At 59.5% G+C, this 56,010-nt stretch carries 56 protein-coding genes and 1 tRNA gene (1 of these 57 only partly in view); 26 read left to right on the top strand and 31 right to left on the bottom strand.

All coding sequences use genetic code 11. From position 1 onward, the window contains the following. On the top strand, positions 1-514 hold the 3' portion of the coding sequence (locus tag ACURWW_RS15320; RefSeq protein WP_458618510.1) for a DsrE family protein. Its footprint begins 38 nt before the window's first position; only the last 514 of its 552 coding nucleotides appear in the window; its start codon lies beyond the left edge, outside the window; its stop codon occupies positions 512-514. Between the two features lie 17 nt (positions 515-531). Here ACURWW_RS15320 and ACURWW_RS15315 read toward each other — a convergent pair whose 3' ends face one another. Continuing rightward, positions 532-1,068, bottom strand: coding sequence for a carboxymuconolactone decarboxylase family protein (locus ACURWW_RS15315; protein WP_445617706.1), 537 nt, complete (start codon positions 1,066-1,068; stop codon positions 532-534). Positions 1,069-1,213: 145 nt separating this feature from the next. Between ACURWW_RS15315 and ACURWW_RS15310 the strand changes: the two genes are divergently transcribed. Next, positions 1,214-1,792, top strand: a complete 579-nt coding sequence (locus ACURWW_RS15310; protein WP_445617705.1) for a TetR/AcrR family transcriptional regulator — start codon at positions 1,214-1,216, stop codon at positions 1,790-1,792. Between the two features lie 58 nt (positions 1,793-1,850). Here ACURWW_RS15310 and ACURWW_RS15305 read toward each other — a convergent pair whose 3' ends face one another. Next, a complete protein-coding gene (locus tag ACURWW_RS15305; RefSeq protein ID WP_445617704.1) occupies positions 1,851-2,819 on the bottom strand; it encodes a LysR family transcriptional regulator in 969 nt (322 codons plus the stop codon). 136 nt (positions 2,820-2,955) lie between these two features. Here ACURWW_RS15305 and panB point away from each other — a divergent pair, with 136 nt between their 5' ends. From panB to ACURWW_RS15290, 3 genes are all read left to right on the top strand, one after another. Beyond that, a complete protein-coding gene (gene panB / locus ACURWW_RS15300) occupies positions 2,956-3,777 on the top strand; it encodes a 3-methyl-2-oxobutanoate hydroxymethyltransferase (protein WP_445617703.1) in 822 nt (273 codons plus the stop codon). Between the two features lie 175 nt (positions 3,778-3,952). Further along, the gene (locus tag ACURWW_RS15295) at positions 3,953-4,780 is read left to right on the top strand and encodes an SH3 domain-containing protein (protein WP_445617702.1); all 828 of its coding nucleotides are present in this window, start codon (positions 3,953-3,955) and stop codon (positions 4,778-4,780) included. Positions 4,781-4,822: 42 nt separating this feature from the next. After that, positions 4,823-5,446: an outer membrane beta-barrel domain-containing protein gene (locus ACURWW_RS15290; protein ID WP_445617701.1), complete on the top strand. Its 624-nt coding sequence runs from the start codon at positions 4,823-4,825 to the stop codon at positions 5,444-5,446. 48 nt (positions 5,447-5,494) lie between these two features. On the opposite strand, the gene ACURWW_RS15285 is transcribed toward ACURWW_RS15290, so the two are convergent. Further along, positions 5,495-6,136, bottom strand: coding sequence for an outer membrane beta-barrel domain-containing protein (locus ACURWW_RS15285; RefSeq protein WP_445617700.1), 642 nt, complete (start codon positions 6,134-6,136; stop codon positions 5,495-5,497). Between the two features lie 381 nt (positions 6,137-6,517). Here ACURWW_RS15285 and ACURWW_RS15280 point away from each other — a divergent pair, with 381 nt between their 5' ends. The 12 genes from ACURWW_RS15280 to ACURWW_RS15225 all read left to right on the top strand — a co-directional run bounded on the left by ACURWW_RS15280 (position 6,518) and on the right by ACURWW_RS15225 (position 21,596). Further along, the gene (locus tag ACURWW_RS15280) at positions 6,518-7,132 is read left to right on the top strand and encodes an AraC family transcriptional regulator (RefSeq protein WP_445617699.1); all 615 of its coding nucleotides are present in this window, start codon (positions 6,518-6,520) and stop codon (positions 7,130-7,132) included. Between the two features lie 7 nt (positions 7,133-7,139). Then, the gene (locus ACURWW_RS15275; protein ID WP_445617698.1) at positions 7,140-8,894 is read left to right on the top strand and encodes a hypothetical protein; all 1,755 of its coding nucleotides are present in this window, start codon (positions 7,140-7,142) and stop codon (positions 8,892-8,894) included. After that, positions 8,891-11,755: a tetratricopeptide repeat protein gene (locus tag ACURWW_RS15270; RefSeq protein WP_445617697.1), complete on the top strand. Its 2,865-nt coding sequence runs from the start codon at positions 8,891-8,893 to the stop codon at positions 11,753-11,755. The genes ACURWW_RS15275 and ACURWW_RS15270 overlap by 4 nt, the downstream gene beginning before the upstream one ends. Further along, complete coding sequence (locus tag ACURWW_RS15265) at positions 11,742-12,557, top strand: tetratricopeptide repeat protein (protein ID WP_445617696.1); 816 nt, start codon at positions 11,742-11,744, stop codon at positions 12,555-12,557. Before ACURWW_RS15270 ends, ACURWW_RS15265 begins: the two co-directional genes overlap by 14 nt. 12 nt (positions 12,558-12,569) lie before the next feature. Next, positions 12,570-12,914 carry a hypothetical protein gene (locus ACURWW_RS15260; RefSeq protein ID WP_445617695.1) on the top strand — a complete coding sequence of 115 codons (345 nt, stop codon included), beginning with the start codon at positions 12,570-12,572 and terminating at the stop codon, positions 12,912-12,914. Positions 12,915-13,023: 109 nt separating this feature from the next. Beyond that, a complete protein-coding gene (locus ACURWW_RS15255; protein ID WP_445617694.1) occupies positions 13,024-13,752 on the top strand; it encodes a MotA/TolQ/ExbB proton channel family protein in 729 nt (242 codons plus the stop codon). Positions 13,753-13,779: 27 nt separating this feature from the next. After that, the gene (locus ACURWW_RS15250; RefSeq protein WP_445617693.1) at positions 13,780-14,280 is read left to right on the top strand and encodes an ExbD/TolR family protein; all 501 of its coding nucleotides are present in this window, start codon (positions 13,780-13,782) and stop codon (positions 14,278-14,280) included. Positions 14,281-14,287: 7 nt separating this feature from the next. Next, positions 14,288-14,839 carry an ExbD/TolR family protein gene (locus tag ACURWW_RS15245; RefSeq protein ID WP_445617692.1) on the top strand — a complete coding sequence of 184 codons (552 nt, stop codon included), beginning with the start codon at positions 14,288-14,290 and terminating at the stop codon, positions 14,837-14,839. Between the two features lie 2 nt (positions 14,840-14,841). Beyond that, positions 14,842-15,813 (top strand): AgmX/PglI C-terminal domain-containing protein, encoded by a 972-nt coding sequence (locus ACURWW_RS15240; protein WP_445617691.1) that lies wholly within the window; start codon positions 14,842-14,844, stop codon positions 15,811-15,813. Positions 15,814-16,139: 326 nt separating this feature from the next. After that, positions 16,140-19,721: a PKD domain-containing protein gene (locus ACURWW_RS15235; RefSeq protein WP_445617690.1), complete on the top strand. Its 3,582-nt coding sequence runs from the start codon at positions 16,140-16,142 to the stop codon at positions 19,719-19,721. Positions 19,722-19,962: 241 nt separating this feature from the next. After that, a complete protein-coding gene (locus ACURWW_RS15230) occupies positions 19,963-20,289 on the top strand; it encodes a 2Fe-2S iron-sulfur cluster-binding protein (RefSeq protein ID WP_445617689.1) in 327 nt (108 codons plus the stop codon). Positions 20,290-20,375: 86 nt separating this feature from the next. Further along, entirely contained in the window at positions 20,376-21,596 is a 1,221-nt protein-coding gene (locus ACURWW_RS15225) for a cytochrome P450 (RefSeq protein ID WP_445617731.1), read from the top strand. A gap of 34 nt (positions 21,597-21,630) precedes the next feature. Here the strand turns inward: ACURWW_RS15225 and ACURWW_RS15220 are convergent, their stop codons facing one another. Beyond that, positions 21,631-21,873: a hypothetical protein gene (locus ACURWW_RS15220; RefSeq protein ID WP_445617688.1), complete on the bottom strand. Its 243-nt coding sequence runs from the start codon at positions 21,871-21,873 to the stop codon at positions 21,631-21,633. Positions 21,874-22,004: 131 nt separating this feature from the next. Between ACURWW_RS15220 and ACURWW_RS15215 the strand changes: the two genes are divergently transcribed. Then, complete coding sequence (locus ACURWW_RS15215; RefSeq protein ID WP_445617687.1) at positions 22,005-22,907, top strand: EamA family transporter; 903 nt, start codon at positions 22,005-22,007, stop codon at positions 22,905-22,907. A gap of 174 nt (positions 22,908-23,081) precedes the next feature. After that, on the top strand, positions 23,082-23,357 hold the full coding sequence (locus ACURWW_RS15210; RefSeq protein WP_445617686.1) for an alanine-zipper protein: 276 nt from the start codon (positions 23,082-23,084) through the stop codon (positions 23,355-23,357). Between the two features lie 17 nt (positions 23,358-23,374). On the opposite strand, the gene ACURWW_RS15205 is transcribed toward ACURWW_RS15210, so the two are convergent. From ACURWW_RS15205 to ACURWW_RS15160, 10 genes are all read right to left on the bottom strand, one after another. Then, positions 23,375-24,295 (bottom strand): L,D-transpeptidase family protein, encoded by a 921-nt coding sequence (locus tag ACURWW_RS15205; RefSeq protein WP_445617685.1) that lies wholly within the window; start codon positions 24,293-24,295, stop codon positions 23,375-23,377. A 143-nt stretch (positions 24,296-24,438) separates the two neighbouring features. Then, the gene (locus ACURWW_RS15200; protein ID WP_445617684.1) at positions 24,439-24,816 is read right to left on the bottom strand and encodes a hypothetical protein; all 378 of its coding nucleotides are present in this window, start codon (positions 24,814-24,816) and stop codon (positions 24,439-24,441) included. A gap of 317 nt (positions 24,817-25,133) precedes the next feature. Continuing rightward, the gene (locus ACURWW_RS15195; protein WP_445617683.1) at positions 25,134-26,054 is read right to left on the bottom strand and encodes a DUF1853 family protein; all 921 of its coding nucleotides are present in this window, start codon (positions 26,052-26,054) and stop codon (positions 25,134-25,136) included. Positions 26,055-26,059: 5 nt separating this feature from the next. Further along, entirely contained in the window at positions 26,060-27,382 is a 1,323-nt protein-coding gene (locus ACURWW_RS15190) for an alpha/beta hydrolase family protein (protein WP_445617682.1), read from the bottom strand. A gap of 108 nt (positions 27,383-27,490) precedes the next feature. Continuing rightward, complete coding sequence (locus ACURWW_RS15185) at positions 27,491-28,012, bottom strand: hypothetical protein (protein ID WP_445617681.1); 522 nt, start codon at positions 28,010-28,012, stop codon at positions 27,491-27,493. After that, complete coding sequence (locus ACURWW_RS15180) at positions 28,009-28,596, bottom strand: transglutaminase-like domain-containing protein (RefSeq protein ID WP_445617730.1); 588 nt, start codon at positions 28,594-28,596, stop codon at positions 28,009-28,011. Before ACURWW_RS15180 ends, ACURWW_RS15185 begins: the two co-directional genes overlap by 4 nt. Continuing rightward, positions 28,596-29,276 (bottom strand): FMN-binding negative transcriptional regulator, encoded by a 681-nt coding sequence (locus tag ACURWW_RS15175; protein ID WP_445617680.1) that lies wholly within the window; start codon positions 29,274-29,276, stop codon positions 28,596-28,598. The genes ACURWW_RS15180 and ACURWW_RS15175 overlap by 1 nt, the downstream gene beginning before the upstream one ends. 17 nt (positions 29,277-29,293) lie before the next feature. Further along, the gene (locus ACURWW_RS15170; protein ID WP_445617679.1) at positions 29,294-29,842 is read right to left on the bottom strand and encodes a cysteine hydrolase family protein; all 549 of its coding nucleotides are present in this window, start codon (positions 29,840-29,842) and stop codon (positions 29,294-29,296) included. Between the two features lie 36 nt (positions 29,843-29,878). Continuing rightward, entirely contained in the window at positions 29,879-30,928 is a 1,050-nt protein-coding gene (locus ACURWW_RS15165) for an FUSC family protein (protein WP_445617678.1), read from the bottom strand. 127 nt (positions 30,929-31,055) lie between these two features. Continuing rightward, positions 31,056-31,463: a GFA family protein gene (locus ACURWW_RS15160; protein WP_445617677.1), complete on the bottom strand. Its 408-nt coding sequence runs from the start codon at positions 31,461-31,463 to the stop codon at positions 31,056-31,058. 305 nt (positions 31,464-31,768) lie between these two features. Here ACURWW_RS15160 and ACURWW_RS15155 point away from each other — a divergent pair, with 305 nt between their 5' ends. Next, positions 31,769-32,401 carry a peroxiredoxin gene (locus ACURWW_RS15155; protein ID WP_445617676.1) on the top strand — a complete coding sequence of 211 codons (633 nt, stop codon included), beginning with the start codon at positions 31,769-31,771 and terminating at the stop codon, positions 32,399-32,401. Between the two features lie 92 nt (positions 32,402-32,493). On the opposite strand, the gene ACURWW_RS15150 is transcribed toward ACURWW_RS15155, so the two are convergent. From ACURWW_RS15150 to ACURWW_RS15135, 4 genes are all read right to left on the bottom strand, one after another. After that, positions 32,494-33,066 carry a DUF421 domain-containing protein gene (locus ACURWW_RS15150; protein WP_445617729.1) on the bottom strand — a complete coding sequence of 191 codons (573 nt, stop codon included), beginning with the start codon at positions 33,064-33,066 and terminating at the stop codon, positions 32,494-32,496. Positions 33,067-33,212: 146 nt separating this feature from the next. Continuing rightward, a complete protein-coding gene (locus tag ACURWW_RS15145) occupies positions 33,213-35,006 on the bottom strand; it encodes a choice-of-anchor Q domain-containing protein (RefSeq protein ID WP_445617675.1) in 1,794 nt (597 codons plus the stop codon). 204 nt (positions 35,007-35,210) lie between these two features. Next, positions 35,211-35,768, bottom strand: coding sequence for a dihydrofolate reductase family protein (locus ACURWW_RS15140; protein ID WP_445617674.1), 558 nt, complete (start codon positions 35,766-35,768; stop codon positions 35,211-35,213). Positions 35,769-36,082: 314 nt separating this feature from the next. Beyond that, positions 36,083-36,949 (bottom strand): TolB family protein, encoded by an 867-nt coding sequence (locus tag ACURWW_RS15135; RefSeq protein ID WP_445617673.1) that lies wholly within the window; start codon positions 36,947-36,949, stop codon positions 36,083-36,085. Between the two features lie 103 nt (positions 36,950-37,052). On the opposite strand from ACURWW_RS15135, the gene ACURWW_RS15130 reads away from it, so the two are divergent. After that, positions 37,053-38,048 carry a hypothetical protein gene (locus tag ACURWW_RS15130; RefSeq protein ID WP_458618509.1) on the top strand — a complete coding sequence of 332 codons (996 nt, stop codon included), beginning with the start codon at positions 37,053-37,055 and terminating at the stop codon, positions 38,046-38,048. Here ACURWW_RS15130 and ACURWW_RS15125 read toward each other — a convergent pair. From ACURWW_RS15125 to ACURWW_RS15085, 9 genes are all read right to left on the bottom strand, one after another. Further along, positions 38,025-38,756, bottom strand: coding sequence for an ABC transporter ATP-binding protein (locus tag ACURWW_RS15125; protein ID WP_445617671.1), 732 nt, complete (start codon positions 38,754-38,756; stop codon positions 38,025-38,027). The two genes, ACURWW_RS15130 and ACURWW_RS15125, sit on opposite strands and share 24 nt — an antisense overlap. Continuing rightward, complete coding sequence (locus ACURWW_RS15120) at positions 38,749-39,969, bottom strand: ABC transporter permease (RefSeq protein ID WP_445617670.1); 1,221 nt, start codon at positions 39,967-39,969, stop codon at positions 38,749-38,751. The genes ACURWW_RS15125 and ACURWW_RS15120 overlap by 8 nt, the downstream gene beginning before the upstream one ends. After that, the gene (locus ACURWW_RS15115) at positions 39,969-41,198 is read right to left on the bottom strand and encodes an efflux RND transporter periplasmic adaptor subunit (RefSeq protein ID WP_445617669.1); all 1,230 of its coding nucleotides are present in this window, start codon (positions 41,196-41,198) and stop codon (positions 39,969-39,971) included. Before ACURWW_RS15115 ends, ACURWW_RS15120 begins: the two co-directional genes overlap by 1 nt. An 89-nt stretch (positions 41,199-41,287) precedes the next feature. Then, positions 41,288-41,611 carry a quaternary ammonium compound efflux SMR transporter SugE gene (gene sugE / locus ACURWW_RS15110; protein WP_445617668.1) on the bottom strand — a complete coding sequence of 108 codons (324 nt, stop codon included), beginning with the start codon at positions 41,609-41,611 and terminating at the stop codon, positions 41,288-41,290. Positions 41,612-41,794: 183 nt separating this feature from the next. Beyond that, entirely contained in the window at positions 41,795-43,669 is a 1,875-nt protein-coding gene (locus ACURWW_RS15105) for a DUF885 domain-containing protein (RefSeq protein ID WP_445617667.1), read from the bottom strand. Between the two features lie 253 nt (positions 43,670-43,922). Continuing rightward, a complete protein-coding gene (locus ACURWW_RS15100) occupies positions 43,923-44,693 on the bottom strand; it encodes an arylamine N-acetyltransferase family protein (protein ID WP_445617666.1) in 771 nt (256 codons plus the stop codon). Positions 44,694-44,729: 36 nt separating this feature from the next. Beyond that, complete coding sequence (locus ACURWW_RS15095; protein WP_445617665.1) at positions 44,730-45,122, bottom strand: YybH family protein; 393 nt, start codon at positions 45,120-45,122, stop codon at positions 44,730-44,732. Positions 45,123-45,193: 71 nt separating this feature from the next. Continuing rightward, positions 45,194-46,114, bottom strand: a complete 921-nt coding sequence (locus tag ACURWW_RS15090) for an SDR family NAD(P)-dependent oxidoreductase (RefSeq protein WP_445617664.1) — start codon at positions 46,112-46,114, stop codon at positions 45,194-45,196. Positions 46,115-46,140: 26 nt separating this feature from the next. Then, complete coding sequence (locus ACURWW_RS15085) at positions 46,141-46,602, bottom strand: MaoC family dehydratase (protein WP_445617663.1); 462 nt, start codon at positions 46,600-46,602, stop codon at positions 46,141-46,143. A 292-nt stretch (positions 46,603-46,894) separates the two neighbouring features. Between ACURWW_RS15085 and ACURWW_RS15080 the strand changes: the two genes are divergently transcribed. From ACURWW_RS15080 to ACURWW_RS15070, 3 genes are read left to right on the top strand one after another with little or no spacing between them, the layout of a single operon-like run. Beyond that, a complete protein-coding gene (locus ACURWW_RS15080; protein WP_445617662.1) occupies positions 46,895-47,215 on the top strand; it encodes an ArsR/SmtB family transcription factor in 321 nt (106 codons plus the stop codon). After that, complete coding sequence (locus ACURWW_RS15075) at positions 47,212-47,709, top strand: SRPBCC family protein (RefSeq protein ID WP_445617661.1); 498 nt, start codon at positions 47,212-47,214, stop codon at positions 47,707-47,709. Before ACURWW_RS15080 ends, ACURWW_RS15075 begins: the two co-directional genes overlap by 4 nt. A gap of 40 nt (positions 47,710-47,749) precedes the next feature. After that, on the top strand, positions 47,750-48,421 hold the full coding sequence (locus ACURWW_RS15070; RefSeq protein WP_445617660.1) for a glutathione S-transferase family protein: 672 nt from the start codon (positions 47,750-47,752) through the stop codon (positions 48,419-48,421). 74 nt (positions 48,422-48,495) lie between these two features. Here the strand turns inward: ACURWW_RS15070 and ACURWW_RS15065 are convergent, their stop codons facing one another. After that, positions 48,496-49,569, bottom strand: a complete 1,074-nt coding sequence (locus tag ACURWW_RS15065; RefSeq protein WP_445617659.1) for a Glu/Leu/Phe/Val family dehydrogenase — start codon at positions 49,567-49,569, stop codon at positions 48,496-48,498. Between the two features lie 73 nt (positions 49,570-49,642). Continuing rightward, positions 49,643-53,125 (bottom strand): indolepyruvate ferredoxin oxidoreductase family protein, encoded by a 3,483-nt coding sequence (locus ACURWW_RS15060; protein ID WP_445617658.1) that lies wholly within the window; start codon positions 53,123-53,125, stop codon positions 49,643-49,645. 317 nt (positions 53,126-53,442) lie between these two features. Here ACURWW_RS15060 and ACURWW_RS15055 point away from each other — a divergent pair, with 317 nt between their 5' ends. After that, positions 53,443-53,925, top strand: a complete 483-nt coding sequence (locus ACURWW_RS15055) for an Lrp/AsnC family transcriptional regulator (protein WP_445617657.1) — start codon at positions 53,443-53,445, stop codon at positions 53,923-53,925. A gap of 49 nt (positions 53,926-53,974) precedes the next feature. Here ACURWW_RS15055 and ACURWW_RS15050 read toward each other — a convergent pair whose 3' ends face one another. Together ACURWW_RS15050 and ACURWW_RS15045 are read right to left on the bottom strand one after the other, a co-directional pair. Next, positions 53,975-55,009, bottom strand: a complete 1,035-nt coding sequence (locus ACURWW_RS15050) for a GlxA family transcriptional regulator (protein WP_445617656.1) — start codon at positions 55,007-55,009, stop codon at positions 53,975-53,977. 216 nt (positions 55,010-55,225) lie between these two features. Beyond that, entirely contained in the window at positions 55,226-55,582 is a 357-nt protein-coding gene (locus ACURWW_RS15045) for a hypothetical protein (RefSeq protein ID WP_445617655.1), read from the bottom strand. Between the two features lie 263 nt (positions 55,583-55,845). Here ACURWW_RS15045 and ACURWW_RS15040 point away from each other — a divergent pair. After that, positions 55,846-55,922 (top strand) — tRNA-Arg (locus ACURWW_RS15040). The last annotated feature ends 88 nt before the right edge of the window (positions 55,923-56,010 follow it).

The raw sequence follows: 56,010 nt of genomic DNA, 5'->3' as shown, positions 1-56,010 counted from the left end.
AATAATATCAGCCGCAATGACGTTCGCGCAAAAGCCCGCACAGAGTGCGCGGCAGGGACCGGCGATCAGTTACGGTAAGGTTCAGGAAATGTCCGACGGTGCGATACCGCTGAATCCGGAACACAGCTACAATCTGATCTTCAACATCAGCCAGGGCGGCCAGACGCCCGCCGAACTGATCCCGGGCGTGGTGCGCGCGGCACGTTTTCTGAATCTGGCGGAGGTTGCCGGAGTGCCGAAGGAGAACGTGCAACTGGCCGTGGTCATCCACGGGCCCGCAACCCGCAGCGTACTCAAACAAGGCAATTTTGAAGAGCGTTTCGAGGGCCGGAACCAGAATCTGGATCTGTTTGCCGAGTTGCGCAAGGCCGGCGTTGAGATCTTTGTATGCGGGCAGGCTCTCGCCCATATGCAACTCGACCCGGACTGGGTGACGGATGACGTGGAAGTCGCCACGGCTGCGCTTACCGTCATCGCGGAGTACCAGTTGCGTGGCTACCACGTGGTGCCCTGAGGCCCCTCACCTCCGCCTCAATTCGCCGGCACCGGGACAAAATCGTTCACGGTGCCGGCGATGTGGTTGAAATAGTTATTGAAGATGTTGATGGCCACGTGCCCGATCACTTCCATCAGTTCCTCGTAAGTAAAACCCTCTCCGAGCAGGCGTTGCAGGTGTTCCGGGGGCACATGGCCCCGCCGTTCGACGATCTCTACCGCGAAATCAAGCAAGGCCTGAACCCGCCCTTCACTGGCCCTCCCCCGCAGGTTCAGCGCGGCCTCCTCCCGTGAAACCCCCGCTCTGCGCGCCATGGCTGTATGGGCTGAGGCACAATAGTCACAGCGATTCGCACCTGCCACCGCCAGGGCGATCTGTTCTGACACTGCCACCCCGAGACACCCGTCGCGCAGCCCACCACTGAAGGACAGATAGGCCTTCACGAGGGCCGGCGAATGCGCCATGGTGAGCAGGAAGTTGGGCACGTCGCCAAGGTTCTTTTTCAGTTCCTTGACGGTTGCAGCCGCTTGCGGCGAGGACTGTGGATCGACGGGCGGGATGACAGCTTGCATAATCACACTCCTTGGGCTCAGAAAGTATACTGATCTGTATAGCTCACTGAACCAATGTATACTGATCTGTATACTTTCGTCAATCGCTGCGCGTATGGGCGGGCGGTGGACAGCTTCGCAAACTCCGCTGAGGAAGGAGCAGCACATGGGCACAGCCAAAGTCAGCAAGCGCGATCAGCTGATCGACACCGCTTCGCGACTGTTTGCCGCGCAGGGCTACCGGGGCACCGGCATCGACCAGATTGCCGAGGAAGCCACGGTCACCAAAAAGACCATGTACCACCACTTTGGCTCCAAGGATGAGCTGATCCTGGCGGTGCTCGAGAACTATCAGGGGCAATACCTTGCGGGATTCCGGGAGCAGATCGAAGCCCGAACCGAGGATCCTCGTGAGCGCTTGCTGGGCATCTTCGACGTGGCCGGACAATGGTTTGCAGAGCGGGATTTTCGTGGTTGCATGGTGATCAACGCTGTTGCGGAATGCGCTACCGCGGATGCCCGGGCGCGGCAGCTCAGCCGTCAATTCAAGGCCACCGAGCGCGGCTATATCGAACACCTGGCCCGAAAAGCCGGCGTACCGGACCCGGCTGCCCTGGCGGACGCCTTGGCGCTGCTGCTGGAGGGGGCTATTGTTACAGCACAGATTTCCGGGCAAAACGAAAGCGCCCAGATCGCAAGACGGAGCGCCGAATGTTTGCTCGATTGTGCTCTGGCAGGCCGCTGACAAAGCCCGTCGGGCCGGACATGGGTGTTCGGCCCTGTAAGGAGAAACACCTCATCGTTCAAGTCGAGGCCGGGTCCAAGGCGGTCTCCACCGGCACTTCAGACGTTGGGGGTTGCGCCGGCCCGCTGTTCAAAGCGCCCTCTTCCGCGCAGGCCCGGGCGAAAGTCTCCATGAAATCGGTGGCCATTCGGGGCAGGTTGCTCCAGCGGCGAAGCGCCCAGCCGAAAACCACCGGTGGCAGACCAACGATGTCCAGCGCCCGAACCCGATCCCGTGCCGCCAGGCGTTGCGCATGGATGGCCGGCGTGATGGCGTAGCCGAGCCCCATCCCCACAAACAGAATGGCAGTGTCCCAATCGTCCACCTGTGCGGAGGATTGCAGGCGGACACCTTCTTTTGACAGCGCTTCTTCCAGCTGGGCCTGGGAGGTTGAGCTTTCCTTCAGGCGAATAAAGGACAAGGCGTTCAGGTCTCCTGTAGTGATGCTTCCCACGCGGCCAAGGGGGTCGTCTTCCGGTACCACCAGGACCCACGGTACTGTCAGTGCCGGATGTTGTTCCAGACCGCGCACCGGAGCACCGATGGTGACAAAAGCGAGATCCGCCTTTTCGTTGCGGAGCGCCTCGATGCAACGCTGATGGGAGTTGGCCGAATGAAACAGCAGCTCCACCCGCGGCCAGGCGCTGCGAAAGCGAGCCACCGTGTCCTTCATCAGGTGGCGGACTGTGGTACCTCCCGTGCAGATGCTCAGGCGCCCCGCATCCCCTGCCCGCAGGCGCTGGACGCCCCGCACACCAAATTCGATGGCCTCCAGAGCCTCGAGCGCATGTTCGTAGAAGATGCGGCCCGCCTGGGTCAGGGCCACGCCGCGGGGACGACGCTCCAGCAGGCTGCTGCCCAATTCCTTTTCGAGCCGCACGATGTGCTGGCTCACCGCGGGTTGCGTGCAACCCAGGTTACGTGCCACTGCACTGAGGTTTTCCGCCTGGGCAGCAGCAACAAAAACTTCCAGATCATCCAGTGTCATTTGAAGATCCCTGTGCTCGTTATAAGGCTTTACTTTTATATTCTAAACAAACCCTAGAATTGACTAGGGGTACAAGCATGGCTCAATGTCCAGGCTTCGTCCATAACACTCAGCCACCCCGCAGGAGGAAGCGCCCATGGAAATCAATAAACCTTTTTCGGTCCCGGAGATCGTGCAGAGCAAAGGCCGCAGCAAGCTCGTGATGCTCACTGCCTACGACTACCCTACCGCCCAGTTATTGGACGCCCACTCTGATTTGCTGCTCGTGGGGGACACTCTGGGGTGTGTGGTCCAGGGCAGGGAGAACACCCTGGGAGTCACTCTCGAACACATGATCTACCACGGAGAAATGGTGGCCCGCGGCGCGCGCCATGCACTGGTGGTCGGGGACCTGCCCTTTGGCAGTTATCAACCAGGGCCCCAGGCGGCTCAGGAAGCAGCCATTCGCCTGATCAAAGAAGCTGGAGTCAGCGCGGTAAAACTGGAGGGCGGTGAGCGGAGTTGCCCGGCGATCGAGGCCATTGTTGCAGCGGGCATCCCGGTGGTGGGCCATATTGGTCTTACGCCCCAGTCCTTTCACGTATTCGGAGGCAACCGGGTCCAGGGCCGGACTGAGAAGGACGCGGAGCGCCTGGTGCGGGAAGCCCGGGCAGTGGAAGCTGCGGGGGCTTTTGCACTGATCCTTGAGGCGATCCCTGCCACCCTCGCGCGGCGCATTACCGACAGTACCGGCATACCCACCATCGGCATCGGCGCGGGGCCCCACTGCGATGGGCAGGTGCTGGTCACACCGGACATGATCGGGCTCAACATCAGTCCCGCTCCCATGAAGTACAACAAGGAGTACTGTACGGTGAGGGAGCTGATCGGGGAAGCGGCAAAACAGTTCGCCGCCGACGTCCGCGATGGCCAATTCCCCGACATCGCTCATAGTTACACCGTTAGTGCCACCGGTTGATTGGTGGCCCGGCCTTGCCCAGCCCCCTATTAGGATGGGCGAGCGCTATTCCCGCTGTTTTTTTGAGCACACGCGAACGATAAGCTAGATCCAATTCACATGAACAACAGGGCGATCACCGAGGTCACAGCTTCCTCATTTATACTGGCGACGCGAACAACAATGGAGTCAGGATATGAATGCCCCCTACCGGGTGATTGTGTGGACCACAGCCCTCCTGTGCTCCACGGCCACCATCGCCAACGCAGACACGGACAACTCCACAGAACCGGAACCGGCCCGCTCCGCCGAGGTTCGTGAAAACGGCGAGGCCGATGAGAACATCATGCGCCTGCTGGTGATCGACCCTTACGCCGAAATGCGGACCGGGCCAGGCCGCGGCTATCCGGTGTTCTATGCCGTGGAGCAAGGTGAGAGCATCGAAGTCATCACCCGCCGCCCCGGCTGGTTCGAAATTCGCTCACAAAATGGCCAGCGCGGCTGGACCACCACTGCTGAACTGTCCCGCACCATGCAGGCCTCCGGCGAGCCGGCGGACCTGCCGAGCGTCAGTTACGGCGACTATCTGGCCCGTAGCTGGCGGGCAGGGCTGAAGAGCGGGCGCTTTACTGGCGGCGAACTGGACGACTCGGATACCTTCAGTGCGACCGCCGGCTACCGACTTTATAGCTGGCTCGGCCTGGAACTGGAGTTGGGCAAGGTGTTCGGCAGCGATACCCGCGGCCAATTCTACGGATTCAATGCGTTTATCGAGCCTTTCAGCCATTGGCCGGTTTCCCCCTTTGTCACCGCAGGCCTGGGCACCATCGATATCGACTCCCAGCCGAAACTGGTACCCCTGGATATCGATTCATCGGATTACGAAACCTACAGCTTCGGCGGCCACTATTACCTGGGCCGAAACTTTGTGGTGCAGGGCAGCTACCGCTGGTTCCGGGTGGATGTGGAGGACAGCACCGAACGCCTGGAAAGCTGGAGTGTCGGCTTCAGTGCATTTTTCTGATATTTACCGCAACCGATAACCGGCATTACATTTGGGGACAGCATGAAACGAACAAGGCAACAGAAGAATGCATTCCGGCACGGCCTGGCGAGTCGCGGGGCCCTCTGCGCCTGCACTCTTCTACTGGCCACCGGCGCGGCCGCCCAGGAAACCGACCTCAGCGACCTGGACAACGAGGTGTTCACACTTGGTGTGTTTACCGGGGTCATGAACATCGGTGATTTTGGCAGCGAATGGGTGCTGGGCGTTTCGGCAAGCTTTCAGGCCAGTGAGAACTTTTTCCTTCAGTACAACTATCTCGAAACCGACGCCGATGTCTCGTCCTTCGAGAAAAGCCAGGGGCGCTACTTCAGTGGCTCCGACCGCAGCTTTGTGCACTATGACCTGCTGGTAGGCTACAAGCTGTTCCAGGCGGAGGTCTACCCGACCCGCGGCAGCGCGAACCTTTCGTCACTTTATCTGGTGGGAGGCGTGGGAGATACCCGCTTCGGCGACGAGGAGAGCTTCACCTTCACCTACGGGCTTGGCTACGAAGTGGCCATGACCCGCCGCGTCATTTTAAACGTGGATTACCGCAACTATCTCTATGAGACCAGCCTGATACGGGGTGAGGAAGAAACCACGCAGAACACGCAGTTTTCGGTGGGTGTAAGTTACCTGTTCTAGGTTGATTGCAATCGCCGGCTGCTCGACCACCAACAGCCTGGCAGGCCCTTAGAACAATGCGTTGATTCCGATCCTGAACTCGGTATTCAGAGTCTGCTTATTGTCCCCGAGGAAGTCCCGCTCGAAAAGGTGCTCGCGAAAGTCCACGTTGGCGGTCATCCAGTCGGTGAATACCAGCCGGTAGCTCAGGCCGAACGTCCATCCCCACTCGTCGTTGCCCGCAAAGCTCACCCGATCAGGTCCGAGCATCACATAGATGTCCGAATTGAAGCGGTTTGACGAGCCGAAGAAGGAGCGCCCGTTAACGATGCGGTAGGCGCCTGTTACTGCGATACTTTCGAAGTCCCGATCGTCGCTGGCAAGGAACTGGCGCTGACTGGTTTCGAATGCTGCGCGATCCACGCTGGCCTTGCCGTAATTGACCTGCACCATCCAGTCCGGCAGCAGGTGATAGCTCAATTCGATTCCGGCCATGGCATCGGTTCCGAAATCCTCCACGGATAGCGTCCCCGCATACAGCCCAAGCTCGAAACGTTCATCGTCGATCGCAGCTAATTTCACACCCCGGGGCGGTTCCGGTTCGAGGATGCGGACCTGCGACTCATTCCCCTGCTCTTGGGCAAGCACTGAACCAGCCGCGGCAAGCCCCAGGAGCGTAGCAACGATGTGAAAAGAAGCCTTTGACGTCATTATCCGATCTCGTTTGTTCTTCGACGCAAATCCAGGAGCCAATGAACACCTGGCGTTAAAAAAGTTCGCAGCCGGCACTTTACTACACCCATTGATTTTTTGCAGGCGACGTGGGATCGGACAAATAGCGACCGATTTCACAGTCCGGCGCCAAATGCGGAGTTGGGAAAACGCCGGCGCTATGGAAGTTTTTGAACTTTTCGTGGTCACACGGGTGCGCAAGCCGTTTTGAGCAGTGCACTCTCATCAATGTGTGATCAAGATTCGAGTTTGAGAATTCTCTCAAACGTCACTGTCGTGTCTTCATTTATAGTAAGCCAACAGTTCCGGAGCACTATGTTGCTATCAAGGAATACAGAATCAATTGGGGCACTACCATCAATGTCGGACTTTACGCGAACAGCTGGGCGCATCGTGTGTGCGCTGGCTTGCATTTCCTTTGCGAGCTGGAGCACGGCTGCACCGGTCACAAGCCCGGGCACCGAAGGCGAGAAAAACATCGAGTTTGGTGCGGAGGAAGTAAAAAGTGCGACCCAATCCGCCATGGAGGAGGTCCAGGCGATCTCCAAGGGCATTCAGACCCTCAAATCCCAGGTCGTTGATCTGAACAAGGACCTGCGGCTGATGGAGGAAAAGATCCTCTTTCCTTCCGCCACCAAGTATTCGGTCTTCGTATCCATGGCCGCCGGGCATTTTTTCGACCTGGAAAGCATCAAATTCAAGCTCGATGGAAAGCTGGTCACCAGCCATGTCTACTCGGAAAAGCAGAGGGAGGCTTTGGTGCGCGGCGGAGTCCACCGGCTATATGTCACAAATCTCAGTGAAGGCCAGCACACCGTCACAGTTTTCTTCACCGGACTGGGTTCCAATGAACGCCCCTATAAACGGGCGGTATCCCTCGACTTCGACAAGGGCCCCGGAAGTGGCTATCTGGAGATTGCCATCAGTGACGACCCCGCAACCCAGGAGCCGGTTTTTGAGCTGAAACAATGGTGACGCTGAAATGAAGCAGACCGTCACATCAACAACCTGCCGCTTTACCAGGGCTGGCGCATTTTGCGCCGGGCTGCTGGGTGCCGCCCTGTTCCTGGCACCCTTACCGGGCGAAGCACGCCAGATTCGCTCGCCCCAGGACCTGGAGTACGGCACCGTTCTCTTCGAGTACTACCAGCAGGATTATTTCGAAGGACTGGTGGAGCAGGCCTACGCCACGGCAATCAACAACCGTCCGGCCCAGAGCCCCCAGGGGCAGCTTCTGAAAGGCAGCATGGCGCTGTCCTATGGCATGCCGGACGTGGGCAAGCGGATCTTCGACACCCTGCTGGCCAACGAACAGGATGAAGTGCTGCGCAATCGCGCCTGGTACTACCTGGCCAAGCTATATCACTCGCGCTCTCAGTCCGCCGACGCTTTTGCCGCCCTGGAGAACATCCGGGGGCGTGTACCGGCGGACCTGCACCTGGATTACCACTATCTGGCGACACTGGTGAACAACGACGGGGAGCACCTTGCCGATGTTCAGGAGGCGATCAACAGCATGCCCTCCACCAATCGCCAGTACCCTTACCTCCTCTTCAATCTGGGCGTCACCCAGCTGGGCAACGGCAACCAGACCGCGGCCCTGACAAACCTGGCCCGGGTGGTGGAACACAGCGACGGCAGCGAAGAGCTGCTGGTTCTGGCGGATCGCGCGCGCCACGGCCTCGCGCAACTGGCCATGCAGGACCAGCGCATGCTGGACGCCTGGACCTACCTCCAGGACATTCGCACCGAAGGCCTGTACTCCAGTCGCGCCCTGCTTGCGTACTCCTGGACGGCGATCCGTCAGGAGCTTTTTGAAGTTTCCCTGCCGGCCCTGCAGATGCTCAATCAGCGCTCGATAGCCCTCCCGGAGGTCCAGGAAGGCAAGGTTCTGCTGGGGCACGTCTATGAGCAGCAGGGTTCCATGACGCGGGCATTGAGAAGCCACTTGCAGGCCGAAGATGAATTCACCAGGGGTCTTGAGCAGGTGGCGGAAGCCCGCCGTGTGATTGAGCTGCAGGATGTCCCGCGGGAATTTATCACCAACCTGGACGCCATCGTCGATCAGAGCGACTGGTTCGGTGTTCAGCCCTCTCTCGATTACGCCAAGGTCACGCCCTTCCTGGTGGACCTGATGGCCAGTAACGCCTTTCACCAGGTACTGCGGGAGCTGGCGGAGCTTTATGCCATCCGCGACAACCTGCAGTACTGGGCGCGCCAGACCGACCAGCACGACCTGATTCTGAAAGCCTCCGCGGAGAAAGCATTTGACGAGGAAATGAAGCAGGTGATCTCCGACAGCCTGCAGCTGCAGGATCGCCTCGCCGACCAACGGGCGGAGCTGGGGCTCGTAACTCTTACCCTGGACACCTCGGATCAACGCCGGCTCAAGTCCCTGCTGGAAAACTCCACTCGCGAACTGAAGCTGCTGGACGACACCTTGCGCGCTTTACAGGAGCGCAGCGAGCCCTATCGTCAGCCGCCCGAGTACCCGGCCATGGTCAAACAGAACCATCGCCGAATCGCCAAGCGGCTCGAAGAAACCGAATTCTACATCGCGAAGCTGGAACCGGTGATGCGCAATCTGGTGAAGGCGGAGCTGGATAAACACGAAGAACGCATGCGCTACTACCTGGCCCAGGCGCGCCTCGCCAAGGCGCGCCTGTACGACACCGCGTTGATCAAGCTGAACAGCCGCGACGCGGGGGCCACCCAGAGCGGAGGAAATGCTCAATGAGTCGACACCTTTTCCGATTCTGCCTGCTGGCGGGGCTCGTCGCCCTGGCAAGCTGCAGTTCCCAGAAGCCCAAGACGCTCGGAGGGCTCCGCTATGAGCCCGAACCGGAAATCGCGTCCGACACCCAATCCAGTGGCGCGCCTGCCAGCCACGGAGAGGTGCGCACCGAGTACGAAGAGCTGCTGGATCTGGTGGACGACGAGAACCTGAAGGAACAGATCGAGCGCCGCATTGCGCATGTCTACATGCTCGAGGGAGAGCAGGAGCAGGTCGAAGCGGAGCCGGGCCGAAGCTACTACCTGGATGCCATCAAGTCCTATCGGGACATACTGGAAAAGTATCCCAACTCCCCGGACAATGCGGAGATCCTCTACCAGCTTGCCAAAGCCTACGACATGGAGGGCGACCAGGACGAAGCCCTGAAGATGTTGCGCGAGCTGACCACCCGCCATCCGGACTACAAGAATATTGCCGAAGCCAACTTCCGCAAGGGCGACATTCTGTTCAATCATGGGGCGTATCGGGAGGCGGAACAGGCCTACCAGATCGTGACCACTCACGAAGAGTCCAGCTTCAACCTCAACGCTCATTACATGCTGGGCTGGTCCCGCTACAAGCAACTGCGCTTTGGGCCCGCTCTCGATAACTTTGTGCATGTGCTGAACGAAATCTGGAAGCCGGGCCTGGAGCTCTCCGACCTCAGCAAACCCGACAAGTCCCTGGTTCAGGACACCCTGCACGCCGTCAGCCTCAGTCTGGACAAGCAGGCGGGTGCCGCCACCATTCAGTCGATCGATGAACTGAAAGATCAGCACTATGTGTGGCAGGTGTATGACAATCTGGGTACGTACTACCTGGACAAGGAACTGTACGAAGCCTCGGCCGAGAGCTATCGCCAGTTCGTGACGCACTATCCCGATCAGGATATTACGCCGATCCTCCACCGCAAGATGATCGATACCTATATGGAGGGCAGCTTCCCCCGCCAGGCCTTCGTGGAGAAGGAAAAATTCGTGGACGCCTATGGCATCTACTCGAGCTATGCGCGACGCCGGGGCGGTGCAGTGGAGTCCATTCAGGACACCATGGAGGAATATCTCGACGAACTGGCGCGTAACTATCACGCACGGGGCCAGGAACTGCACAAGGAAATCGCCGAGCTCACCAGCGACGAGCGGCAGCGCCCGCAGCCGGACAAGGTGGAAGAACTCGATGAAGAGGCCCTGACGGCCCTCAACAAGGCCGCCTATTTCTACAAGCAGTTCATTGACACCTTCCCGGGCCATGAAAAACTGGACGAACTGCTGTTCTTCCGCGCCGAAGCCCTGTTCGCGGCCGGCCGTTTCGAAGAATCCATTCCGGATTACGAGCGGGTGGCCTACGACCCGCAAACCCCGAGCGCCGACCAGTACGCGGCCGATGCGGGCTACGCGGCAATCGTCTCCTACGAGCAACACCTGGAGAGCCTGGAGCCGGACTCCCGCGACAGCACGCTGTGGCGCGGCCGGGCGGTGGAGAGCATGCTCCGCTTCGCCGAACGTTATCACCAGGACCAGCGTTCTCCGTCGGTCCTGACTAACGCCGCGGAGTATCTGTTCAGCCTGGAACTGTATGAACGCGCGCTCGAAATCGCCCGGGCCCTGATCGACAACAATCCGGAGCTGGACCGGCAGGTGAAGAAAACCGCCTACGGCATTACAGCCCACTCACTGTTCAAGCTCGAGCGCTTTGCCGAAGCCGCCAAGGACTACCAGCAACAGCGCACACTTGTGAACCCGGGCAGCAAAGAGCACCGGCAGATCACCGAACGTCTGGCCAGCGCCGTTTACAAGCACTCCGAGGGAATGATCGCGGAGGAAGACAAGGCTGGCGCCGTGGAACAGCTCCTGACCTTGAAAGAATTGACGCCCGACTCCCCCGTGCGGATCACCGCTCAATATGACGCGGCCACCCTGCTTTTGGAACTCCAGCAGTGGTCCCGCGCCATTGGCGAGTTGCGGGAACTCATTGCGCTTTATCCGGAGCATGAACTGGCCACGGAATTCCCGCGCAAGCTGGCTTTTGCCTACGAAAAGAACGAAGACTGGCAGCTTGCAGCCAAAGCCTATGCCGCCCTCAGTGAATTGGACCCGGATCCGGAACTGCGTCGCGAGGCGCTCTATCTCTCCGGCACCATGTACGAGAAGGACGCGGACTACAACACTGCCATTGTCCAGCTTCGGGATTACGCTCACACCTACCCGGACCCCTTCTCCACCAACATGGAAGCGCGCTACAAGCTGACCCAGAACTACGCGCGAATCAACGACACCCAGAAGCGCCTGTTCTGGTTGCAGAAGCTGGTGGAGGGCCATCGGGACGCCGGTGACAACGCAACCGAGCGCAGCCAGTATCTGGCGGCCTGGGCCAATGCGGAGTACGGGGACTATTACGCGGCCGAATTCAAACGCCACAATCTGTATCTGCCGCTGGACCGGAGTCTTCCGGCCAAGAATGAACAGCTCGAAAAAGCGACCTCCCGATATCAGATGGCGGCGGACAGTGGGCTGCTCGAATTCGTCACCATGAGTTCCTACAAGATCGCGGAACTCTACCAGACCCTGGCAGATGAACTCCGTGGCTCCCCTCGCCCGCCGGGGTTGGGTGACGAGGATCGTAAGCTCTATCAGCAGATCCTTGCAGAACAATCCCAACCCTTTGACGAAATTGCCATGGAGTTGCATCGCAGTAATATCGAACACGCCTGGGACGGCGAATTCAACCAGTGGATCGATCAAAGCTTCGCCATGATGCGCGAACTGGATCCACGCCGCTTTGCCAAAACCGAATTGATCGTGAGCTACGGTGATGAAATACGCTAATTTTTTTCGCAAGACTCTTGTCGTCGCGCTCTGTGGCGTTGTGGGCGCCTGTGCGTTTAACTCAGGTCACAAAAACTGGATCTATGATGGCAGCGAGCGCGTGGAGCTGGTTCCTACGGAACAGTTCTTGCCTCTGCAGGAGCGTGATGAAGCGGGTCTGCTGCTGCCCTACGAGGCTGCGCCCAATCCTTACGCCGAACTGGACGGGAAGATCGACAAGGAGATCGTCGCTCGCTACATCGAGGCTCGCCGCGCGTTCAATGCGAACAAGTTTGACGTTGCCGATCAGCTCCTTGCGGAGCTGTCTGAAGAGGCGCCCAAACTCAGTGGCCCTCTGGTTATGCGCGGCGACATCGCCCTGGACCGCGGGGACCTGGCAGAGGCGGTTGAATATTATGTAGCCGCCATCGACGTTACGCCGGTCAATTTCAATTCCTGGCTGCGACTTGCAAAAGCCCAGCGCATGCGAGGCCACTTCAACCACGCGCAGAACACCTACGCACGGGCATTGGAACTGTGGCCGGATGGACCGGAGCTGCACTTGAATCTCGGGGTTCTTTACGACGTTTATCTGAACCAACCGCTGAAAGCCCAGGCTCACATGGAGGCCTACCAGCTACTCAGCGGGGATAGAAGCGGTGAAGTGGTCGCCTGGCTGGACGAGATCCGGCAGCGCACCGGCACCAGCACCGCATTGAAGACCATTACCGGTAGCTCCGGGTCAGAAAAGCCGGAATCCGGTGAAGTGGCTGACGCGAGTGGAGTCCACAATCTGGGCGCGCCAGGCGCACGGGAGGAATAGATGACCTTACGAATGACTTTAACAGCCCTGCTTTTCGCCGCCCTCAGCGCGAGCGCGTTGGCGGCCGATGAAGACGGCAAAAAAGAGGCTGAAAGTGCCCAAAAAGGGCAGGCCGAGAAACAGGCGAAGCAAAAAGCGGATGAGGGCCCTATCAGGCTGGAGTCTGTTTTCGTCGGCGACAAGGAACAACCGGCCATCAGTTATTTCATTCCGTGGCAGGGAATCGGTACGCCCGACAAGCTGCACTGGAATGTGGAAGAGCGGCATGACAAGGCCCTGGGCACCGTCGACCGGGAGATCATGCTTCGCTCAATTGAGTTGTACGATCAGATGCAACTGGAAGCTCCGCCCCAATAGCCTGTGGCCCGTTACGACGGGCTTGAACGTTTCTCTATAACATTCGCTTCGCGCTGGCGCGGGGCACCAGAATTACCCGGTCGGGAGACCGGTTTCCCAGGAGGTTAATATGCTTGATTTCTACAGTACCATTACCAAGTTCTTTCAGGACGGCGGTCTTTTCATCTACCCGATCGCCCTGGTGCTGGCGGTGGGTGTCGCCATCGCAATCGAGCGCTGGATTTTTCTGGGCAGGGAGAAGGCCCGCAACGCCAAGGCGTTTGAGGACTTCCTCCCTCTGCTGCGCACCACGGACATCGATAAGATGCAGCTCTACACCCGGGAAGTGCAGACACCGGTCACCCGCATCATTGCCTGTGGCCTGGACATGATGAAGGTGAGCCGCCAGCGCGGCGATGTGGAAAACTCCATGAGTGAGGGGATGCTGGAAACCATGCCGCGCCTGGAGCAGCGCACCGGCTATCTGTCCGTGCTCGCCAACGTGGCCACCCTGCTAGGCCTGCTCGGCACCATCATCGGTCTGATCAGCGCATTTACCGCAGTGGCCCTTGCTGACCCGGCGGAGAAATCCACCCTGCTCTCCCAGTCCATCTCCGTGGCCATGAACACCACGGCGTTTGGTCTGATCGCCGCGATACCTCTGCTGATCCTCCACGCGGTCATCCAGAACAAGACCGCCGCCATCGTCAACAGCATCGAGATGGCTGCTGTGAAATTTCTGAACATCATGACCCTGCACCGATTCATCGAAGCCAACAACCCGCGCCCGCAGCCCTCGGCGGCCGCGCCGGAAATGACCGCACCGGGAGATGCCGCGCCTGCGCCTGCGGCCGGTTAACACTCCGACTCCAGCGACGAGGTTTACATGGCTTTTCGTTACAAACACAAACCGGCCGATGAGGCGGACCTGGATATCACCAGCTTCATGAACCTGATGATCGTTCTGGTGCCGGTCCTCCTTCTGAGTATTACCTTTACTCAGATTACGGTGCATGAAATCAAACTTCCCGACCTGACCGGCGGAAGTTTTGCGAGCGATGAATCCCAGGCGCAGTTGGAGGTAGTCGTAAAGGAAGATGGCTTCCAGGTCTTCTACCCGAACCGCAAGAGCCTGATCAAGGAGCTGCCGCTGGTCGAGACCGAAACCGGTATGACCTACGACTTCACCGCCCTGTCCGAGGTTATGCAGGAGGTCAAATCCCAACTCTCGGATCGCCGCGATATCGTGTTGCTGGCGAATCAGGCCCTGGATTATCAGAGCCTCGTATCCACGATGGATGCAGTGAAATCCTACCGTACCGTGCTGGCTGCCAGCGTGGTGGAAGTGGAGCTGTTTCCGGAAATTTCACTAGGGGACGCGAGTTAAACGCTTTATGTTTCAATCGGCCTTTAAGCAGAAGAAGCCCTCTTATACCACCAAGCTAAACCTGGTGGCGCTGATGGATATCTTCACCATCCTGGTCTTCTTCCTCCTCCTCAACTCCGGGGAGGCTGAAAAACTGGAAAACGCGGAGTTTGTGAAACTGCCCGACTCCCATGCGGGCACTCCGCCCCACGACGACCTGGTGGTAATGATCGGCAGCGACGCCATCTGGCTTGGCGAGCAGATGATAGCCAGCATCGAGGATGTGGCGGACAGCGGGGAATCCTCCATCGCGGCACTCTCCGAAGCGCTGGCGGATTTCCGCGAGCGCAAGGGCGAGTTGAACAGCTACGAGGAGGAGAACGGTCTTTCGCTCACCATTATGGGGGACCACGCGGTGCCCTATGGTTTGCTCAAGACCGTCATGTCCACCGCCCGCCTGGAGAACTTCCGGGACATCGCACTGGCCGTCAATCAGGTGGCCGGGCCCGCTCCCGCGGCTGATGACACCCCACCGTCTCTGGCCGATCGAAGCATCCCTGACCTGCAGGGAGAACGGTAAGTATGCAGTTTGCCAATCTGGAACCCCAAGCCCTCGACCTTGCTCTGCCCTGGCAGAGCAACGAAGAGCAGGAGCAACGCTTCAGGAAGCTGCTCAAGCGCATTCTGATCGCGATCGCGGTGCTGGCGGTCATTATTCCGTGGCTTCCGGTGTTCGAGAAGGAATATGAGACTCCGGAAGACAGCATCGCCAAGACCAAAGTGATGCTCGAACCCATTGTGCAGCCCGAGCCGGAACCCGAGCCGGTGGTGGAGGAAACGCCACCGCCCCCCGCTCCAAAACCGGAGCCCGAGCCCGAGCCCCAGCCTGAAACGCGAACCGTTGCGGAGAGCCCCCCTGCCCCGCCGCCCCCGACCCCGAAACCTAAGGACAAGGAATCGGTAATGAAGGAGCAGGGCCTTTCAGATCTGAGTAATCAGCTGAGCGCTCTGCGCGGTACGGTCAGCGTGGCCAAGCTTCAGCGCAAGAACGTGAGCAAAAGCGACCTGGGTCAGAAGGAATACACAGCACGGGACCGCTTCGGCGAAGACATCGCCGCCAAGCGCAGCGATGGTATCCAGGTGGATGATGTTATCCAGCAGGAGAACGTTACCCTGGCCGCCTACAGCGGTGTCGCAGTTGAGGCGACCGCCTATTCCGATCAGCCGGGAGGCAGCCAGTTGAGCTTTCTCTCCGGGCAGGCCGGACGACGGGATATGGAAAATATTCGTCGCACTTTCGAGGCCGCCAAAAGCAGCGTTTACTCCCTTTATTTGCAGGCATTGAATGACAACCCGGACCTTGCGGGAAAGTTCATCTTTCGCCTGGTGATCGAACCGGATGGCAGTATTTCCGAACTGGAGTTGGTCAGTAGCGAACTCGGTCAGCGCAGTCTGGAGAACACCATCCTGGAGCGCATCAAGCGCATTAACTTTGGAGAAAAGGAAGTCTCTCCCACGGCAGTGGAATACGCCTTCTCCTTCCTGCCAAGTTAAGCGCCATCGGCCCTGGCTGGCATCAAAAAGCGGGAGCGGTCGCGGGATAGCACAATTCCCGCGGCCGCCTCGGCAAACCGCAGCCTCGTCCTCCCTGCGCCCGCCTAGGTCGTTATAGCGATTCGTAATTGAGTGGGTATGACCGACCCACCGAAGTATTCACAAAATTTCAAGCTCGGAAGAAAGTGGGTGGAAATTTGCGATACGGTTCCCTACTCAAGCTCAACAGTGGTGCCACTATGGGCGGAACTTTCTTCATGCCGATTCGGTGGTGGACTATGTGCGCGTACACTTTTCGATTTCATAAATTCGCCCTGGCAGCTTCGGTGTCCCTGGTTCTGAGCGCCTGCGGCGGTGGTGGTGACGATTCAACCGAAGCCGAGGCCATCAGCAAGGATACGTCCTTCGCGTTCGTGGAACGCAGCATTGCCGAGGGCGCTGCCAGCGGGCTGGGGGTTTTCGAGAAAGCGCTTCAAAATCGGGAGGCCGCACCCCAGGACCTTAACTCTCCCTACGCTTACGAGCTGGGAGCCCGCCTTTACCACCGATCAAGCCTGGATACGGAAGCCCAGCAATGGGAGGTGCTTGCACAGTTTCTAGGCACCAGCGAATACGACGTGAAGGATCTGAGCGTGTCACGGGATGGCACGCGAATGCTGTTTGCGGCACGCGGGCCGGATGACCACCCCAGCGATTACACCTGGAACATCTACGAATACGACTTTGAGGCACGGCGCGTCCGGCGGGTAATGGAGGACGACGAGCTCGCCAATGAGGGCGAAGACACCAACCCCACTTACGCTTTGGACGGCCGCATCGTTTTCTCATCGGACCGTGCCGCCGGCAATCCCGACCACGTGGACGACTCCGAGCCCGGCGACATTGACGAAGATTGCTACAAGATCGGCCCGGCGGAAAGCCCCTCCCTCCTGCATATCATGAGCTCGGAAGGTGAGGACATTGTGCAGCTCACCTTCGGCAATAACCACGACACGGAAACCAGCACCCTCGCGGACGGCAAGGTCGCCTTTGTACGATGGTCCCGCAGCTATGATCTGCTCCCCAATTGTACGAGCAGCGACCCCGCGTTCGGCAGCCTGAGCCACGAGAGCCTGTTCCCGAACAGCTATCCCAATGGTCTGGCGTCCCCCGCCGCCTGGGACGAACAGCGGCTTTGCAGCTTTGCCATCGAAACCCCTCTCGGCCACGCCCTGCCCAGCAACCACTATACTCTGCTGGCCATCGACCCGGACACCGAGGCGCTGGAGCAGCTTTACGAGACCGTGACCATCTTCGGCTCCGATGAAGAATTCGTTTACATCGACGAGCTGGTACAGGGCCAGGACGGTTACCTGATCGGCCTCATGAAACACTTTTACAATCAGCACCTTGGCGGTAACGTGGTGCTGATGCAGGACCCCGCCAGCGCGAGCGACGAGACGGTTTTCGGCAGCATCGCACCGCGCTCGCTGATCTCCGATAACGTGAACATGTATCCCAACCAGGCCTCTCCAAACGGCTGGTACAGCGCAGTTGCGCCTTACCGCGACGGGACCTCCCGTATGCTGGTGGGCTGGTCCCAGTGCTCCACTGTCAGCGGCGGCGTCAACGCGTTCTGCACCGAAGGCAAGGACGGAGAAGTAACGAGCGAATACGGCATCTGGGTATACGACCCGAAAGACGACAGCCGCCTGCCCGTGCTTCAATCCAGCCGCGACCGGGTCTTCACCGAACTGGCGTTGGCCCAGAACCAGCGCGGCCAGGGCTTGCCCTTCGCGCCGGTCAACCCGGAATTCGAGGACAATCTGGACGATTCGCGTCTGATCTGTAACGACCCGACGCCGATTCCGCCGACCGATCCAACTGATCCGACTGATCCGACTGATCCGACTGATCCGACGGACCCGACTGATCCGACTGATCCGACGGACCCGACTGATCCGACGGACCCGACTGATCCGACCGATCCGACGGACCCGACTGATCCGACTGATCCGACGGACCCGACGGACCCGACCGATCCGACTGATCCGACTGATCCGACGGACCCAACAGATCCAACTGACCCGACCGATCCGACGGACCCAACAGATCCAACTGATCCGACCGATCCGACGGACCCAACAGATCCAACTGATCCGACCGACCCCACTGATCCCGGCGAAAACAACAAGCCCGTGGCGATGGCCGGACCGGGCCAGAATGTCCCCGCCGGGCAGGTCGTGTCTCTTGATGGGAGCGAGTCATTCGACCCTGACGGCGACCTACTGACCTACCGCTGGTCTTTTGCGAACATCTCGCCGTCCAGTGAACTGAGTGATGACGACATCGTGGGCCGCTTCACCCCGAACCCGAGCTTTACCCCGGATGAAGCCGTCGAGATCCCCATCAAAGCGGACTTCGTGTTCATCATTGACGGCAGCTTCTCCATGGTCGAGGAGATTGACGAGGTCCGCAACGGCCTGCGCACTTTCGTGGAGACGGTCAGCGCCTCCGACAGCAAGGTGGACGCACGTTTCGCCGTGGTGACTTATGAGGAACGCCCGAGGGGCGAAACCGTGCCGCGGGTCAACCTTACGTTCACCCAAAGCAGTGTGGAAGCCGATGTGGTGGATGAGGTGATTGCCGCTTTCGATGCGATCGACACCGGTCGACCCTACTGGGGGGAGCAGCGGGAAGCTGGCCTGGAGGCCATCCGCTACGTGCTGGGAGACCCGAACCTGGCCGGAGCCCCGCTGGATGGCCTGGAGTTCCGCAGCACGGCCCGTAAAAACCTGATTCTGGTCACGGACGAGGATTCCGACGGTGAGTACAACGATAGGGATTTCGAGCCGCCCAGCAGCTTCGATCCGGACAGCATCTGGCAGCAGGAGATCAATGCCACCGCTGCCCTGATTATTGAAAATGATGCCTTCCTGGACCTGCTGATCGAACCTTCGGATGGTGCCAGCCGCAGCCAGTACGGGGATCCAGCGGCCGACCGCCTCATCTCGGGCAGCGACCGCTTTGATGCGGACGCAACCCTCGCGGCACTGGACGACCCGGACACAGGTTATCCGGAGAGCCTCCAGGCCCAGGTGCTGCGCGCCGGGCTTATCGCGCGGTCCTATGAAGTCACGGAGGCCAATGATCCGGTCTTCGTGAACAGCTTCTTTACCTCCAAGGTCTGGGACACCATCGAGAATCCCCTGATGGGTACCTACACCCTCGAGCTGACGGTGAATGATGGCCAACTGGATAGCCTGGCAGACCGCGTCTCCATCAGGGCCTTCCGCAACAACGCGCCGCCCAATGCCCGGGCGGGAGCGGACCAGAGCGCGGAGCTGTACGGCACCGTGGAACTGGACGGCAGCGGCAGCTTTGATGTGGACAACGGGCCGCTCGCTCTGAGCTATCGCTGGCGCTTTGCGGAAATCCCGAGTGGCAGCGGGCGCAGTGACGCGGATTTGAGCAATGCGACCAGCCCCCTCGCCTCTTTCTCACCGGATGTGGAGGGCGAGTACGTCCTGGAACTGGAAGTCTCCGACGGTACCGAAGACTTTACGGACACGGACCAGGTTCGCATCCAGGTTTCTGCGCTGGATATTGCTCCAAACGCGAGCGCAGCGGTCAATCAGTTCCTCGATGACTGCGCGCCGGTTCAGCTGAATGCCGAAGCCAGTTTTGACCCGGACGCAGCGCCGGAGCCGCTAAGCTACTCCTGGAACTTCGTCTCCCTGCCACCTGGCAGCGCGCTGAACGCCGGGTCGATTTCCGACCGCACCAGCAGCAGTGCCTCCTTCCTGCCCGACCGCTACGGCAGCTACGTTCTGCGGGTGCAGGCAAATGACGGGCAGGACCAGGATTTCGACAACGTGATGATCGTCATTGGCGATGATTCCATGAACGGGCAAGTCTGCATCCGCTGATTGCAGACACCAGCCCTTCCGACAGGCTCCGGGAACGAACTGACCTCCTCGTTTCCGGGGCCTTTTTTGTAAGCTCCTTTCCCTCCCCCCTTTACCTTTCCCTGGCATCGCTCGGCCTCAACCGTCAGGCCAGCCATTGACGACTCCGTGAACCACCGGACGGAACCCCGGGGTCAGACAGAGTTCTTTTTCTTGTCCATTGTGCTTGCTATTGTTGCGCCCCCGGACGAAACAAGAGCATATGACATTGGTACGAATACGTTTTATCGAGCACAACGGCACCGAACACGAAGTTGAGGCAGAGCCCGGTCTTTCCGTAATGGAAGCAGCCGTGCAGAACGGCGTTGCGGGTATCGATGCGGATTGCGGCGGTTCCTGCGCATGCGCAACGTGCCACGTTTTTGTGGACGAAGCCTGGACTGACAAGCTCCAACCCATGGAAGATATGGAAGACGCCATGCTCAGCGTGAGCAATGATCGTCAGGAAAATTCGCGGCTGTCCTGCCAGATCAAGCTCAGCGAAGAGCTGGACGGACTTGTTGTCCGAACCCCCGAATTTCAGTTCTGACATCACCTGCGCCTGCCGAGCGTGAAGCCATACAAGGGGAGCCGCCCGTGAACGAATCTGCGAAGCCCACGAAAAAAACCTGGAGCATGGTCGGCCGCGATGTCGAAACCATGCCGCTGGAGGAAATCGATCTTTCCCACCCGGGCATCTGGAAGGCCAATGAGCACCTGCCCTTCCTGGCCCGGCTGCGCCGGGACGATCCCGTCCATTATTGCGCCGAATCGGCCGTGGGGCCCTACTGGTCAATCACCAAGTACAAGGATATTGTGCAGGTGGATACCTCACCGCAGATTTTCTCCTCGGAACCCACCATCGGCATCGTGGACATCGATGAGGAGAACAACCTCCCCATGTTCATCGCCATGGATCCGCCCAAGCACGACGTGCAGCGACGAACGGTGCAGGGGGTGGTGGCGCCCGCAAACCTGCGCAACCTCGAGCCCGTCATTCGTCAGCGAGTGTGCAATATCCTCGACAATCTGCCTGTGGGCGAGGACTTCGACTGGGTGCAGCACGTGAGCATTGAGTTGACCACCCAGATGCTTGCCACTCTCTTTGATTTCCCCTTCGATGATCGCCGCAAACTCACCTACTGGTCGGATGTGGCCACGGCCATTCCCGGCGGCGGTGTCATCAATTCCTACGAAGACCGGATCGAGCCTTTGCAGGAATGCCTGGAATATTTCACTCGCTTGTGGAACGAGCGGGTAAATGCCGAGCCTCGCAGTGATCTGGTGTCGATGCTGGCCCACGGGGAATCCACCCGCAACATGTCACCGCAGGAATTTCTCGGCAACATCATCCTGCTCATCGTTGGCGGCAATGACACCACCCGCAATTCCATTTCCGGGGGCGTACTGGCCTTGAACGAGAACCCGGAGGAATACCAGAAGTTGCGGGGCAACCCGGGCCTGATTCCCAACATGGTCTCGGAGATTATTCGCTGGCAAACCCCTCTGGCCTACATGCGCCGCACCTGCCGGCAGGACACGGAACTGCGTGGCAAGCAGATCAAGGCGGGCGACAAGGTGGTGATGTGGTACGCCTCCGGGAACCGGGACGATGAGGTCATCGAGCAGCCCGATCGCTTCTGGATCGACCGGCCCAACGCGCGCCAGCACCTGTCCTTCGGGTTCGGCATTCATCGCTGCATGGGCAACCGCCTGGCGGAAATGCAATTGCGCGTTCTCTGGGAAGAAATTCTCAAGCGTTTCCGTACGGTGGAAGTGACCGGCGAGCCGGAGCGAACCTATTCGAGCTTCGTCAAAGGCTACGTCCAACTGCCCGTGCGTCTGCACGCGCTCTGACAGGCGACTCTCGGACAGACCTCGGGTTCCGCCCTCACTGAGGGTTGGCCGACCGGTTCTTGACGGTGCCGCGGATGTTCATGACGGCCAGCCCCACCTGCAGAATGATCAGGGCATAGGCTCGGTCGTAGGCGCCCCACACGATCCACAGCACATTGCTCAAAAGAAACAGCCAAAAGCCCGCTTCGCGCCGGTACTTCCTCTGCGAGCCCACCATCCACGCGGCCAGAATCGTCACTGCCATAGCCGGCCACTGCACCCAGTCCAGATAATCCATTTGGTTGTCCGTTCCCACACAATCGCAGTGTTCAGACCCGACCCCGGCCTCCGGGTTCGTCCCTGATTGCAGTGAAGGAGCCACGCGCTTCGGCGACCGATGTTAGAATCCGCGCTTTTTCCGGAATCCACATGAAAACTGGCAGCGTACGGTTATCCCCCATGGGGGTCCTCTGGCTGGTAACGGCGGGTTGGGCCTTCAGCTTTTCCCTGATCGGAGTGTATCTCAGCGGGCAGGTAGACAGTTATCTGGCCGTATTCATCCGCGTCGCCCTCGCCCTCCTCCTGTTCCTGCCCCTGCTTCGACCAGGGGGCCTGCCCTTCTGGAAGCTGGCGGCACTGACAGCCATTGGAGGGCTGCAGATCGGCGCCACTTATCTGTTCCTCTATCATGCCTTCGCCTACCTGACCGTGCCCGAAGTGCTGCTGTTCACGATTTTCACGCCCCTTTACGTCACCTTTATCGATGAACTGATTCTGGGCCGCAAACACCTGCCGCTGCGTTGGTGGACGGCCTCCGCGGTTGCTGTGGCCGGGGCGGCGGTCATTCGTTACGACCACGTCAGCCAGGATGCGTTAACGGGGTTTTTCCTGATTCAGGCCGCCAACCTGTGCTTCGCCGCCGGGCAGGTGGGTTACAAGCGCTTGCCCCTGGGAGATCTCCGGCAGCAGTCCCGGGTCTTCGCGTTCTTCTTTCTGGGCGCGACCCTGGTATCGGGCCTGGGCGTGGTGCTGTTTACAGACTGGGGCCAGATCCCCTTCGGTGGCCTGCAATGGGGTGTGCTGATCTGGCTGGGGCTGGGTGCTTCAGGAATCGGCTATCTGTGCTGGAATCTGGCCGCCAAGCACGTGAACACGGGGCAACTGGCCACCATGAACAATATGCTGATTCCCGCTGGGATTCTGGTGAACTTCTTGTTCTGGAACGAGGATGTCGAGTGGCTCAGGCTGCTCGCGGGGGGCGCGATCATTGGCCTGTCCGTGTGGATCTGCCGTCCACCGAAACAGGCAGCACCCACCGTCGAGCCTGGTTAGCGCGGACAAGTTCTCAGTGTCTGCAAAATCGGCGAACTCAGCCAATTGGGACCTGTCGAACTGAAGTTGACGAACGTGGGGCCACTGGTCTCAGCACGTCCGCCGTATTTGGAACGCCCGCCCCATCGAGGGCCGGCGTCTGCTTCTGTCGATCTCACTACAGGGAGTCACCGCATGAGAACCAATCAACTTCCACGCGCCCTGGGCGCCGCCCTTTTCGCAACGGCCATTCTGACCACCGGTTGCGCCACCACCAACTCCGAAGCCGAGCAGGCCATGCGCAGCGATGTGGACCGCGCCATGCAGATGGCTGAAGAAGCTCAGCGTACCGCGGAGCAGGCAATGGAGGCCGCGCGTCGCGCACAGGAGACGGCCGATTCCTCCGAGCAGTGCTGCCGCGAACAGGAACAACGCCTGGACCGCGCCCTGGAGCGAATGCAGGAGAAGTAGGTATTCTGTAGAGCAGATCAGGGCCGGGACGCCACCAGCGGGCTGCTGACCACGGTCGGAATGCCATCGGCCCGCCTGGCCACCTGCGAGACCGCTTCCCAGTCCACCTCGCCCTTCAGTTCATTCCCCCGTCGTTCCAGCAAGGTCATGATGCGGTGCAGCAACCGCTGCTCCCGGCCGGGCTGAGGGGGGCCGTCATCCGGATACACCCGGGGGTGGACTTCAACCATCAACTCCCCTTCCACCAACGCTACTTTCACGGCCTGGTCCACTACGGTGACCGGCGTCCCCACGGGAACCGCCTGCACCAGCTCTTCGATGTTTTCCGGATAGAGCCGCACGCAGCCCTGGCTCACCAGCATGCCCACACCATCGGGCCGGTTGGTGCCGTGGATCAGAAAGCCTGGAATGTCGAGCACCATCGCCCACTCCCCCAACGGGTTATCGGGGCCGGGTGGAATCATGGGGGCAAGGGACTTCCCGCGAGCTGCGTAATCCGCGCGCACGTTGGCCGTTGGGTACCAGGCGGGTTGATGCAGCTTCATGGTCACCTTGCCGCGGCCGAGCGGGGTTTGCCGGTCCGTGCGGCCGATACCCACCGGGAAGGTGGTCACCATGGCGGCATCGCTTGCCCCATCCCGGTGGAAGTAGTAAAGGCGCATCTCACTGCGATTGAGCACCAGCCCCTCGCGGGGTGCGTCCGGAAGCAAATGGAGAGACGGAATCACCACCTCACTCCCCTCACCCGGCAACCACGGGTCCAGGTCCGGGTTGGCGCGGCGAATGGCGTGGTGACCAACCCCGTAAAGGCGTGCGATATCCATCAGTGTGTCATCGGCGCCCACGACCGCGATGGAGGCCTGCCCCACCAACGGGTTCCCCAGCGGATAACTGGCCGCCGCCGCGCAGCCGGGCAACCACAGCCAGAGCGCAATCACCGGGAGAAGCCGGAGGGCGGATGGGAAATATTGAACGAACGACAATATTGGGGTGTTGCTGATCCGGAACATCGAGCCTCAGGGTCCTGGGGTGAACACAAGCGCGGACTCCATCAGCCTGTGAATGGTTCCCTGACAGTCTGCTAATCCTGATGGAGTACAAGCGGCAATTGCTGACCGGCCTGCCTCCACGTTCCGCTGATCGCCTCTCCGCCTTCGTCCAGCATCCCGACGAACTCACTGTCCAGGGCCTGAAAAACCAGTCGCAGGTTCGCGCCCTCCCATTCGATGGCATCCGCGAAAAAGCCATAGGCCCGTTGGTCGGGGCTGTCGAGCCGGGCTACCAATTGGCCATCATCCATCGAAAAGCGAAATATCAGATGAAGGTTTACATCACCCAGCATCAGGTTTCCATCCCAGCGACCTTTGAAGTCCGGATCCTCGGACCGCGCAAGAAAGGAAAGGGGCGAAAGCAATATCAGCAACACTACCGACAGAAAAACAGATCGAGCAAGGCGCATGGGAATACTCCTTTTCGATTGTTAATCAAGGACCCCTGAATAACGCTGACCGGTTCCCGATCGGTTGTGTGCAACCCGGGAAGCGCGACGTGCATCGGCGGTTTTCAGAAGGTTCTTCCTTGAGAGGTAACCGTTCCATGTAAACCGTGTGTGAACTGCTTGGTGAGGTGCTTGTGAAGAGCAAGCGGTATTCTCGCCCATGCCCAACGCGAAGACCAGTGAGCTTAACGAGCAGTGTGACAATTTTTAGCGGGTATTCGGAACAAATCCGGCACGCTGCGCCCGATACCACGAATAGCGGCGTCAGTCGTGCCGGGTCATGAGAGATTCGATCGAGTGGCCTTGGGCCAATCAGCAGGAACAACGAACAGGCGCTCTGCTTCCACCCAGAGTTGCCGGCTGGAATCGAAGGTCAACCTGGCAAACAGCGCGGGTATTCCCGTATTCCCGACGCGCTCCAACTCCGCATCGGCCGCTGCGGAATCGGGTTCGTCCCGCTGAGCCCAGGGTCCGAGCCAGTGGGGTTTACCCAGGCGCCGCCAATGTCCGTGTTCAAGTTGTCGTGCGGCCTTCTCATACAGCCACCAGCCCCGGGCATGGTTCTCTGGAACACTTTCCGGAGAACTCAAGCGCCCTCCTGTTCGCGTCGTGATCGGATAGAAAAGATAGCCCGGCATGAAAATTCGCGCAGCGGGAGCCTGATCGATTCCCAGTGACGTCAGCACCTGTCGTGTTTCCTCGCGCTCACACAACCGGCTCTGGTGGTCCAGCAGCCGTTGCGACTTGATGTCCAGGCGATCCTTTGCATTCGGTCCATACCAGTAAGACGGGTCGCTGCCATAGCCCAGATAGAACTTCACCGCGATCTCGTGATGCTCCGTCAAGCCGGTGTGGGGATTGCGTACAATGAAGTCCAGTTCGCCCAGGGTTCTGCCGGCATCCCGGACGGGAACATTGTGTGCGATCACCGGCCAACCCAGCAGATCCTCCAGCAGACACCGGTAAAGAATTTCGAAGTACAGCCCGAGGCGCCTGGGCGGATCCGCGCCCAACAGTGCGGGGGCGGTGGAGGGCTGACGATCCCAGTTCTTCAGGCGATCCTCCGCATCTTCGGGCAGGAACTCCGCCGGTGTGAATTGCCCGGGCGCTGTCAGAAGCTGTGGCGCGTGACAAATCCAGGCCAGATGCCGGATCGCGGGGGTACGAAACTGAAGAAGGTCAAAGGGTGCAATGGGCATGTCATCTAATGGTTCGTCCGTCCGGCCTGTTCGCCAATCCAGTTGAAAAGGAGCTCAAAATAACCCGGTGCCGTCCGGCCGGCGAGTTGGCGCCCCTCGGGCCCCTCCTCCACCACAATCATGCCGTGGTCGGCGTCAGGGAAGACCTCGACGGTAATCGGCACGCCCTTGCGTTGCAAGGCGCTCAATATCGCCAGAGATTTTTCGTGAGGCGCCTCCGTATCCTCTGCCGCGAGAATCCAGAGCTGCGGCACTTTCAGGGATTCCAGCACCGGGTACGGTTCATAACTCAGATCGTAGTGAAAACTCAGAAGCTCGCGGATCGAATCCAACTCCTCGCGCGGCGTCTGGGTCATGAGGCGGGTAAAATCCCCTTCGATGACCGGGAACCAGGGCTCCCCTCGAAACCTGCTCTTGAGCTCCTCCAGCTCTTCCAGGCCCTCCGCAAACCGCGACCGGACTACCCGCAGAGCGGCCTCGTGCAAAGCTTCTCCTTTGGCCAGTTCCTCCGACTCGAAGCCGTTCATTAGCAGCGACTGCTCCACCTCCGCCCGGTCTTCCTCGATCATGCTGATGGCCAGACCGTAACTGGCGACCACAAAATCTACCGGGATCCTGGTGGCCGCCAGCGGTGCGACCCATCCGCCCTGACTTTCGCCCATCAAGCCGAGGGGAAGCCCTTGTAACTCGGGTCGGCTCTTCAGCACCCGGGTCGCGGCCACCATGTCCTCGGCCAACATGGGAATGTCGATGACGAACTCACCCTCGGAGTGACCGGTGCCGCGCTTGTCGAAAACGAGAACGGCAATTCCCCGCAACGGCAGCAGGTACTGTACGTAATTGTGCAATACAGCGGACTCGCGGCCGCCACCATATTGAAGCACAACCACAGCCTTGGGGCGCTCTTCATCCGGCATGACCAGTTCGCCGTAGAGCTGAAGATCGCCGCTGGCGAACTGAATGGGTATCACCGGCAGCGATACTCGAGTTCCGCCTATACGCGACTTCCCATTCATCTCGAATGCTATGCGACCCTGATCGCACTCACCAAACTCCGCGCGCAACCGGACCGGCTCGCGTCCACTCCAGCCCGGACCGGATTCATACCGGCCATCCCCGATGAAATACAATTTTCCGGAACGGCCATCCAGAAAACGATAACGAAGGTTGTCGCCGTCGCTGGGCTGGACAACCAGCTCCGTCCCGTTGGAAAGCCGGTACGCCCCCCGATGACAAAAAGGTGCGTCACGCCCATCGTCGTCGGCAAATGCAGGAATGAGACACCCGAAAACAACAGCTCCGGTAACGAAGTGCAGAACCTTGCGCATGGTGATCCCCCCTCTGCTCGGTCATCGCTGTCATTATGGGGCCGTTCACCGTAAGCAGGGATAGTCAGTATTTGTAAATTTCAGTCCCGGCTTGTCACCGATCTCCAACTAATCCGCGCATACATCAACTCCGTCTGCGGCCACGAGAATGCGCTGGAATACGACGTTTTTCTTGATCCTGACCGGGGGACACTGGACCTCGTCACCCCTTTCGTCGAAGCAGCCCGAAAGCTCTATGCCCAAATCAAGTTCACCACACGCCAGCCCCTGTCCCGGTCGGCCGGCGACCCGTTGCTGCAACATGCCATTTCCCCCGTACTCGAGATTGGCCCGGAACGGAAAATCCAAAATCGTCCCGCCATCCGGATCCCGATACTGGACATTGCCCGCAAGCGCCCGAAGCGGAGTATTGCGTGCAATATAAAACTCGACAACCACCTCGCAGGGCGGGGCCACGCCGTGGCGAAGAGCGGACGCATCGACATTCAACCTGCCGGGAGAAGAAGCGGAGCGTCGCTTGCAAACTGGCAGTGGCTCACCAGAAGCGGTTTCCACGCTCCCGACCCCGGGATGCTCTCCGGCGCAGGCCGCAAGCAGGAGCAGTACGGCTGGCACCATGATGTGTTTCATTGCAGCCCCCTAACGATCTCAATATCCGGCAGATTCCGGGCGACCTCTTGATAGGTTTGGGCGCTCTCGAGAACCCGTATAACCAGCGGCAACGGCTCGGCCCAGACTTCCGGTAAATCGGCTTCCCCCGCGCTGGCCACAGGAAACGCCAGCGTTTCAATCGGCGGAGAAAATTGGGCATCCACTTCATCCTTGTTGCCCCGGGCATCCAGTCGGTACCAGCCATGGTCATCAAGATAAACCGCGTTCAGTCCATGGAGGCAATAGGGCGGCCCATCCATGTCGATGGTCAATCTCTGGTAACACAGCCCCGCTGGAACCCGATTGGCTCGCAGGAGCGCAGCCAGCAGGTGGCTTTTGGCATAGCAGTAGCCTGTTGCATGTTCCAGCACGTCCGAGGCTTTACAGGTGACCGGGTTCAGCTGGTAGTCCCAGCTGTGTTTGATTTCGTCCCGCACGAAGCGAAAGCAGCGATCCACGATTTCGTGAACGCTCCCAGCGCCTTCCGCCAGCTCCTTCGATTTTGCCAGTACCGGGGGCGCATCCCAGTCGATATAGGTGCTTGCTTCCAGGTAGGTGTCCATCAACTTCCATTTCCCTTTTGATTCGATTCCATTGAGCTGATGAAATCCGCCATCGCGCTCCCTTCCGGGCCGCCCTGCCCCTGAAGACCGGCCCTGACACCTTTTCTGTTCTGCTCAGGCTGATTCTGACTGGCTTTGAGTTTTCCGGTCAGGGTATCTAATCTGATCTCTATCCCAACAATTCCCCGGGTCAGTCGATCAATGAAATCCCTGGGCGCGTCATCCAGCGTCCACGGTTCAGCCCGCTCCGATTCATGCTGGTGGGTCAGCTGACGAAGGTGTTCATTGAGCCAGGCAGCATCCTCGATGACGCGCGTCCGACCCCTGGCATGTACCGCGAGATAGTTCCAGGTGGGTACGACGCGACCTGTTTCGGCTTTGGAGGGATACCAGGACGGCGAAATGTAGGCATTCGGCCCCTGGAACACGACGAGAACCTCGTCGCCGTCTCCAAGCCGCTGCCACGCAGGGTTGTTGCGGGCCAGATGGCACTGCAGCATGCCAAGTGACCCGGGCTCGTCACCCGCAAGAAGGAAAGGAAGGTGGTTTGCCTCAATGCCCTCCTGGTCAGCGGCAATCAGCAGGCCAAATCCGTACTGACGAATATATTGCTGCAGCTTCTGCGTATCGTCTTCGCGGAAATGATCAGGGACGTACACTTGGCGTAACTCCTCGTGCAATGGGATTGTCAGTTGCGTCAATGCTCAGCGAGCAGGGATTCGGTTGTTACGATTTCGGCATACTCGCCCTGCAGGTTCGCCAGCGACATTGCGTGGACCTCCTCCGCGCTGCGAAGAATGCCGTTGTAGTCGGTCTTATCGAAGGTGAATGTTGCATCGCAGGGCACCCGCACCCGGAACCCCAGGTTGCCGGCGGTTCGCACCGTGGACTCCACGGAGTTATTTGTGCTCACACCAACAATCACCAGATCCACCAGCTCACGCAGGCGAAGCCAGCGTTCCAGCCCTGAATGAGCGAATGCGTCCGGCACATTCTTCTCGAATACCTGTTCCCCCGCCTCAGGGAAAAATGCTTCCTGGAACTCCACGCCCGAACGGCCCGGCCAGAACGGTGAACTCTCGCTCCGGGACATATGCCGCACATGCACAACGGGGGCTTCGAGCTTACGCCACGCTGCGAGGAGCCGCCCGATCTGCCGCTCCGCATCAGGGTTGTTTCTGGCGCCCGCCAAAGGCTCGGCCATGGACTTTTGCATATCAATCAGAATCAGTACGGATTTATTCATATTCGTTGTTCTCAGCGCGATCATCGCGGGTGGACCTCAGCGCCGGATGCGGTTCTCCAGCGCCTGAAAAAGCTGCCGGTGGTGAATCACCCAGCCACCGAGATACCCGAGCATCGAGCCAAGGACAATATCGGCCAGTCGGGCGGTCACCAGGTGTTCCGGTTCAAGCGTCGAGTTGGCGTCCGCAAACAACACGGTCAGCGGCGTGATGAAGATAACCGCCAAGCCATAGTTGCGGGTAACCAGTGTTTCAATGACGAAGCTCAGGCCCGTAATGACCAGGGCCAGTTGCCAGGGCGCAAGGTCCAGGGCCAGGATGAGCCAGGCCATACCCATGCCGGGGAGCGTGCCCACAATGCGGTGAATGTTACGGTGCCAGATCGCCCGGAAGGTTGCACCTTGCATGACTGCGGCGCAGGACACCGGCACCCAGTACGGGTTATCCAATCCCAATGTCAGTGCCAGGAAATAACCCCCACCGATGAACAGGCCGATGGTGCTTGCCTCCAGCACGATGCCCAGAATGTTCTGGTCGGGTGTCGCGGGTGGCCTGTGCCGTGGGGCTTTATCCTTGAGCAGGGTCTGGCCGGCGCCGTACACCAGGGCGAGGAGACAGGCGCCCATGGTACCAAACAGCACCAGGCCGGAACGCTCCGCCACAAGCGCGAGGTCAAACGGGAGAGTCCGTGCCATACAGGCCACAAGGATAAAGAAGAAGCTCCCGGGCGGCGGAACCTTGAAATAGCGGCAAATAGTGGTGGCGAGAATGGCGGTGAGTCCGAGAGTGCTTGCCGACAGGGCCGGGTTGTAACTGGTCAGGGCCCCCAGCGTGAAGCTGGCGGAAAAGCCGAATGACACCACGGCCATGGTAATCAGGCGATGCGGGACGGCCGTCTGGGGCATGTACAGGATGCTGAGTCCCCCCATGGCGGCGAGGATTGCGATGGAATAATGCCCGAGCAGCGCGCCGAGCAGGACCGGCATGCCCACGGCCAGCGCGGCCATGATAAGAAACGCCAGCGGGCGTTTGTTGTCACTGAGGGCAAAAAGCGGCCTGAGGTTCTGCCATAGACTGATATCCGGCAAGAGCGACTCCGGGAGGAAATTCTGGAAAAGAGAGGACGCCGCCAATTGTACCGATCCGGTCAGCGATCATCGACTACCTGTTGATACCTCCTGGTGGCCGCCCGGCACCGGGAGACCGTGGAATGCTTCACTCGCGATCAGCGGGATGATTGACGCCGTCGCAGGTGGGGATGCCTTCAATCTTCAGAGGGTTTACATCCTCCAGGCACGCCACATTGAACCCGTACTGGTCAGGATTTGACCGACGCTGGTGGTGGGTATAGATGCCGCAATGACGGCAGAAGTAGTGCTTCGCTGTTCTGGTATTGAATTGATAAAGGTTCAACGCTTCCGCGCCCTTCAGCAATGTTATCCCGGACAGGGGTACGGATGCTGCTATGGCTCCCCTACGGCGACACATGGAGCAGTCGCAGCGGCGCACATCGATCAACCCATCGGGCAAGTCCACCTCCATTCTCACCGCCCCGCAGTGACAGCTTGCCTTGTGCTTTGGTTGGATCTTGATCCCGTCAACTTCCCTGATATTCAACGACATACTCCTGTTCCTGCAACCAAAAAGATCCGCCAACACGGATGAGCTTCAAACTCTACTTCACTGACGCAGGCCTGGCAATCGACCGGTGCCCCGTTCGGTTGGAGCTCTAATATTGATGCAGGTCAGGGCAAGGCTGCGGAGAAAGAGCACGATGCTCGTCAGGAGCTGAGGGCCTGGAATCCGGGACCCAGGCACGAGTGGCACCATGCTTGCTCCAGGGCCTTGATACGGCGGCTGGCGTCGATCAGCCTGGACGAAAGCCTGAACACCCTTCACCCGCAACATCTAAGCACAAGGAGAGCGATATGACATTGCACCTGGGCGACACTGCGCCTGATTTCGAAGTTGAAACTACGAAAGGGAAGATTCGCTTTCACGACTGGATAGGCGACTCCTGGTGTTTTTTCTTCAGCCACCCGGCGGATTTTACACCGGTCTGCACAACGGAAATGGGGCGAACAGCGCAGCTTGCGAAAGACTTCGAGGCCCGCAACGTAAAGCCGCTGGGGCTCTCTACCGACACGGTCGAGGAACACAATAAATGGATTCTTGACGTGAACGACACCCAGAACACCCAGTTGGATTTCCCCATCGTCGCCGACCCGAACAAGGAGATCTCCCAGCTCTACGAGATGATCCATCCCGGCGAGAGCGACACCTCGGCCGTCCGCTCGGTGTACATCATCGACCCGAAGAAGAAAATCCGCCTCATGATGACCTACCCCATGGCCGTGGGACGAAACTTCGACGAGATCCTGCGGGTCATCGACGCGCTTCAGATTGGTGACAAGCATCGCATTGCCACCCCCGCCGACTGGACCAAAGGGGAGAAAGTCATCATCCCGCCGAGCATCAGTAATGAGGAGGCGACAAAAATGTTTCCCCAGGGCTGGGATGAGAAGCGGCCCTATTTGCGGATGACCGACTTGCCGTCGTGATACCAGCGGAAATGCCTCTGCTGCCTTGCGCAGCGGAGGCTAATCTTTTCACCCGGCGCACAAGCATTAGACGTCATCTCTTAAAGCCAATTCTACGCTTCCGGCTGGCTCCGCTGTAGAGTCCCTTCCACTCCTTCATCGCCATGCTTGCTGCGGTCGAACTGTCGCACGCCCTCGAGACTCAATGGACCGGCAGCGGACGCGCGGCGGACAACACTGAGTGAACCGTCCGTCTCCATGACGACGGCTTCTACATCGTCCATGGACAAGATGCCCGATGAACGCACCGCGGAGCGCACCTCGTCTTCGGTGACACGGGCCTGGCGCAGGGATGCCGGCACCAACCTGCCCCGGTACAGCAACAGAAGCGGCTCCCCGGTCAGAACCTGCCGTAACCATCGAACCCGAACGCTCGACCAGGTGACCGCGAGCTGGAGGCCGATCAGCACCGCAAAGGCCATGGCGCCGTCGGCGAGGGCAATGCTCTTGGTCAGCAGTACTGTCGCCAGGGTGGAGCCCAGGGCTACGGTTACAACGAAATCGAATGCGTTCAGCTTGGAGAGCGTCCGGTTGCCTGAGATGCGCAGGAACAAAACCAGCACTGCGTAAGCCAGCACACCCACAATCAAAGTGCGGGCGAGGCTCGACCACCCACCAAAAAACATCCCTTCCACGAGCACCCCCTTCGCACACGAATTTTCGGCACGACCGCAAACTCTCTGCGACCAATCGAGCACTTACGTGCTCGCTTCGCGAGCCGAACATCCCTGTTCGGCCTGGCAGACGGCAAAAAATACTTTTCAACAGCCTGCTAGAGTCCCTCCAGACCCACAGCGGTATCGCCCTCGCCAGCGTTGAAGTCTGTTGCGGAATCGGAGCCACCGCCTCCCTGGAAAAAGTCTCCGCCCAAACCACCGGTCAGTGTATCCGCGCCCGACCCGCCCATCAGAACGTCGTCGCCGGCTCCGCCGATCAGAACGTCGTCTCCGTGACCGCCGAGAAGTTTGTCGTTGCCGAGCGCACCGCCACAGATACGATCGTTGCCCCGCCCGCCGATCATTCGGTCGTCCCCTGCAGTACCCAGCATCACATCATCGTCAGGGGTTCCCACCAGTACGCCCCGATAAACCTGGCCGTGCTTGGGTCCGCCATGAATGATGCCGGTGGCATTCACAAAGATTGTCGCCAGTTCTCCGTCGCAACTTGGGGTGGTCACCTGTTCCTCGTAGGCACCGATATCACATTGAGCGAAACCGTCCCCATCACCGTCCACCGGGCGGGGCTCCGTCCGTTGATCCAGATTGTTAATGGGCATCGAGGCACAAACATCGTTGCTGCCACGATCAATGGCGATACTGGCGGGCATCAAGGCGTGCGTGAGGGTCGGGCCGCCGTTGTCGGTCAATGGCCCCAACAGCGGATCGCCGCTGAAGGCCGGATCGCAGCTCCCGTCCTGGACCAGAGTCGCGATGTTGCTGGTGATAACCCCCTGGTTCAGGCAGTCACCGCCATTGACCGCACCGGCGATCAACATGTTCTCCAACTCCATCTCAAGGTCCGCGGCGTTCATCACATTGCCACCGTACAGGGCGTTGTTGTTGGCGATGGTGCTGTTCACCAGCACCGCCCGTCCGGCATCGGACGCGTTCAACAGACCGCCACCACTACTGTCCGCCGCCATATTGCCACTGATTGTGGAATTGAAGATCTCGATGGTTCCGGCGTTGTATATTCCCCCGCCACCTACCGGGTAATCGGTGATGATCGTGGCCGTATTGCCGGTCACGGTGGTGTTCAGCAGCCGCATGGTCCCTTCATTTGCGATACCGCCGGCTATCGCCGCAGAATTGAGTCGAATGGTCGAATCGCGCACGATTGCCGCACCGTCACCGCCCATCCAGTAAATGCCTCCGGACAGTTCCCCAGTGGCATCATTGTTGGTGATCAGGCTGGAGTTGATTGTCATGCTGCCGCTGGCCGCAATGCCCCCGCCGTCGTCGCCTGCGCTGTTGAACGAGACGGTTGTGTTATTCAGAACAAGCTCCCCGGTACTGCCAATGGCGCCACCATTAAAAGTCTCGCCCCAATTATCGCTGACCGTACTGTCATTGAGCGTCAGGACACCAAAATTCAACAGGCCGCTGCCCATAATGAACTCGTTGAATCCTGGCGGATGGCGGGTTCTGCCGTTCATGAGGCTCAGGCTGTTAATGGTCAGGTTCCCCGACTCCCCAACCACCAGCAGGCGGAAGTCGGGCGTCGAATCAGCGTAGCTCCTTTGCACAGTCGAGTTATTACCTTCCAGGACGATGACACTGGTAACGACTGGCAAACCCGTGGGGTCAAAGGTGCTGTTATTAGCCGTGGTCAGGGTATAAACAGTGGAAACGGCTAACACGATGGTGTCCGTACCGCTGCCGCCTTCGCAGTCTGGATGGACTTGCGCGTCCCCGTTGGCGTTGTCGATGGCCTCGATGAGCGAGCAGAGTCCGTTGGCGACCGCGTCCGGTTCCGGATCATCAACAGTGATGGTTGCCGCCAGCCCCGTGTGCGCGGCTGACGATAACAGCGCGGCCAGCAAAATATTGCGAAGGCCGGACTTCATTGATGGATGCCCCCTCAATAAGAAATGCATCAACCCAATCGAACGCGACATGTCGAACCTCCCTGTTTGCGTGGTGATAGATTTGGTCGATGCTACTCTGCTTCTGCCGTGACAGGAACTCTGGAACACGCCAGGCGCCTGCTTTGGCGGAAGTTCTCTCTATGATGGCCAGGAGGTACGAGCCTCAATGTTTGTCTTGAGCCATCAGGCAGGACCATAGTCAAGCCGCACCACCCCCGTGCTGAATTGCTTTGATTGCAGCAATCTCAGGCGCACCGGATCAAGGTCGCCGTCGAACAGCGGCTTGCCAGCCCCCACGACTGTGGGAAAAAGGAAGAATCTGAATTCGTCTACGAGGTGCTGCCGGGTAAAGGCCTGGACAACGCTGGCACTACCGATAATCATCATGTCCTTGCCGGGCGTCTGTTTGAGTTTTCGGATCTGGGAGGCTGCGTCAGGGTTCAAAATCCGCGAGTTGTTCCAGTGGGCGTCGGTCATGGTCGTGGAGCACACCAGTTTCTCCATCGAGTTCATAACCTCCTGCAGAAGCTCAGCATCCGCCGCAGGCGTGGGCCAGTAGCCCGCGAGGCTCTGGAACGTGGTTCTCCCCATCACAAAAGCGTCAAGCTCCTGGTATTGATCGGCGAGGTCCTGCTCCATCTCTTGGTTGAAGCCTGACACAACGAAGTCCATCTCCTGACCAGGCGGGCCTGCCATGAAACCGTCGAGCGAGATGAATTCAAAAGCGATGAGCCTTCTCATAGTATTCCCCAAGGTTGTGGTCTGTAGCGCCTGGTCGACCCACAACCCCGATTTTCGACAAAGGAAGACCACAATTTGTCTGACCGCTTTGTTTCTACCAATGGCGGGCCTCGATATCTCTATCCCGGTTATCCGCCAGCGACTTCTCCAAGGAAACTCCAGGATTCGACGATTTTTGCATCGCTGAATGGGTCGATAGTCATCCGGTCTCCTTGATTGTACGACGGAACACCACGCGGCCAGTCAGTTGGCCGAGCTCGATAACCCGGGTAGACGAAGCTCGAAGTTTGGCGACTGAAGCTACCTTGGCTCGTTCAGTTATCGGGGTTCCCGTCAGACGCGAACAACTCGGTGGCTGGCAGGATAAATATGTCGCCCTGGCGGTTCATGTCCCGCGCACTGGACCAGTAGAACGTCTCGCCGTCACGGCTGAATGTTGGACCGACTTCAAGATTCTGCGAATTGATGCGGGCACCGAGATTGCGAGGCTCGGTCCAGCCTTCGTTGCGGCGATGAGTCACATAAAGGTCGCCGCCATCACAACCCTGATCGCAGTCGCGCATGAGGATGCCGTACTGCCCGTTCGGGGCGGGTTCGAACTCGAATTCATTTCCGTCGGTGTTGACCGGGGCGCCGAGGTTTTCCACCACGTAGCCCCCATCATTTGTGGAGCGGGCGATGTAGATGTCGTTACCTCCCAGACCGCCGCTCCGGTCCGAGCCGAAGTATAGTAGTCCCTCGGCGGTTTGACGGGGAAACCATTCCTGACCAGGCGAGTTGATCGGTTCCGGCAGGCGAACAGGCCTTCCCCACCCTTCGGCGGTACGATCGATTTTCCAGATATCGCGATCATTGCCACTCTTGCCCGGAGACGGCCGATCGGAAATGAAATACAGAGTCTGCCCGTCAGCAGAGAAGAATGGGTCCGCGTCGAGGTATTCCCCGGAGAAGTCCGCCATCATTGGGGCCGACCAGCCGCCGGCGGTGCGTTGGGCTTCGAGGATTTTCCAATCGCCGAAATTCGAGTTGCTCTTCACAAACAGGAGCTGGCCATCAGGGCCGAAGGCCGGGTGGGATTCCCAGCCGGGTGTGGAAATGACGCCGGGGCCCAGCATCTCATCAGCTTGAGCTGTGCCGACCCAGAGTCCGAGGTATAGCAATAGAAACAATGGTTTATGCATCTCTCGACTCCTGTGAATGATTACGGGTTGGTGATACTGAGACATCACCGGCAATGTAGTACAATCTTACTTGAAGGACGGTTATTAGATGTAGATATATACTATGAAGTTGTCCAAACTCGCAAAGGCATCCCTTATAGGAGGATCGTTGAGTGTTTCCGCACAAGCGGAAACAAATTTCTCGAGCCAGCTGTTCATTAATGCAAGCAATATTCAGCAGCAAGACCGCAGCTCCGACGTCGAGGGTTGGGGTCTGGATCTGAAACGCTTTTATCTCGACTTCAACCATCGGTTTGATGATAGATGGAGCGCAGTGGTCACGACGGACGTTCACTGGCGCCGTCAGAATGACCCGACCGATGTTTGGTTCCGTCACGCCTATGTCCAACGCAAATTTTCGAATCGACAGGTCCTGCAGCTTGGCGTCGCCCCGTTACCATGGATTGATTATATCGCTCGCAAAGTGGGTTACCGCTACGTTGATCCAAGCCTGACGACAATGAATCAGCTCTCCGAACCAACGGATTTAGGCATCCATTACTCCAACCGGGGTGAAACTCTCAGTTATGCGGTTTCGGTAGTGACTGGCGGCGGATTCAGGAAACCAAGAGTTGGGGATTCAGTGGACGTCGAAGCCTACGCTGCCTGGCACGTTGCTCCCGGACTGGACATTGCTGTTGGCGGTTACCGTGGCGCTCGTACCCAGGACAAGGATGAGGCTCCGAAAATCCATACCGCGGAGCGCTTTAATGCGTCTGTCAATTATCAACTAAACCAGATGCGCCTAGGTATTGAGTACGCTTACAACAACAACTGGAAACAAGTCGCCAGTCTCGTCGAAGATTCCAGTAGTGGCTCGAGTGCCTGGGCGAGTTATGGTTATTCGCCGAAACACTCCGTTTTTGTGCGTTATGACACCACCAAACCGAGTCGACGTTTGAATCCAAGCTATGAGAAAGAGTACGTGCAAGTTGGCTGGGACTGGAAAGTAGCACCCTATCTTACTGTGGCGGTTGTTGGTAAACGAATTGAAGAAACGAGTGCCAGTTTCGACAGGGAGTCGAATGAATTTGGGCTATGGACTATGTGGAACTTCTAGTTCAGAGCGGCCAACGTCACTGACGATCCGCCCATCCACCAGATCAATGGTGCGGTCGCAGGCAGACGACAGGCGTGGATCGTGGGTTACCAGCAGAACCGCGCAGCCGCGCTCCTGGTTGAATCGGCGCAGGAGTTCAAAAACCTCGGCGGCCGTGCTGGTATCGAGATTGCCGGTAGGTTCGTCGGCGAGCAACAGCGCCGGCTCGGTAATCAGTGCCCGGGCGATGGCAACGCGTTGTTGCTGACCACCAGAGAGCTGATTGGGTTTGGTGTCTGCATACTTTTCCAGCCCCACCGCAGCCAGGAGTTCCCTGGCCCTTTGCATGGCCGTCCTGTCGGGTTTGCCACGGGTCAGCATTAATGGCATCAGTATATTGTCAATGGCGGTGAAGGCCTGAATCAGATGGTGAAACTGGAACACGAAACCAATGGCGCTGCCGCGCAAAGCGGTGCGGCCCGCGTCATCCATGCCGCGGGTGGGATGCCCGAGCAGATAGAGCTCGCCGCTGGTCGGTCGGTCGAGAAGGCCGATCACATTCAGGAGTGTGCTTTTCCCCGAACCCGAAGGGCCAACCAGGGCGGCGAAGTCGCTGCGGCCGATTGACAGATCAAGTCCGTGCAGCACCTCGGTCTCGTTGGGCCGGCCGATGTTATAGGATTTGCGGAGTGCCTCCAGACGCAGCACTTCGCTGCTTGCATCAGACATAGCGAATAGCCACCACCGGGTCGAGTCGGGCGGCACGGCGGGACGGCACGGCAGCCGCCAGCACGCCAGTGAGGGTGGCGAGCAGCAACGCGGCCACCACCACTGCCGTGGGGATCGGGATATAAAACAGGCCCGGACCAAGATTGTTGAAGACCCAGACCAGCACATAACTGACTACGATTCCGATAACCGAACCGAACAGGCCGAACAGTGCCCCCTGTATCAGGAACACTCGCAGAATCTGCTGCCGGGTGGCACCCGTCGCGCGCAGGATGCCGATCTCGCGGGTCCGCTGCACCACGCTCACCGACAATACGCTGGCAATGCCAAAGGCCACGGAAATGGCCACGAACACAATGATCATGTTGGTGGACAGGCCCTGCGCGGTCAGGGCGTTCATCAACTGGGCATTGGTCTCGATCCAGCTCTCTGCGCGCAATGACGTCAGGCGCTCCACCTGCGCCGCAATCGAGTCCGCCGCAAAAATCTTTGTTACCGTCAGATCAATGACAGTCACTCCACCCGGCAGATCCAGCAGCGACTGGGCCTGTTTCAGGTCCAGGTACACATAACGTGAATCCAGCTCCCGCACACCCAGCTCGAAGATTCCGGCAATGTTGACCACGGCGGTGTTCTGTTGGCCCGTCTCCAACCGCAGCTTGCTCCCGACGTTCACGCCCAGATCGTCGGCCAGCAAGCGGCCAATCAACACCTCGTCGGCACCGATGCGCAGTTGCCCTCCGATCAGGTAGGTCTCCAGCTCGATGATGCGGCGATAGCGTTCCACATCGATACCCATCAGGGCCACGGATTCCAGGGCCTCGCCCCGGCGGGCAAACGCCGGCCCCGACACCACGGGCGATACCGCCGTAAGGCCGGGCAGACGATCCAGGGTGGAGCTGACCTGCTGCCAGTTGTTGATCGACCGCAGGCGTTGTGCCCGTTTGTCGTCCTGCACCAGTTGCAGAACGCCGGCTTGCGGCGGTAGCACGATGTTCGCTTCGTCGGGCGACAGCAGCCGGATATGGGCCTGGGTGCCGAGGGTGCGCTCGACGATGTTGGACTGAAGCCCCTGAATCAGCGCGGTGATAAATACGATTACGGCGACGCCCACGGCCACGCCCAGCATGATCATCAGGGACTGCGCGCGACCATCGCGCAGAAAGCGCGTGGCAATGGTCCACTCGGTCCACAGCCGCCGCAACGCGTCCATCAGTTCAGATTCACCGGCAGTTCGTTGCGGGTTGCGGAGTCGCCGCCGCTGCCCGCAACCGGCGCCTCGCGTTCCGTGAAGCGTACCCGTGTGTCGTCGTCCAGCGGAACGGTGGGATCCGCAAGCACCCGAGCGCCCGCGTCCAGTCCGGCGAGAACCTCCGACATGGCCTGGCCACGCAAGCCCAGCGTTACGTTCCGCCGTTGTACCCTGCCGCCTCGCACCACCAGCACCTGAGCCTGATTACCCTGCACCGTGTCCAGCGCATCGTTGGGAACGGCCAGCGCCTGGTCGCGGCGGCCGGTTTCGATGTTTACCGATACCGTCATGTCCTGCCGCAGGAATTCCGGGACAGGATCGACAATGAGCCGAACCTCCACGGTGCCCCGTTGGGGGTCGATACTGGGGGCGATGAAATGAATGCGGGCGGGAAAGGGTCGCCCGGGGTAGGCATCGGCAACCGCCAGGGCGTCCTGCTGCAAGGCCAGCCGCGACAGATTCCGCTCATCCACCGGTACACGGATCTCTGTGCCGCCGGCCAGGGCGATGGTGAACAGCACATGGCCAGGCTGTACCAGGTCCCCGGGCTCCACATCGCGAGTGAGTATCTTCCCAGCCACTTCGGAGCGCACCACGGTTTTGGCGAGTTGCGCCCGCAGTTCCGCCAACCTTTCCCGCAACAGAACCTCCTCCACATTGCCGGGAGCCAGGGCTTGAGCCGTCAAACGGGCAGTTTGCAGCTCGTTGCGCGCCAGTCGCTCGGCCTGCTCCGTTAGCTCAAGGGCTTCGGTGGACAGCAGTGATCGCGCAGCCAGCTCCCTTCGCCGCTCTGTTTCCCGGCGAGCCTGGGAAAACTGCAACTGCGCGCGGGCGAGCGCCAGCTCGGCTTGAGGGCGGGTTCTGGTTTCGAGCTCAGTGAGCGCGGCTTCTGCCTGACGCACTTGGGCGGCGATGTCATCCGCTTTCAGCAAAAGCAGGGTGTCGCCGGGCGCGACAATGTCCCCCTCCTCCACCCGGCGCTCCAGCACGACACCGGTGATTTCACTGCCGATCTGGGTACGCGATACGGTCACCACCCGCCCTGTGGCCACCACCGTCTGCACCAGCGGAATCTGCTCCACTGTGTAGCCCTGAACCTGCGGCCCCTGCCACCAACGCAATACGCCCAAGCCCAGGGCCAGCAACACCGCCGTCAGGATTAACACGGGCTTGTAGTGGGGCGCGCGCAAGAAGTGCCTCCGGTTCAGAACCGCTCAGAAGCACCAGTTTACCCACTTGCCACACTTCGGTTGAAGCTCCTTTGCTTCTTTACGCTTTGTCAGTCAGCGGGAGTGGAGATTCTAAGCCCCACAATCCCCGCGACCACCAGCAACAGGCTCACAAGCCGCAGAACAGTCACCGGCTCCCGGAAAAGCACTATGCCCGCCAGGGCCGCACCCACGGCCCCGATGCCCACCCACACGCCATAGGCCGTGCCCAGCGGGAGTGTGCGCATGGCCAGGCTGAGCAGGTAAAAGCTCCCGATCATTGCCACCACAGTAAAGACGCTTGCGCCGACCTTTGTGAATCCTTGGGTGTACTTCAGGCCAACCGCCCACACCACTTCCAGCAGCCCCGCCAACACCAGAATTACCCAATTCATATTAAGCTCCGCAGATAACAGGGCCGCCGCCCTCATGGGGTTCCATCATAACTGTTGTTGGGTTTCCATGTGTCCGACCAGTTCGGCGCATATTAGGATGGCCCTTCGCGGCTTGGTACATCGCCCATAAAAAAGGGGATAGACAGTCGCCACCCCCTTTTTCCAAAAACATGAACGCCCGGATCAGGACTTCGAGCTTGCGGCCTCCACCGAGGCCACCCACTCATCCACCACCTGCTCCAGCACCAGCAGTGGCAACGCGCCGTTGCCCAACACAAGGTCATGGAAGGCCCGGATGTCGAAACGATCGCCCAATCGCTTGTGGGCATTCTCGCGAATTTCGATCATCTTCAGGTGACCCATCTTGTATGAGCTCGCCTGACCGGGTTGCACCAGATACCGGTTGATCTCGACGCGCACGTCGCCGGGGTTCATGCCTGTTTTCTCGATCATGTAGGCCTCGGCGCGCTCCGGCGTCCATTGCTTGCGATGCAGGCCGGTGTCCACTACCAGCCGCACGGAGCGGAACATTTCGGCCTGCAGGCGTCCCAGGTCCCCCAGGGGGTTGTCCTCGTACAGGCCCATCTCGGCGGCGAGCTGCTCGGCATACAGTGCCCAGCCTTCAGTGAAGGCGCTCGGGTTCAGTGTACGCCGCAGCATCGGCAGGCCCTCAATCGTCTGGCTCAGGGATATCTGAAAGTGGTGCCCCGGGGAGCCCTCGTGGTAAGCGAGCGTCGGCAGGCTCCAGCGATTGTTGGAATTGATGTCCCCAAGGTTGATGAAGAACGTGCCCGGGCGCGACCCGTCCAGCGCCGGCGGGAAATAGTAACCACCGGGAGCGGTCGCCTGTGCATGTTCCGGCACCGGCCGCACCTGCAGTGCCTGCTCGGGAACGCGGCTGAAATAATCGGGGATGTGGACACTAAGGCGGTCGAGCGCGGCCTCGATGTCGGCGATCACCTCCGCCCGACCCTCATCGGAGTCTTCATAGGCAAAGCGGGGATCCTTCGCCAGCCTCGTCACCCGCTCGCCTACCGAGCCTTTGCTCAGCCCCTGCTTGCGCAGCAGTTCATCCATCCGTTTTTCGATGCGAGCCACTTCGTCAAGGCCGATCTGGTGGATGGCGTCCGCGTCCAGGTTGGTGCTGGTGTTCCAGCGCAGCGCCGCGTCATAAAACGCTTTGCCGTCCGGCAGAGCCCACGCACCCCGGTTCGGCGGGTTCTTCTCGAGCGTCTGCTCCAGGCGCGCGAGCAACCGTCCGTAAGCGGGATTGGTGTGCTCCCGGACTGCCGCCTCGGCCTCCTTTAACAATGCCTGGCGACGCTTGGCGTCAAACCCGGACAGGCCTTCCAGCTTTCTCTCCAGTGTTTTAACAAAGAAACTCGCGGCGGGTTCGGGCTCCAACAGCGAGCGAATCTGCCCGGCTGCTCCCTCGAGGGCGACCTTGGGCGGTATCACGCCCTGCTCGGCCTGCAGGTCGAAGTTGGCAAGGACCTGATCGAGCTTGCGGGCGATGGCTTCCAATCGGGCGATGTAATTCTGCGCGTCGCTGTCATCAGCCACCCGGTGATGGTTCTCCATGAACTGGGGAATCACGACCGGGATGCTGAAGAGTTGGTCCACCGCGTACACCGAACTCCCCGCCGGCATCCAGGCCGCCGCCCAGTCAAACTCCATCAGGTCGATCTGGGTGCGGTAAAACCAAGTGGCCAGGTCGTGGCTCCAGCGCTCCTGCCCTTCCAGCGCCTCACGATCATAGGCGTTCACGGCCTCCAGCCCCTCCCGGAGTTCCGCGCGCAGCTCGGCGCGCCGCGGCAGGGAAACATCGGTCATCTGATCCGACAGGTCGCCCACGCCGTCACCGGAAAGGCCGAGCATGGTGCGCAGCTCCGGATCGGTATTGATGCTGCGGGCGGCCAGCTCCTCAAGCAGATCATGAAAGCTTGCGGCGTTCTCCTGTGTTGCCTCGGAAGAGGCCGTCTCGTTAACCGCCGGTTCCGCGGCCATCGCCGCGGGCACGAGGGCGGCAATGCTCAATGCTAAAACCATGTTTTTCATAAGGTAATCCTTTATCGTTCGGGCGGCCTGTCAGCGCCCGGTTCTGTGGTGCTTTGGGATTAGACTGGAAACAGCAGGTTTCATCGACTATTTCGATTATCGCCGTTTCGACGACCAACGTCTGTGTAGTCGCCCGAGAGCTCCCATTTTAGACAAAGCGCCGGCCAGATCCTGTCTGATAAAGGTCAAAACCTGCAGGAAAGTCGCGCAACACCAGCAAACGGGGAGTATCACGCCCTCGAAGGAGAACGTGTCAGGTGCGTGAGCGCACAATATCGAACTCGCGATTCAGGATACCGGAATAGTCATGCTCGGGTATTTCTTGTTCCGAACGCTGCCCGTCCAGCGACGAACGGATAAACTTAAAACCGCTCAGCGTTTTTCTACCGTCCGACGTCGCTATGGTGGCTAATGGCGCGCGCCGAAAATGCGAGTCCGCTGAGTCGCGGTGAAAATAGAACATCTCCTGGAAATCCGCCAACGTCCGGGGCTTTAGCGTAAACCTGAACTGGGGGCACCAGTCTTCCTCGCGAAGTTTCTGATGCAGCACATAGAATCCATCGCTCCTCTCGATGCGGTACGCGCGGCCTGTCTCAAACTGAGTCGCGCCGACCGCAAATCTGAGCGGTGTGCGAAACGAATCCCCAAAGCCCACATCGACGAGCCACGGCTCGCCCAGGCTCACAAGCAGCAGCATATGGTCAAACTCTGGCGTATAGGTGCCGTCACTTCGCGCAACCTGCGCGGAGAGAAGCGTTGTGTCATAGCCCAGGCCCCTCAACAAGGACGCAAAAAGCCCATTGCACTCGTAACAAACCCCCCCGCGCCGGTCAGCCACGACCTTCTGAAAAAAGCCCGGAATCGACAACTCCATGGGCTCCCCCCAATGGATCGATAGGTTCTCGAACGGAACGGTTTGCAGATGGGCGTGCTGAAGTTGTTTCAGGCCGAGGCTATCCGCGCTCGCGAGTGCGCTGATCTTTAGCCTGTTGAGATATTGCTGGATCTGACTGGCTCTCAGCATATGGCAACTAGTCCTGCGCAGCGAGCATGTGCCCTATCACGATGGCGTTTTGATCCGGGTATTATGGCCGGCACAAAGCCACCAGGCACCCTGCTTGCGAGCGAACAGATACAGGCATCGCTCATCCGATTCGACGGCATTGCTTGCCGAATATCGGGTGAGGCGCACGTGTGCATACGCCGTATCCTGAGTGATAAGCTCAAGGCGCTCAATGATGTACCTGAATGTGGAATTCTTCAGCGGTCCGCCAAGGAACTCTTTGTGAACGGGATGGAGTTCGTCAAGACTACTGGTCAGTCCGCCGTTGGGATTTCCCCAGGATATGTCGCTACTGAAGTATTCATTGTAGGCAACTGCGTCATGCGCATTCAGCGCCGCTTCCAGATTTTTGATGAGCTGTTTCAGTTCTTCGAGTCGTTGATCGTCCACGTAACTTTTCCCTTGTTGTTTGCCAGGCCAGAAAGGGGGCGTCCCCCTTTCCAACGTCGGATCACTACTGCTTACTTCCCCTTCCCGCTCAGATAGGCCATAGCCTTCTTCAGGAATTTTTCCGTCTGTTGGCCACCTCGGGTAAATTCCTCCTGCGTCGATGCATCATTCAGCCTTGCCATCGCCGCCATCACCGCTTCCGGTGTCTGGTCTTCAGGCGCCAGATAGATGCCGTCGTTTTCATAGACATGAGTGCTGGCGTAGCCGCCGGCGCCGGCGCATAGGATGTAGCGGTTCGGAGAATCGTCGTGGCAGAGGGTGAGCAGACCGGTGGTAACGGATTCCGGGGTCATGAGTTTGAATGCTTCTTCGGGAATGATGTCCTCGGTCATGCGGGTGCCGGCGGTTGGGGCCAGGGCGTTAACCTTGATGTTGTACTTGGCTCCTTCCAGCACCAGGGTGTTCATCAGGCCCACCACACCCATTTTGGCGGCGCCATAGTTACTCTGCCCGAAATTGCCGTACAGCCCACTGGAGGAAGTTGTGACCACGATGCGGCCGTAGCTCTGTTCCTTCATGATGTCCCATACGGCCTTGCAGCAGTTGACGGTGCCTATCAGGTGTACATCAACCACGAGACGAAAATCGTCCAGGGACATTTTGGAGAAGGTCTTGTCCCGCAGGATACCGGCGTTGTTGATGAGGATGTCCACGCGACCCCATTTGTCCATGGTCTTCTGAACCATGTCCTGCACTTCGTCAAACCTTGCTACGTTGGCGCCATGGGCAATGGCTTCGCCGCCCTGCTCTTCAATCAGTTTGACCACTTCCTGGGCGGCGGCCGAAGAGGCGCCGCTGCCGTCCCGGGCGGCGCCCAGGTCGTTGACCACGACTTTGGCTCCACGAGCTGCCAGAGCGAGGGCGTGGGAGCGGCCCAGGCCCTGACCAGCGCCGGTTACGATGGCCACTTTTCCGTCAAAACGAATCGTCATTGTCTCTACCTCTATGTTGAATAAAATCAGTGAACAACCTGCATGGTCAGCCATTCGGCAAGCAGGGCCGGCTTGTCTTCGCCGTTGATCTCCACGGTGATTTCATACTTGATCATGTACTGGCCGGGGTTCTTCTCATTGATATCGAGTACCCTGGCCCGCGCTCGAATCTCGCTATCAACCTTGACAGGGTTGAGGAAGCGGACCTTGTCGAAGCCATAATTGATACCCATCACCACTCCCTCGATCTTGACTCCGAAGCTTTCGGCAAAGTGGGACAGCAGGGAAAGGGTGAGAAAGCCGTGGGCGATGGTGGTACCAAAGGGGCTCTCGCTGGCTTTGGCGGGATCCACGTGGATGAACTGATGGTCTTCAGTGACGTCCGCGAATGCGTCGATGCGGGGTTGTTCTATTTTCAGCCAGGCGGTTGGTTCGGTTTCAAAGCCGATGTAATCGCCGGTTTGTGCGCGCGGTATGACGACGCTCATGCCCCCCTCCTCTGAATACTGTTGTTGTATGAGTGGTGCAGGGAAGTTTATGCGAGTGTGGCGTTTGAGGAAAGAGAGCAAAAAAGCAGAACCTTCCGCGGATGAAAACGGAAGGTCTGCAAAAAGCTCACTTTCGAAAGGTCCGACCCGATCCCGAACTCACATCGAGCCCACGGACGATTGTCGATCCACTCCGTTAGCGGGCCGCGCAAGCGAACAAGCTTTTACTTAGGTCTTTACCTTCCTATTTCTCTTCCCTATACTTAGGTTTATGCCTAAGCAATTGATTCAAATGGACCGCATCTTCCACGCCCTGTCGGACCCGACCCGACTGGCCGTTGTGGCGCGCCTCAGCTCCGGTCCCGCGTCGGTCGGGGAGTTGGCCCAACCGTTCTCCATGGCCCTCCCCTCCTTCACGCAGCACCTGAAAGTGCTGGAGCAGAGCCAGCTTGTAAGCTCCGAGAAAAAAGGCCGCGCGCGAATTTATCAACTCCGCCCCCGGACCCTGGCCACCGCCGAACAGTGGTTGCAGCAGCGGCGCCGACTCTGGGAGCAACGCCTCGACCAACTGGATGACTATCTCCAACACCTGCAAGAGGAGGAAACGCCATGAGCACGATGCAACACGATCCGCGCCTGGACCTGGTATTCGAGCGCACCGCCAGTGCGCCGCCGGAGCTGCTCTGGAAGGCCTGGACTCAACCCGAGCACATCAAGCGCTGGTTTACCCCCGCCCCCTGGCAGACCACCGAGTGTGAAATCGAACTGCGCCCCGGTGGTCTGTTTTACACCCGCATGCGCGGCCCGGATGGAGAGGACGTCCCCAACAAAGCCTGCTATCTGGAAGTTGTTGAGAACAGAAAACTCGTCTGGACCGACGCGCTGGAACGTGACTATCGCCCCGCCGCCCTGCCCAACGACTGCTTCAATCACTTCTTTACCGCCACCCTTCTTTTCGAACCCATCGAAGGCGGGACCCGCTACATCGCCATCGCCCGCCACGCCAGCGAGGACGCGCGAAAATCCCACGAGGAGCAGGGCTTCGAGGACGGTTGGGGCGCGGCCTACGAGCAGATGCTCGAGTTGATCAAAAAGGAAATGATGTAGTCCACAATTGTCCACAACGGGTAACGCCCCGGGAGCGATCATGTCACTGACCCTCTACTACCACCCGCTGTCCTCGTTTTGCTGGAAGCCGCTGATCGCGCTGTATGAAGCGGCTATTCCCTTTGCCCCGACACTGGTGGATCTTGGGGACGAACAGAGCCGGGAAAATTTCTACAAGGTCTGGCCCATGGGCCAGTTTCCCGTGCTACGGGACGAGTTCAGAGAGCGGACCATTCCCCAATCCGCCGCAGTGATCGAATACCTGGATCTGTACCATGGAGGCACCATGATCCCGGCGGATCCGGACCAGGCCCTGGAGGCGCGCCGCTGGGACAGCTTTTACGACTGTTACCTGCAACACCCAATGCAAAAAATAGTCGCCGACTCTATGCGGTCGCCGGAGCAAAGTGATGCGTTGGGCGTACAACAGGCGCGACAGACGCTGAGCCGGGCCTACGGTGTGCTGGAGGACCTCCTGAATCAACGTGAATGGACCACGGGCAGCGCCTTCACTCTTGCGGACTGCGCCGCCGCTCCGGCTCTGTTCTATGCCAACAAGATTCAGCCCTTCGGAGAGAGCGAACAGAGGCTGTCGGCGTTTCTGCGACGCCTTCAGGAGCGCTCTTCTATTGCGCGCGTTCTCGAGGAGGCCGCGCCGTATCTCGACTCGTTCCCGTACCAGCACAGCGAGAACGAATCGGAGCAGGAATAAAAAATGCAGCTTCACTCCCAGCGAGAGACGGGAGGAAGCTGCCAAAGCGAGATCGAGGGATCTCGACAGGGCCGCTATGAAGCCATGCGTTGTTCGACCTGCAGGCGGGATTCCGCCATGCGGTCGGCAATAACGTTGGTGGGAAGCTGAGCGCGGTCGGACTCCTGGAAGATCGCCTCCAAGGTGTTGGCGATGTTCTCCACGTGGGCCTTCAGCGCTTTTGCGTCATCCGGTCGGGTTTCCATGTACCAGGCATCGATGATGCCGCCCGCATTGATGACGTAGTCGGGCGCGTACAGAATGCCGCGACGGAACAGCGTCTCGCCGTGAGCGGGCGTTGCCAACTGGTTGTTGGCGGCGCCGGCAACGATATCTGCGCGAATGCTGTTCACAGTCTGATCGTTGATCACCGCCCCCATGGCGCAGGGGGACAAAATGTCCACCTCCAGGGTCAGAATCTCGTCGGCGGATACGGCTTTCGCCCCCAATTCATCCACCGCCCGCTGCACGTTGGCCGCGTTGATGTCGGTCACCAGCAATTGGGCACCCTGCTCTTGCAGCATGCTCGCCAATCGGTAACCCACGCTGCCCAGGCCCTGAACGGCGACGCGCAAACCCTCCAGGTCGGTGCGGTCGTAGCGATGCTTCACAGAGGCCATAACCCCACAGAACATACCGTAGGCCGTTGAGCGCGACGGATCGCCGTCCCGCTGTTGGCCCGCCTCGTCGAGGGTGCCGGACACACCGCTCACGTGTTTGCTGCGACGGGCCATGATGGCAAGGTCATCGACGGTAATGCCCATGTCCTTGGCCACGATATAGTGGCCGCTGACGGTTTCCACGAACTCGCCCATCGCTTCCATCAGTGCAGGGGTCTTGTCTTTTGCCGGGTCGCCGATAATCACCGACTTGCCGCCACCCAGGGGCAGTTCCGCCATGGCGGATTTGTAGGTCATGCCCTTGGACAAACGCAGCACATCCGCGAGAGCAGCCTCCTCGGTGGCATAGGGATGCATCCGGCACCCGCCCAGCGAGGGGCCAAGGGCGGTGTTGTGAACGGCGATGATGGCTTTGAGGCCCGAAGCCTCGTCGTAACCAAACACCACTTTTTCGTGCTTGTCGTAATGCGGGTTGTCGAAGATGTTCATACTGCCTGGCTCCTGAAATCCACCAAAAACTGTTTGGAAAGCGGACGGTTGTTTTGCACCTCTTCCATGGGCTTTACGCAACCCGATCCACGATGCGAACAACCTGCTCCCGGTTGGCAAAGCGATCCATCAAGGCAGCGAGTTGCTGGCGATAGCCTTCCGCTGCCTTCTCCTTCACGTGTCCGTAGCCGCGCACACTTTGAGGCAGCTTGGCAACTTCCACGGCTGTGGTGTGGTTGTCCCAGTTGATGTTCGGGAGCAACTGTTCCACTGACTGCTCGAAGCTTGCGATCAACTCGCGGTCCAGCCGCCGCTCGGCAGTGTAGGACAGCGGGTCAAAGCGGGTACCGCGCAGGAATTTGAGCCGTGCTACGGCACTGAGCAGTGGCCAGACCCAGGGGCCGAATTCGCGCTTGCGCAGATGCCCGGTGTGCGGATCCTTCTTCGCAAGCAGTGGCGGTGCAAACTGGAAGCTCACCTTGAACTTGCCACTGAAGCGGTTACGCAACTGATCGCGGAAGTCGGTTTGGGTGTAAAGCCGAGCCACTTCGTACTCGTCCTTATAGGCCAGCAGCTTGAAGTAGCTTTTCGCCACGGCTTTGGTGAACTTCAGCGAAGCCTTGTCCTCGGTACCCAGAGCCACTTCCTCGGTTTTCCGCACGCGGGCCACGAAGTTGCGGTACTTGTCCGCATAGGCCTGGTCCTGATAATCCACCAGGAACTTGGCTCGCCATTCAATGATCTCGTCCAGGTCAGTGAGAGGAGTGAATTCCTGCTCTCCGCCCAGATACTGATCCAGGAATTGCGGCTGTGCCGCGGCGACCCGACCCCAGAGGAAGGCCTGGCGGTTCATCTCGATCGCGACTTTGTTCAGCTCGATTGCCGCGTCGATGGACTCGGCTTGCAGGGGAATCAGGCCGCGCTGGTAGGCGTAGCCGAGCAGAAACAGGTTGCCGGCAATGGAATCGCCCAGCACCTGGCGGGCAATGCGCGTCGCGTCAGTGAGGCTGAGGTGGTCATCGCCCACTTCCGCGCCTATGGCTGCTTTCATGTCTTCCGCCGGGAACTGGTAGTCCTTCTCGAAGATGAAATCCGAGGTGACCGACTGATACTCGTTCACCACCGCATAGGAGCGACCCTTGCGCAGTTTGGCCAGGGATTCGTCGGAAGCGGAAACCACCAGATCGCAACCCAGCAGCAGGTCCGCGTCGCCGGCGGGAACCCGAACCGAGTAGATGTCGTCCTGCTGTTTGGCAATGCGCACATGACTGATGACGGAGCCGAATTTCTGGGCCAGACCGGTCTGGTTCAGGGTGGAGCAGCCCAACCCTTCAATGTGAGCGGCCATGGCCAGCAGTGAACCGACCGTGAGCACGCCGGTTCCACCCACGCCGGTGATGACGATGTTCCAGGGTTGGTGGATGGCGGGTTTTACAGGCTCCGGCAGTTCCGGGAAGTCGATCTCGCCTGCGCCGGATTTGCTCTTGCGCAGTTCGGCCCCTTCGAGGGTGACGAAGCTGGGGCAGAAACCCTTCAGGCAGGAGTAATCGTGGTTGCAGGCGTTCTGATCAATCTCCCGCTTCACGCCCGCTTCCGTTGCGGCGGGCAGCACCGAGAGGCAATTGGATTTTTCACTGCAGTCCCCGCAGCCTTCGCACACGGCCTTGTTGATGAACACGCGCTTGGGCAACGGCGGGCTTGCCAGTTTTTTCAGCTTGCGGCGCTTCTCCGAGGCGCAGCCCTGGTCGTAAATCAGAATAGTGGTGCCGGGGGTCTTGCGCAGTTCGTCCTGAATTGCGTCCAGGTCATCCCGGTGATCGATGGTGAGCCCTTCGAAGCGCGGAAAATCGTGTCCGTATTTGTCCGGCTCGTTGCTCACCAGCGCGATGCGCTTGATGCCTTCGCCGCGCAGCTGATGAACAATCTGGTCCACCGTCAGCGTGCCATCCACCGGCTGACCGCCAGTCATTGCCACCGCGTCGTTGTAGAGGATCTTGTAGGTGATGTTGACGCCTGAGGCGATGGCCGAACGAATGGCCAGCAGGCCCGAATGGAAGTAGGTTCCGTCGCCCAGGTTCTGGAATACGTGGGGCGTTTCCACAAAGGGCGCCTGCCCGATCCAGATGGCCCCTTCTCCGCCCATCTGGGTGGTGGTGAGGGTATCGCGATCCATCCACTGAGCCATGTAGTGGCAGCCGATGCCTGCAAAGGCCACGCTGCCGTCCGGCAGTTTGGTGGAGGTGTTGTGAGGGCAGCCGGAGCAGAAATGCGGCCTGCGCTCCACCAGTTTGCGCGGCTGGGCCAGGCGCTGCTCCTTGGCTTCCAGGAACTCCAGACGCTTGTGCATCAGCTCCGAGTCGAAGAAGCGGCTGATGCGCGAAGCGATGGCTCGGGCGATTTGCGCGGGAGTCAACTCCCCAAGGTTGGGCAGCAGGTCCTGGTGATTCTCATCAAACTCCCCGATCACCCGCGGGCGCTCGCTGACGGGCCAGTTGTAGAGCTGGCCTGTGAGCTGATCCTCGATAATGCTGCGCTTTTCCTCCACAACAAGGATCTCTTCCAGGCCCTTGGCAAACTCGTGAGTGCCCACCGGCTCCAGCGGCCAGGACATGCCCAGTTTGAACACCCGCAGGCCGATCTCGGCGGCCATGCGCTCATCGATGCCCAGGTCCTCCAAAGCTTGCAGCACGTCGAGGTAGGACTTGCCGCTGGTGATGATGCCCAGCCGCGGGTTGGGGCTGTCGATCATCACCTTGTTGAGGTTGTTGGCGCGGGCGAAGTGCCGGGCGGCGTAGATGCGGTATTTGTTGAGGATCCGCTCTTGCTCGAGCGGCGTGATGGGCCAGCGGGCGTTCAGGCCCTCGGGCGGCATCTCGAAATCTTCCGGGATGACGATGTTGACCCGGTGCGGGTCAATCTCGGCGGAGATAGCGGAATCCATGTTCTCGGTGATGGCCTTCAGGCCCACCCAGCAGCCGCTGAAGCGTGACAGCTCCCAGCCGAAAATACCCAGGTCCAGAACCTCCTGTACGTTGGCCGGGTTGAGCACCGGAATGGAAGCGCCGATGAACATGTGCTCGCTCTGGTGTGGCAGCGTGGATGATTTGCAGGCGTGATCGTCCCCTGCCACCGCGAGAACGCCGCCATGCTTGCTGGTACCGAAGGCGTTGGCGTGCTTGATGGCGTCCATGCTTCGGTCCACGCCGGGGCCCTTGCCGTACCACATGCCGAACACGCCGTCGTACTTGGCGCCGGGGAACAGGCCCACTTGCTGGGACCCCCACACGGACGTGGCGGCCAAGTCTTCGTTGACACCAGGCTGGAAGTGGATGTGATGCTTATCCAGGTAGGGTTTGGCCTTCCAGAGCGCCTGGTCCACGGTACCCAGGGGCGAGCCGCGGTAGCCGGATATGAAGCCGGCGGTGTTGAGCCCCGCCTCCAAGTCCCGCTGGTGCTGCAGCATGGGAAGTCGCACCAGTGCTTCGATGCCCGTTATGTAGGCCCGGGCTGTGTCCAGGGCGTATTTGTCGTCGAGCGAGATTTTGCGTACTGCCATATCCATCTCCGCCTTTTTGAGGTCTTAAACAGTTGATCGGGACTGCTCGACTGACCGGCGGAAAGAAACAGCATTATTCTGCTTCGCTTCGGGTGTCCAGGATCACTGGCCCCCCGGAAGGGAAACACGCGGCTTTTTCTCTCTTCTAGCTCCAACGAACAGCCAATCCCGATCACTGTGAGGATTAGCCAAATCGGCCTTGTGGGCCGTTTTGGGAAATCTATCAAGGATAAGGCGGAAATTTATTTTTATTTTTCGGGAAACTTGGCAGACTAGGGATATTCTTAGTGTAAAGCACCGTAAACCGGGGAATAATTATGCAAACCACTACTCCCGAGCTCAGTCCGGTTGACCTTCAGCTTCTCGGACTGCTGCAAAAAGACGCCAGCCTCACCACAGCGGAACTGGCGGAAAAAGTGGGCCTTTCCCAGTCCCCCTGCTGGCGCCGGATCTGCCGGCTGGAGGAAGCCGGCTATATCAAGAAGCGGGTGGCGCTGCTGGATCCGGAGAAACTGGGGCTCGGGGTAGTGGTATTCACGTCGGTGAACCTGGCGAGCCATCACGGCTCCGCCCTCTCCGAGTTCGAAAGCCAGGTGGCGCGATTTCCCGAGGTTGTGGAGTGCTACACCATGACCGGCACCATGGACTACATGCTGAAGATCGTCTGCAAGGACGTGCACCACTACGAGAATTTCGCCCGCAAGTACCTGGCTCAGGTATCCAACATCCGGGAGATGCATTCCAACGTGGCGATTACCCGCATCAAGGACACGACCGAGCTGCCCGTGGGTGAGCGCTGAAGGGCTCCCATGCTGCCGGCAGGAAATGGCTCAAGGGGCCAGAAGGGATTCAGGAAGGAAGGGGGTCCAGCGGCGCCAGGCGCGGGTCACCCTCCTCTCGTCGCACCTGAAACGGCGATGAAAAGCGGTGGCGATACTCCTCCGGCGAGAGGTGCACCTCTCGCCGGAAAAGCGCGCAGAATTCCGCCGTGTCCGTACAACCTATGCGCGCGGAGATCTCGGCCACGCTCCAGGGACTGGTTCGGAGCAAATGCCTGGCCAGGTGCATGCGATAGGATTGCAGATAGGTCCGGGGGCACAGGCCGGTTTCCGCCTGAAAGCGTCGCAGCAGGGTCCGCTCACTCACCTGAAAGGCACGGGCCAATGCTTCCGCGTCGTACGCTTGCTGGCAACGTTGTTTCAGCCACTCACGCACCCGTTCCGAAAATCCTTTCTCGCCCGGGACGCTTTCGATAGTGGCTTTGTGCACAGGGGCACGACAGTCGAGGGTACCGTTGCCTGGCGGAATGCCGGCGATGCGGGCGGCCCGCTCCCCTTCCCCCACTTTGCACAGGTAGTGAATCACCAGATCCACGGCGCCCGTGGGGGAGCCTGTGGTGATGATCCCGCCGACATCCAGCACTACAGTATCCGCATCCACCTTCACTGAGGGATAACGCTCGGCCAGCAAGGGCGCGTGGAGCCAGTCCGCCGCAACATGGCATCCATCCAGCATACCGGCCTCCGCCAGAACCATGGCACCGAGGCCGATCCCGGCCAGCTCAGAACCCGAGTCGCTGAGCTTTTTGATTAGACGGGCTTCCCCGAGCAGCCCCTGGAGCCGACGGGAAAGCGCATCGCGACTCGCGAACTCGAAACCGGGAATCACCAGCAGATCGCAGGGCTGGGACGGTTGCACCGACGAGAGGGGAAAACCGCCCGCGGCCCGGACCCGTCCTCCGGTGGCGCTGATCAACTCCGTTTCAAACAGGGGAGCGCCAGCGTCCGGTCCATTGGCCTTCAGGAAGAGATCGCAAAGGCTGAAAACTTCGGTAGCAAGGCAGTCCTCGTAAACGAGGACCGCAATTCGCTTTGCTCGACCCATTCTCACCCCTTCATTGTGATTATTGGCGAAGCGATGGCGACACCGCCCATTTCGCTCGACCGGTCGAGTGGCAGCAGGAGACCCGGTCGCAATACTCCAGAGACCTCGATGCTACCCCCGGTGATCACAAGGGTTTCGGAATTCGATCACAACACGACCTGATGCTGGCGCGTTGTCCATTGCACCCACCAGCGCGCGGGCACCTGTCCGGCGCGTTTATCGTCGTGTGTAGGTTTCCTTGCGCAGAATGCTGCCGTCGGTATCCAGGAAGGTCACTCTTACCTGCTCACCGGCCGGGCCAAACGGCCATTGCACCTCCACAAAGCCGCGGGTGGCGCCTGAGGCTATTCCCGCATCGATAAAGGTCCTCTTGCCAACGCCGAGGCCCGTCCATTCACAGGAGCCAAATCCGTCGGAGCGCAGGCTGTAAACGGCGTCCGCGTAACCAGCCGCACGATCCAGTGTTTCGACCGTCAGTGTGCATTCCTCCTCAGACACATAGCTCCCGACCAGGTCGGCGTTTACCAGCGGGCTGACCACACAGCACAAAACGAATCCCATTTTCTTCAACATCTTCTCACCTCTGTTATCTTTCTGGTTAACGGCTGCAAAACTCCTTTGCCCGGCTGAACCGGATATTGTCCATAACTACTTTGTGGACATTCTAAGAAGTGAGATCCCGCTTGCCACATCAAAGGCGAGTACGATTGATTTAAATCATAAGCGCCAGCCCATCTAACCATCTGCTTGCGGTCCCCGCGCCCCGCTCACCTCCTCCTTTGCCCCGCCCCCCTTTTCCTTTTCCGACGAATTGGGTAGAATTCGCGCCCTCACACGCACCCGTAGCTCAGCTGGATAGAGTAGGTGGCTTCGAACCACTTGGTCGGGAGTTCGAATCTCTCCGGGTGCGCCATACAAAAAAGCCCTCCAATGGAGGGCTTTTTTGTATGGCTCAGCTGGAGATCTTGGTTCGGACTCCCCGAGTTCGACAAATTCGCAGG

The organism is Gilvimarinus sp. F26214L, from assembly GCF_054401055.1.
The sequence above is the reverse complement of the archived record's forward strand: the minus strand, read 5'-3'. Positions and strand labels throughout refer to the sequence as shown.

Coding starts and splice junctions, on each gene's coding strand:
- ACURWW_RS15315 (WP_445617706.1), bottom strand. CDS start 1,068: ATGCAAGCTGTCATCCCGCCCGTCGATCCACAGTCCTCGCCGCAAGCG.
- ACURWW_RS15310 (WP_445617705.1), top strand. CDS start 1,214: ATGGGCACAGCCAAAGTCAGCAAGCGCGATCAGCTGATCGACACCGCT.
- ACURWW_RS15305 (WP_445617704.1), bottom strand. CDS start 2,819: ATGACACTGGATGATCTGGAAGTTTTTGTTGCTGCTGCCCAGGCGGAA.
- panB (WP_445617703.1), top strand. CDS start 2,956: ATGGAAATCAATAAACCTTTTTCGGTCCCGGAGATCGTGCAGAGCAAA.
- ACURWW_RS15295 (WP_445617702.1), top strand. CDS start 3,953: ATGAATGCCCCCTACCGGGTGATTGTGTGGACCACAGCCCTCCTGTGC.
- ACURWW_RS15290 (WP_445617701.1), top strand. CDS start 4,823: ATGAAACGAACAAGGCAACAGAAGAATGCATTCCGGCACGGCCTGGCG.
- ACURWW_RS15285 (WP_445617700.1), bottom strand. CDS start 6,136: ATGACGTCAAAGGCTTCTTTTCACATCGTTGCTACGCTCCTGGGGCTT.
- ACURWW_RS15280 (WP_445617699.1), top strand. CDS start 6,518: ATGTCGGACTTTACGCGAACAGCTGGGCGCATCGTGTGTGCGCTGGCT.
- ACURWW_RS15275 (WP_445617698.1), top strand. CDS start 7,140: ATGAAGCAGACCGTCACATCAACAACCTGCCGCTTTACCAGGGCTGGC.
- ACURWW_RS15270 (WP_445617697.1), top strand. CDS start 8,891: ATGAGTCGACACCTTTTCCGATTCTGCCTGCTGGCGGGGCTCGTCGCC.
- ACURWW_RS15265 (WP_445617696.1), top strand. CDS start 11,742: ATGAAATACGCTAATTTTTTTCGCAAGACTCTTGTCGTCGCGCTCTGT.
- ACURWW_RS15260 (WP_445617695.1), top strand. CDS start 12,570: ATGACTTTAACAGCCCTGCTTTTCGCCGCCCTCAGCGCGAGCGCGTTG.
- ACURWW_RS15255 (WP_445617694.1), top strand. CDS start 13,024: ATGCTTGATTTCTACAGTACCATTACCAAGTTCTTTCAGGACGGCGGT.
- ACURWW_RS15250 (WP_445617693.1), top strand. CDS start 13,780: ATGGCTTTTCGTTACAAACACAAACCGGCCGATGAGGCGGACCTGGAT.
- ACURWW_RS15245 (WP_445617692.1), top strand. CDS start 14,288: ATGTTTCAATCGGCCTTTAAGCAGAAGAAGCCCTCTTATACCACCAAG.
- ACURWW_RS15240 (WP_445617691.1), top strand. CDS start 14,842: ATGCAGTTTGCCAATCTGGAACCCCAAGCCCTCGACCTTGCTCTGCCC.
- ACURWW_RS15230 (WP_445617689.1), top strand. CDS start 19,963: ATGACATTGGTACGAATACGTTTTATCGAGCACAACGGCACCGAACAC.
- ACURWW_RS15225 (WP_445617731.1), top strand. CDS start 20,376: ATGGTCGGCCGCGATGTCGAAACCATGCCGCTGGAGGAAATCGATCTT.
- ACURWW_RS15220 (WP_445617688.1), bottom strand. CDS start 21,873: ATGGATTATCTGGACTGGGTGCAGTGGCCGGCTATGGCAGTGACGATT.
- ACURWW_RS15215 (WP_445617687.1), top strand. CDS start 22,005: ATGAAAACTGGCAGCGTACGGTTATCCCCCATGGGGGTCCTCTGGCTG.
- ACURWW_RS15210 (WP_445617686.1), top strand. CDS start 23,082: ATGAGAACCAATCAACTTCCACGCGCCCTGGGCGCCGCCCTTTTCGCA.
- ACURWW_RS15200 (WP_445617684.1), bottom strand. CDS start 24,816: ATGCGCCTTGCTCGATCTGTTTTTCTGTCGGTAGTGTTGCTGATATTG.
- ACURWW_RS15195 (WP_445617683.1), bottom strand. CDS start 26,054: ATGCCCATTGCACCCTTTGACCTTCTTCAGTTTCGTACCCCCGCGATC.
- ACURWW_RS15190 (WP_445617682.1), bottom strand. CDS start 27,382: ATGCGCAAGGTTCTGCACTTCGTTACCGGAGCTGTTGTTTTCGGGTGT.
- ACURWW_RS15185 (WP_445617681.1), bottom strand. CDS start 28,012: ATGAAACACATCATGGTGCCAGCCGTACTGCTCCTGCTTGCGGCCTGC.
- ACURWW_RS15180 (WP_445617730.1), bottom strand. CDS start 28,596: ATGGACACCTACCTGGAAGCAAGCACCTATATCGACTGGGATGCGCCC.
- ACURWW_RS15170 (WP_445617679.1), bottom strand. CDS start 29,842: ATGAATAAATCCGTACTGATTCTGATTGATATGCAAAAGTCCATGGCC.
- ACURWW_RS15160 (WP_445617677.1), bottom strand. CDS start 31,463: ATGTCGTTGAATATCAGGGAAGTTGACGGGATCAAGATCCAACCAAAG.
- ACURWW_RS15155 (WP_445617676.1), top strand. CDS start 31,769: ATGACATTGCACCTGGGCGACACTGCGCCTGATTTCGAAGTTGAAACT.
- ACURWW_RS15150 (WP_445617729.1), bottom strand. CDS start 33,066: ATGTTTTTTGGTGGGTGGTCGAGCCTCGCCCGCACTTTGATTGTGGGT.
- ACURWW_RS15145 (WP_445617675.1), bottom strand. CDS start 35,006: ATGAAGTCCGGCCTTCGCAATATTTTGCTGGCCGCGCTGTTATCGTCA.
- ACURWW_RS15140 (WP_445617674.1), bottom strand. CDS start 35,768: ATGAGAAGGCTCATCGCTTTTGAATTCATCTCGCTCGACGGTTTCATG.
- ACURWW_RS15135 (WP_445617673.1), bottom strand. CDS start 36,949: ATGCATAAACCATTGTTTCTATTGCTATACCTCGGACTCTGGGTCGGC.
- ACURWW_RS15130 (WP_458618509.1), top strand. CDS start 37,053: ATGAAGTTGTCCAAACTCGCAAAGGCATCCCTTATAGGAGGATCGTTG.
- ACURWW_RS15125 (WP_445617671.1), bottom strand. CDS start 38,756: ATGTCTGATGCAAGCAGCGAAGTGCTGCGTCTGGAGGCACTCCGCAAA.
- ACURWW_RS15120 (WP_445617670.1), bottom strand. CDS start 39,969: ATGGACGCGTTGCGGCGGCTGTGGACCGAGTGGACCATTGCCACGCGC.
- sugE (WP_445617668.1), bottom strand. CDS start 41,611: ATGAATTGGGTAATTCTGGTGTTGGCGGGGCTGCTGGAAGTGGTGTGG.
- ACURWW_RS15105 (WP_445617667.1), bottom strand. CDS start 43,669: ATGAAAAACATGGTTTTAGCATTGAGCATTGCCGCCCTCGTGCCCGCG.
- ACURWW_RS15100 (WP_445617666.1), bottom strand. CDS start 44,693: ATGCTGAGAGCCAGTCAGATCCAGCAATATCTCAACAGGCTAAAGATC.
- ACURWW_RS15090 (WP_445617664.1), bottom strand. CDS start 46,114: ATGACGATTCGTTTTGACGGAAAAGTGGCCATCGTAACCGGCGCTGGT.
- ACURWW_RS15085 (WP_445617663.1), bottom strand. CDS start 46,602: ATGAGCGTCGTCATACCGCGCGCACAAACCGGCGATTACATCGGCTTT.
- ACURWW_RS15080 (WP_445617662.1), top strand. CDS start 46,895: ATGGACCGCATCTTCCACGCCCTGTCGGACCCGACCCGACTGGCCGTT.
- ACURWW_RS15075 (WP_445617661.1), top strand. CDS start 47,212: ATGAGCACGATGCAACACGATCCGCGCCTGGACCTGGTATTCGAGCGC.
- ACURWW_RS15070 (WP_445617660.1), top strand. CDS start 47,750: ATGTCACTGACCCTCTACTACCACCCGCTGTCCTCGTTTTGCTGGAAG.
- ACURWW_RS15065 (WP_445617659.1), bottom strand. CDS start 49,569: ATGAACATCTTCGACAACCCGCATTACGACAAGCACGAAAAAGTGGTG.
- ACURWW_RS15060 (WP_445617658.1), bottom strand. CDS start 53,125: ATGGCAGTACGCAAAATCTCGCTCGACGACAAATACGCCCTGGACACA.
- ACURWW_RS15055 (WP_445617657.1), top strand. CDS start 53,443: ATGCAAACCACTACTCCCGAGCTCAGTCCGGTTGACCTTCAGCTTCTC.
- ACURWW_RS15050 (WP_445617656.1), bottom strand. CDS start 55,009: ATGGGTCGAGCAAAGCGAATTGCGGTCCTCGTTTACGAGGACTGCCTT.
- ACURWW_RS15045 (WP_445617655.1), bottom strand. CDS start 55,582: ATGTTGAAGAAAATGGGATTCGTTTTGTGCTGTGTGGTCAGCCCGCTG.